At 70.0% G+C, this 57,438-nt stretch carries 49 protein-coding genes and 1 tRNA gene (1 of these 50 only partly in view); 27 read left to right on the top strand and 23 right to left on the bottom strand.

What is annotated here, in order from left to right; genetic code table 11:
• Together H1D24_RS29630 and H1D24_RS29625 are read right to left on the bottom strand one after the other, a co-directional pair.
• A protein-coding gene (locus H1D24_RS29630) for an ABC transporter permease (protein ID WP_181660793.1) crosses the window boundary here: on the bottom strand, positions 1-1,433 show its 5' portion. Its footprint begins 1,147 nt before the window's first position; the window shows 1,433 of its 2,580 coding nt (coding positions 1-1,433); the start codon lies at positions 1,431-1,433; its stop codon lies beyond the left edge, outside the window.
• Entirely contained in the window at positions 1,430-2,218 is a 789-nt protein-coding gene (locus H1D24_RS29625) for an ABC transporter ATP-binding protein (RefSeq protein WP_181660792.1), read from the bottom strand. Before H1D24_RS29625 ends, H1D24_RS29630 begins: the two co-directional genes overlap by 4 nt.
• 738 nt (positions 2,219-2,956) lie before the next feature.
• Here H1D24_RS29625 and H1D24_RS29620 point away from each other — a divergent pair.
• Positions 2,957-3,397: a DUF485 domain-containing protein gene (locus H1D24_RS29620; protein WP_258564406.1), complete on the top strand. Its 441-nt coding sequence runs from the start codon at positions 2,957-2,959 to the stop codon at positions 3,395-3,397.
• Positions 3,398-3,441: 44 nt separating this feature from the next.
• The gene (locus H1D24_RS29615) at positions 3,442-5,094 is read left to right on the top strand and encodes a sodium/solute symporter (protein ID WP_181660854.1); all 1,653 of its coding nucleotides are present in this window, start codon (positions 3,442-3,444) and stop codon (positions 5,092-5,094) included.
• Here the strand turns inward: H1D24_RS29615 and H1D24_RS29610 are convergent.
• From H1D24_RS29610 to H1D24_RS29600, 3 genes are all read right to left on the bottom strand, one after another.
• Entirely contained in the window at positions 5,091-5,990 is a 900-nt protein-coding gene (locus H1D24_RS29610; RefSeq protein ID WP_181660791.1) for a coiled-coil domain-containing protein, read from the bottom strand. The two genes, H1D24_RS29615 and H1D24_RS29610, sit on opposite strands and share 4 nt — an antisense overlap.
• A gap of 357 nt (positions 5,991-6,347) precedes the next feature.
• Positions 6,348-9,713: an SUKH-4 family immunity protein gene (locus H1D24_RS29605; protein WP_181660790.1), complete on the bottom strand. Its 3,366-nt coding sequence runs from the start codon at positions 9,711-9,713 to the stop codon at positions 6,348-6,350.
• An 8-nt stretch (positions 9,714-9,721) separates the two neighbouring features.
• Entirely contained in the window at positions 9,722-10,708 is a 987-nt protein-coding gene (locus tag H1D24_RS29600; RefSeq protein ID WP_181660789.1) for an SMI1/KNR4 family protein, read from the bottom strand.
• 247 nt (positions 10,709-10,955) lie between these two features.
• Here H1D24_RS29600 and H1D24_RS29595 point away from each other — a divergent pair, with 247 nt between their 5' ends.
• Positions 10,956-11,462: a YwqJ-related putative deaminase gene (locus tag H1D24_RS29595; protein WP_181660788.1), complete on the top strand. Its 507-nt coding sequence runs from the start codon at positions 10,956-10,958 to the stop codon at positions 11,460-11,462.
• 53 nt (positions 11,463-11,515) lie between these two features.
• On the top strand, positions 11,516-12,010 hold the full coding sequence (locus tag H1D24_RS29590; RefSeq protein WP_181660787.1) for an SUKH-3 domain-containing protein: 495 nt from the start codon (positions 11,516-11,518) through the stop codon (positions 12,008-12,010).
• Positions 12,011-12,114: 104 nt separating this feature from the next.
• Here the strand turns inward: H1D24_RS29590 and H1D24_RS29585 are convergent, their stop codons facing one another.
• Positions 12,115-13,428, bottom strand: coding sequence for a sensor histidine kinase (locus H1D24_RS29585; RefSeq protein ID WP_181660786.1), 1,314 nt, complete (start codon positions 13,426-13,428; stop codon positions 12,115-12,117).
• A 162-nt stretch (positions 13,429-13,590) separates the two neighbouring features.
• On the opposite strand from H1D24_RS29585, the gene H1D24_RS29580 reads away from it, so the two are divergent.
• The 6 genes from H1D24_RS29580 to H1D24_RS29555 all read left to right on the top strand — a co-directional run bounded on the left by H1D24_RS29580 (position 13,591) and on the right by H1D24_RS29555 (position 18,503).
• Positions 13,591-13,661 (top strand) — tRNA-Gln (locus H1D24_RS29580).
• A gap of 118 nt (positions 13,662-13,779) precedes the next feature.
• Positions 13,780-15,228: a bifunctional UDP-N-acetylglucosamine diphosphorylase/glucosamine-1-phosphate N-acetyltransferase GlmU gene (glmU, locus tag H1D24_RS29575; protein ID WP_181660785.1), complete on the top strand. Its 1,449-nt coding sequence runs from the start codon at positions 13,780-13,782 to the stop codon at positions 15,226-15,228.
• Positions 15,229-15,342: 114 nt separating this feature from the next.
• Positions 15,343-16,317: a ribose-phosphate diphosphokinase gene (locus tag H1D24_RS29570; protein ID WP_181660784.1), complete on the top strand. Its 975-nt coding sequence runs from the start codon at positions 15,343-15,345 to the stop codon at positions 16,315-16,317.
• Positions 16,318-16,557: 240 nt separating this feature from the next.
• Positions 16,558-17,151, top strand: a complete 594-nt coding sequence (locus H1D24_RS29565; RefSeq protein WP_181660783.1) for a 50S ribosomal protein L25/general stress protein Ctc — start codon at positions 16,558-16,560, stop codon at positions 17,149-17,151.
• Positions 17,152-17,250: 99 nt separating this feature from the next.
• Positions 17,251-17,853, top strand: a complete 603-nt coding sequence (gene pth, locus H1D24_RS29560) for an aminoacyl-tRNA hydrolase (RefSeq protein ID WP_181660782.1) — start codon at positions 17,251-17,253, stop codon at positions 17,851-17,853.
• 92 nt (positions 17,854-17,945) lie between these two features.
• The gene (locus H1D24_RS29555; protein ID WP_181660781.1) at positions 17,946-18,503 is read left to right on the top strand and encodes a hypothetical protein; all 558 of its coding nucleotides are present in this window, start codon (positions 17,946-17,948) and stop codon (positions 18,501-18,503) included.
• A gap of 89 nt (positions 18,504-18,592) precedes the next feature.
• Here H1D24_RS29555 and ppc read toward each other — a convergent pair whose 3' ends face one another.
• Positions 18,593-21,325: a phosphoenolpyruvate carboxylase gene (ppc, locus tag H1D24_RS29550; protein ID WP_181660780.1), complete on the bottom strand. Its 2,733-nt coding sequence runs from the start codon at positions 21,323-21,325 to the stop codon at positions 18,593-18,595.
• Between the two features lie 296 nt (positions 21,326-21,621).
• Here ppc and H1D24_RS29545 point away from each other — a divergent pair, with 296 nt between their 5' ends.
• Both H1D24_RS29545 and H1D24_RS29540 read left to right on the top strand, forming a co-directional pair.
• A complete protein-coding gene (locus H1D24_RS29545; RefSeq protein ID WP_181660779.1) occupies positions 21,622-22,614 on the top strand; it encodes an acyl-CoA desaturase in 993 nt (330 codons plus the stop codon).
• Positions 22,611-23,288, top strand: a complete 678-nt coding sequence (locus H1D24_RS29540; RefSeq protein ID WP_181660778.1) for a TetR/AcrR family transcriptional regulator — start codon at positions 22,611-22,613, stop codon at positions 23,286-23,288. Before H1D24_RS29545 ends, H1D24_RS29540 begins: the two co-directional genes overlap by 4 nt.
• 38 nt (positions 23,289-23,326) lie before the next feature.
• Here H1D24_RS29540 and H1D24_RS29535 read toward each other — a convergent pair whose 3' ends face one another.
• The gene (locus H1D24_RS29535; RefSeq protein ID WP_181660777.1) at positions 23,327-24,217 is read right to left on the bottom strand and encodes a trans-aconitate 2-methyltransferase; all 891 of its coding nucleotides are present in this window, start codon (positions 24,215-24,217) and stop codon (positions 23,327-23,329) included.
• A 144-nt stretch (positions 24,218-24,361) separates the two neighbouring features.
• Here H1D24_RS29535 and tamR point away from each other — a divergent pair, with 144 nt between their 5' ends.
• Complete coding sequence (tamR, locus tag H1D24_RS29530) at positions 24,362-24,859, top strand: MarR family transcriptional regulator TamR (protein WP_181660776.1); 498 nt, start codon at positions 24,362-24,364, stop codon at positions 24,857-24,859.
• Here tamR and H1D24_RS29525 read toward each other — a convergent pair.
• Positions 24,818-25,591 (bottom strand): response regulator transcription factor, encoded by a 774-nt coding sequence (locus tag H1D24_RS29525; RefSeq protein ID WP_181660775.1) that lies wholly within the window; start codon positions 25,589-25,591, stop codon positions 24,818-24,820. The genes tamR and H1D24_RS29525 overlap by 42 nt on opposite strands.
• Positions 25,592-25,849: 258 nt before the next feature.
• On the opposite strand from H1D24_RS29525, the gene H1D24_RS29520 reads away from it, so the two are divergent.
• Complete coding sequence (locus H1D24_RS29520) at positions 25,850-26,305, top strand: GNAT family N-acetyltransferase (protein ID WP_181660853.1); 456 nt, start codon at positions 25,850-25,852, stop codon at positions 26,303-26,305.
• Between the two features lie 45 nt (positions 26,306-26,350).
• Here H1D24_RS29520 and galK read toward each other — a convergent pair whose 3' ends face one another.
• The 3 genes from galK to galT are packed head-to-tail and all read right to left on the bottom strand — an operon-like array spanning position 26,351 to position 29,543.
• Entirely contained in the window at positions 26,351-27,511 is a 1,161-nt protein-coding gene (galK, locus tag H1D24_RS29515; RefSeq protein ID WP_181660774.1) for a galactokinase, read from the bottom strand.
• Entirely contained in the window at positions 27,508-28,482 is a 975-nt protein-coding gene (gene galE / locus H1D24_RS29510) for a UDP-glucose 4-epimerase GalE (RefSeq protein WP_181660773.1), read from the bottom strand. Before galE ends, galK begins: the two co-directional genes overlap by 4 nt.
• The gene (gene galT / locus H1D24_RS29505; RefSeq protein ID WP_181660772.1) at positions 28,479-29,543 is read right to left on the bottom strand and encodes a galactose-1-phosphate uridylyltransferase; all 1,065 of its coding nucleotides are present in this window, start codon (positions 29,541-29,543) and stop codon (positions 28,479-28,481) included. The genes galE and galT overlap by 4 nt, the downstream gene beginning before the upstream one ends.
• A 283-nt stretch (positions 29,544-29,826) precedes the next feature.
• Between galT and H1D24_RS29500 the strand changes: the two genes are divergently transcribed.
• Together H1D24_RS29500 and H1D24_RS29495 are read left to right on the top strand one after the other, a co-directional pair.
• Positions 29,827-31,497 (top strand): sodium:solute symporter family protein, encoded by a 1,671-nt coding sequence (locus H1D24_RS29500; RefSeq protein ID WP_181660771.1) that lies wholly within the window; start codon positions 29,827-29,829, stop codon positions 31,495-31,497.
• 21 nt (positions 31,498-31,518) lie between these two features.
• Positions 31,519-31,794, top strand: a complete 276-nt coding sequence (locus tag H1D24_RS29495; RefSeq protein ID WP_181660770.1) for a hypothetical protein — start codon at positions 31,519-31,521, stop codon at positions 31,792-31,794.
• Between the two features lie 31 nt (positions 31,795-31,825).
• Here the strand turns inward: H1D24_RS29495 and H1D24_RS29490 are convergent, their stop codons facing one another.
• Positions 31,826-32,572, bottom strand: a complete 747-nt coding sequence (locus H1D24_RS29490; RefSeq protein WP_258564405.1) for a helix-turn-helix transcriptional regulator — start codon at positions 32,570-32,572, stop codon at positions 31,826-31,828.
• Positions 32,573-32,912: 340 nt separating this feature from the next.
• Positions 32,913-34,736: an ABC-F family ATP-binding cassette domain-containing protein gene (locus tag H1D24_RS29485; RefSeq protein ID WP_181660769.1), complete on the bottom strand. Its 1,824-nt coding sequence runs from the start codon at positions 34,734-34,736 to the stop codon at positions 32,913-32,915.
• A 156-nt stretch (positions 34,737-34,892) separates the two neighbouring features.
• Here H1D24_RS29485 and H1D24_RS29480 point away from each other — a divergent pair, with 156 nt between their 5' ends.
• Positions 34,893-35,483, top strand: a complete 591-nt coding sequence (locus H1D24_RS29480; RefSeq protein ID WP_181660768.1) for a Uma2 family endonuclease — start codon at positions 34,893-34,895, stop codon at positions 35,481-35,483.
• Between the two features lie 14 nt (positions 35,484-35,497).
• Here the strand turns inward: H1D24_RS29480 and H1D24_RS29475 are convergent, their stop codons facing one another.
• Positions 35,498-36,832 (bottom strand): acyltransferase family protein, encoded by a 1,335-nt coding sequence (locus H1D24_RS29475; RefSeq protein ID WP_181660767.1) that lies wholly within the window; start codon positions 36,830-36,832, stop codon positions 35,498-35,500.
• A 222-nt stretch (positions 36,833-37,054) separates the two neighbouring features.
• On the opposite strand from H1D24_RS29475, the gene H1D24_RS29470 reads away from it, so the two are divergent.
• A complete protein-coding gene (locus H1D24_RS29470) occupies positions 37,055-38,668 on the top strand; it encodes a S8 family peptidase (protein ID WP_181660766.1) in 1,614 nt (537 codons plus the stop codon).
• Positions 38,669-38,692: 24 nt separating this feature from the next.
• On the opposite strand, the gene H1D24_RS29465 is transcribed toward H1D24_RS29470, so the two are convergent.
• The 6 genes from H1D24_RS29465 to rsmI all read right to left on the bottom strand — a co-directional run bounded on the left by H1D24_RS29465 (position 38,693) and on the right by rsmI (position 44,541).
• Complete coding sequence (locus H1D24_RS29465; RefSeq protein ID WP_181660852.1) at positions 38,693-39,589, bottom strand: 4-(cytidine 5'-diphospho)-2-C-methyl-D-erythritol kinase; 897 nt, start codon at positions 39,587-39,589, stop codon at positions 38,693-38,695.
• A 12-nt stretch (positions 39,590-39,601) separates the two neighbouring features.
• Positions 39,602-40,486, bottom strand: a complete 885-nt coding sequence (gene rsmA, locus H1D24_RS29460; protein ID WP_181660765.1) for a 16S rRNA (adenine(1518)-N(6)/adenine(1519)-N(6))-dimethyltransferase RsmA — start codon at positions 40,484-40,486, stop codon at positions 39,602-39,604.
• Between the two features lie 182 nt (positions 40,487-40,668).
• A complete protein-coding gene (locus H1D24_RS29455) occupies positions 40,669-41,892 on the bottom strand; it encodes a resuscitation-promoting factor (protein ID WP_309484489.1) in 1,224 nt (407 codons plus the stop codon).
• 134 nt (positions 41,893-42,026) lie between these two features.
• Positions 42,027-42,938, bottom strand: coding sequence for a TatD family hydrolase (locus H1D24_RS29450; protein ID WP_181660764.1), 912 nt, complete (start codon positions 42,936-42,938; stop codon positions 42,027-42,029).
• 108 nt (positions 42,939-43,046) lie between these two features.
• Positions 43,047-43,445: a hypothetical protein gene (locus H1D24_RS29445; RefSeq protein WP_181660763.1), complete on the bottom strand. Its 399-nt coding sequence runs from the start codon at positions 43,443-43,445 to the stop codon at positions 43,047-43,049.
• A 223-nt stretch (positions 43,446-43,668) separates the two neighbouring features.
• Positions 43,669-44,541 (bottom strand): 16S rRNA (cytidine(1402)-2'-O)-methyltransferase, encoded by an 873-nt coding sequence (gene rsmI / locus H1D24_RS29440; RefSeq protein WP_181660762.1) that lies wholly within the window; start codon positions 44,539-44,541, stop codon positions 43,669-43,671.
• 233 nt (positions 44,542-44,774) lie between these two features.
• On the opposite strand from rsmI, the gene H1D24_RS29435 reads away from it, so the two are divergent.
• From H1D24_RS29435 to H1D24_RS29410, 6 genes are all read left to right on the top strand, one after another.
• The gene (locus H1D24_RS29435) at positions 44,775-46,514 is read left to right on the top strand and encodes a dolichyl-phosphate-mannose--protein mannosyltransferase (protein ID WP_181660761.1); all 1,740 of its coding nucleotides are present in this window, start codon (positions 44,775-44,777) and stop codon (positions 46,512-46,514) included.
• A 19-nt stretch (positions 46,515-46,533) separates the two neighbouring features.
• A complete protein-coding gene (locus tag H1D24_RS29430; RefSeq protein WP_181660760.1) occupies positions 46,534-47,430 on the top strand; it encodes an arginase family protein in 897 nt (298 codons plus the stop codon).
• Positions 47,431-47,623: 193 nt separating this feature from the next.
• A complete protein-coding gene (locus H1D24_RS29425; protein WP_181660759.1) occupies positions 47,624-49,267 on the top strand; it encodes a penicillin-binding transpeptidase domain-containing protein in 1,644 nt (547 codons plus the stop codon).
• Positions 49,268-49,404: 137 nt separating this feature from the next.
• On the top strand, positions 49,405-51,069 hold the full coding sequence (locus tag H1D24_RS29420) for a penicillin-binding transpeptidase domain-containing protein (RefSeq protein ID WP_181660758.1): 1,665 nt from the start codon (positions 49,405-49,407) through the stop codon (positions 51,067-51,069).
• Between the two features lie 348 nt (positions 51,070-51,417).
• A complete protein-coding gene (locus H1D24_RS29415; RefSeq protein WP_181660757.1) occupies positions 51,418-51,930 on the top strand; it encodes a YbaK/EbsC family protein in 513 nt (170 codons plus the stop codon).
• Positions 51,927-52,772 (top strand): DMT family transporter, encoded by an 846-nt coding sequence (locus H1D24_RS29410; protein WP_181660756.1) that lies wholly within the window; start codon positions 51,927-51,929, stop codon positions 52,770-52,772. Before H1D24_RS29415 ends, H1D24_RS29410 begins: the two co-directional genes overlap by 4 nt.
• 49 nt (positions 52,773-52,821) lie before the next feature.
• On the opposite strand, the gene H1D24_RS29405 is transcribed toward H1D24_RS29410, so the two are convergent.
• Both H1D24_RS29405 and H1D24_RS29400 read right to left on the bottom strand, forming a co-directional pair.
• Positions 52,822-54,027 (bottom strand): serine hydrolase domain-containing protein, encoded by a 1,206-nt coding sequence (locus tag H1D24_RS29405; protein ID WP_181660850.1) that lies wholly within the window; start codon positions 54,025-54,027, stop codon positions 52,822-52,824.
• 217 nt (positions 54,028-54,244) lie between these two features.
• Entirely contained in the window at positions 54,245-54,691 is a 447-nt protein-coding gene (locus H1D24_RS29400; protein WP_181660755.1) for an organic hydroperoxide resistance protein, read from the bottom strand.
• A gap of 836 nt (positions 54,692-55,527) precedes the next feature.
• Here H1D24_RS29400 and H1D24_RS29395 point away from each other — a divergent pair.
• From H1D24_RS29395 to H1D24_RS29385, 3 genes are read left to right on the top strand one after another with little or no spacing between them, the layout of a single operon-like run.
• Complete coding sequence (locus H1D24_RS29395; RefSeq protein WP_181660754.1) at positions 55,528-56,208, top strand: hypothetical protein; 681 nt, start codon at positions 55,528-55,530, stop codon at positions 56,206-56,208.
• Between the two features lie 29 nt (positions 56,209-56,237).
• On the top strand, positions 56,238-56,762 hold the full coding sequence (locus H1D24_RS29390) for a hypothetical protein (protein ID WP_181660753.1): 525 nt from the start codon (positions 56,238-56,240) through the stop codon (positions 56,760-56,762).
• A complete protein-coding gene (locus H1D24_RS29385; RefSeq protein WP_181660752.1) occupies positions 56,759-57,145 on the top strand; it encodes a hypothetical protein in 387 nt (128 codons plus the stop codon). The genes H1D24_RS29390 and H1D24_RS29385 overlap by 4 nt, the downstream gene beginning before the upstream one ends.
• Positions 57,146-57,438 lie beyond the last annotated feature (293 nt).

Raw genomic sequence — 57,438 nt, 5'->3', positions numbered from 1 at the left:
AAAAGCCGCAGCAGCACGGCGCTGATGACCCGGACCACGCCGCCCGCGAGCAGCGGGCCCATGACGACGAAGCCGATCAGGGTGAGGACCACGCCCACGCCGAGCCACAGCGAGCCCTCGCTCGCCTTGTCGGCGGCGGCCGCCAGGTACAGGCCGTAGCCGCCGGCGCCGGTGAGGACCAGGCCGACGAGGGCCCGTACCCGTCCGGCCCTCGCGTCAGCCGGGGCTCCGGCGTCGCGCAGCGCGGCCATGGGCGAGACCTTGCCCGCGCGCCGGGCGGGCAGATACGCGGCGAGCACGGTGACCACGACGCCGAGCACCAGACCGACCACCGGCGTCGTCCAGGCGACGGTCAGGTCGTCGGTCGACAGGTGCATGCCCATCATGCCCATGAGCTTCATCAGCCCGATGGCCAGGCCTACGCCCGCGCCGACGCCGAGCACCGAGCCGAAGAAGCCGAGCAGCAGCGCCTCGACCAAGACCGAGCCGTTGACCTGCCTGCGGCTCGACCCGATGGCGCGCATCAGACCGATCTCGCGGGTCCTCTGGGCCACCAGCATCGAGAAGGTGTTGATGATGAGGAAGATGCCGACCAGGAAGGCGATCCCGGCGAAGCCGAGCATCGCGTACTTCATCACGCCCATGAACTCCTCGACATCCTGGGCGTTGGCGTCGGCGACCTCCTTGGCCGTCTGCACCTGGTAGGCGCCGCCGAGTCCCGCGGCGACGTCCTTCTTCAGCTGCGCGTCACTGACCCCGGACGCGGCGGTGACGTTGATGTTGGTGTAGACGCCGCTCTCGCCCACCAGGGTCCGCTGGGCGGTCTTCGTGTCGAGGTAGAAGATCGCGGCACCGGGGTTGGTGACGGTGAACTCCGCGATGCCGGAGATCTTCGCCTTGTGGGTGCCGACCGCGGTGATGACGCCGATCTCGTCGCCGAGCCCCAGGTGGTGCTTGTCGGCGGTGTCCGCGTCGACCATGATCTGCCCGGCTTCGCGCGGCGCCCGCCCGGAGGAGATCTCCATGGTGCGGGCCTCGTTGGCGTTCCAGTTGCCGACGATGGTCGGGGCGCCGCTCGTGGGCGAGAGGCTGTCCTTGTCGGCGTCGACGACGGTCACCGAGGTCGAGAAGACGGTGCCCTCGGCGGACTTGACCCCGTCGACGCCGCGCACCTCGTCGAGGACGGAGGCGGGCATGACCGGCGGCTTGCCGTTGCCGGCCTGGGTCTCGCCGGTGTCGGACGCGCCCTTGGCGCTGACCGTGACATCCGATGCGGTGGTCGCGAAGAGCTTGTCGAACGTCGTGTTCATAGTGTCCGTGAACACGAGCGTGCCGCACACGAACGCCACCGACAGCAGCACGGCGACGGCGGACAGCGCCATGCGTCCCTTGTGCGCGAAGAAGTTGCGCATGGAGGTCTTCATGACGGTCATGACGTACGCCCCCGGGCGTCGAAGTCCTTCATCCTGTCCAGGACGGCGTCGGCGGTCGGGCGGAGCATCTCGTCGACGATCCGGCCGTCCGCGAGATACAGCACGCGGTCCGCGTAGGAGGCGGCGACCGGGTCGTGCGTGACCATCACGATCGTCTGGCCGAGCTCGTCGACGGAGCGGCGCAGGAAACCCAGGATCTCGGCCCCGGCCCGGGAGTCGAGGTTTCCGGTCGGCTCGTCACCGAAGATGATCTCGGGCCGGGAGGCGAGCGCACGGGCGACGGCGACGCGCTGCTGCTGGCCGCCGGAGAGCTGGGAGGGCCGGTGCTTGAGCCGTCCGGCGAGACCGACGGTCTCCACGACCCGCTCCAGCCACTGCCTGTCCGGCTTGCGCCCTGCGATGTCCATCGGCAGCGTGATGTTCTCGATGGCGTTGAGTGTCGGCAGCAGGTTGAACGCCTGGAAGATGAAGCCGATCCGGTCCCGGCGCAGCGGGGTGAGCTTCTTGTCCTTGAGGCCGGTGATCTCGGTGTCGTCCAGGTAGATCTGACCGGAGGTCACGGTGTCCAGGCCCGCCAGGCAGTGCATCAGCGTCGACTTGCCGGACCCCGACGGGCCCATGATCGCGGTGAACTGGCCCCGGGTGATGTCCACGTCGACCTGGTCGAGCGCGACGACGCGGGTCTCGCCCGAGCCGTAGGCCTTGACGACCTGCCGCGCCCGCGCGGCTACGGCCGTAGTCCCGCCCGTGCCCCCGTGCTTGGGAATGGTCACAGCCGTTGTCACGGTAAGTCTCCTATGTCGGTCGGCAGATGGTGCAGGGATGTGCCAGGGATCTCGGTCACTGCTGGGTCGCGCTATCCAGGTCGCTGGTGCCGGCGGGCGGTCGAGCCGCACATGCGGCTGCGGTGCCGGCCGCCGGCGGTGGACCGCCGTGCGGTACGCGCTTCAGTCTGGTCTGGTCAGGCGGTCCGGCGCGCTGGTGCCCAGCGCAGTCTTGTGCTGGGGAAAACCCCACCCCCGAACGGGCGGTGCGTACGACCCGGTGGCCGACCGCCGTGCCCCCCGACCGCGTAAAGAAAGGCTAAGGAGCGGCCGGTCCCCTTCTCGTCCTCCGGCGGTACGAACCCTCCCCTGCCTCAAGTACGGAGATCCCCCTAGGGGTTCTCCACCCGTCGGTGGACCCGGCGTCGGGGTCGTGTCCGCCTTCGGTCCCAGAGGCTGCACCCTGCCGCTACGAGAGGGTCAAGCCGAGTCCGTTACAAGCGGGTCGAGTCGAGTCCGTTACGAGCGGTTCGAATCGGGGCGTTCGGCCGTCGGCCCCGGCCTCGCGCGGCCCCGTGTCCGGTACAAATCGGCATACCGACCACTCAGTTTGCCGAAACCCTCGCGCACACGGATACCAGCGAGTAGCGTCTCGCCCCACCCTCCACCCAGCTCCCTGCGGTCCCCAACGGGACCCTCAGCCGCGCAAGGAGAACCGGGATGTCAGATATGCCGCACCATTCATCCCCTGGATGGCCCATGCCGTCCGCCGCATGGCCCCCGCAGCAGCCTGCCTCACCGTCACCACCGTCGTACCCGACCTACCCCTGGCAACCACAGCAGCCGCAGCACCCCGGGACGCCCGCGGCGCGGCGGCTCCCCCGCCATCCCGCTCTCGGGAACCACAGCGATCTGCGGTTCCTGCGCAGTGCGTACCGCTGGCAGCGCCGCGTCGCGACACTCACCGCGCTCGGCTACTTCGTCCTCTTCCTCATCCTGTCCGCCTTCGCGCCCTCGCTGATGACGGGCACAGTCTCCGGGGGCCTCTCCACCGGTCTCCTGCTGGGACTGTGCCAACTGCCGGTGACCTGCCTCGCGCTCGCGCTGTACGAGTACACGGCGCGCCGCCGCGTCGACCCGCTGGCGGACCGGCTGCGCAGGCAGGCACAGCTGGACGCGGCGAGGGAGGCCGCCGGATGAACGCCGCGCCAGATGCCGACGGCGCCATGGGAGTCATCGGCGTCATGCCGAACGCTGCCGGGCCCCTGACCGGATTCAGCGACTCCGCGCAGGCCATGTCCCTGGTGGCCTTCACCGCGCTCGCCACCGTCACGCTCCTGCTGTGCGTGATGACCGGACCCGACCGGGACGACCTCGACGAGTTCTACACCGGGTACGGATCGCTGTCCCCGATGCGCAACGGCCTCGCCATCGGCGGCGACTACATCTCCGCCGCCACCGTCCTCGGCACCGGCGGCATCATCGCCCTCACCGGGTACGACGGGGTCGTCCTCGCTCTGAGCACGGCGCTGTCGCTGGTGCTGCTCATGTTCCTGCTGGCCGAACCGCTGCGCAACGCGGGCCGGTTCACCATGGGCGACGCGTTCGCCCGCCGGATGCCGGGGCGTGCGGTGCGCATCGCCGCGTGCGCCGCGACGATCGCGGCACTGATGCCGATGATGCTCGTACAGCTCGCGGGCGCGGGTGATCTGCTCGCGTTCATCCTCGGATTCGGCGGCGACGGGCTGAAGACGGGATGCGTCGTCGCACTCGGCGCACTCATGATCAGCTATGCCGCGATCGGCGGGATGAAGGGCACCGCCCTGATCCAGATCCTGAAGATGGTGATGCTGCTCGGCTCGGGCGCGGTCGTGTCCGTGCTCGTCCTGCACCGGTTCGACTGGGACCCGGGGGCGCTGCTTGCCGCGGCCGCACAGGGCAGCGGCGCCGGTCCGGCGTTCCTGCACTCCGGACTGCAGTTCGCCGGAGGGGCGCACCCCCGGCTGGACATGATCACTTCGGAGCTGACGGTGGTACTCGGCAGCGCGTGCCTGCCGCACGTCACCATGCGCATGTACACCGCCCGCAGCGCACGCGAGGTGCGCCGCTCGATGTCCTGGGCGGTGTCGACCGTGGCGCTGTTCGTGCTGATCATCTCGGTGGTCGGGTTCGGCGCGGCGGCCCTCATCGGGCGGGCCGGGATCACGGCGGCCGATCCGCAGGGCAACACGGCGTATCTGCTGGGCTCTCGGGCCGCGTTCGGCGCCGACGCCTCATGGGCGGAGACGATGCTGTTCACCACGGTGACAACGGCGATATTCCTCACTCTGCTCGCCTCGGTCGCGGGGATGATCCTGGCCTGCGCCAACTCCCTCGCGCACGACGTCTTCGGGCACCGCAGGAAGCAGATCTCCACACGCACGGAGATGACCCTGGCCCGCGGCTCGGCCCTGTCCGTCGGCCTGGTCGCGATCGTCCTCGCCACGCTGGTGCAGCACCGCAACCTGCAGCCGCTGGTCACGCTCTCGTTCTGCGTAGGCGCCTCCGCACTGGCGCCCGCCCTGGTCTACGGCCTGTTCTGGCGCCGCTTCACCCGCACAGGACTGATGTACACCCTGATCGGCGGCACGCTGAGCGTGTTCGTCCTGATGACCGGCACCAACCTGGTCTCCGGCTCCCCCACATCGGCCTTCCCCGACCACGACTTCAACTGGTTCCCCTTCACCACGACGGGCCTGGTCTCCATCCCCCTGGGCTTCGCCCTCGGCTGGCTGGGCACCGTACTGTCGGCCCGCCGGACGGCCGACGAACAGCGCAGGCAGTACGAGGCGGTGGAGGCGTGGATCCTGGCGGGCGCGAACAAACCAAGCCCGTCCGGGGGCACCTCCCAGCGCTAGGGCGCGCCCTCGGCCCGCGCCGCCCGCCCCGTCAACGCCGCAAGACTGTTCCGCACATGATCCATATGCGCCCGCACCTCATCCCACTGCTCCCCATGCAGTCGCAACACCCGCTCCGTCTCCCGCCCGATCGCATCCTCCCGAGCCCGAGCCCCCGTAAGCAGCTCCGCGGCCCGCGTCTGCGCCTCCTCCTGGATACGCCAGGCAGCCTCCTCCGCCTCCGCAAAGGCCCGCTCGGCCTTGGACAGACGTTCCTCGGCCGCGGCCGTCAGCTCGTCGTGGTGCGCGTCCGCCGCCGCCTCCCGCCCGGCGATGTCCCGCTCGGCGGCGTCCCACCGCTCGGCGTGCTCCTTCTCCAGATCAGCGAGCATTCCGGCGGTCCGCTCCCGCATCTCACGCAGTGCGGCCAGCGCCTCACCCCGCCGCTCCTTCACATCGCGCCGGGCCGCGATCCGGATCTCGTCGGCGGTCGCGCGGTCGGCGAGCAGCCGGTGCCGGGCGCGCTCGTCGGCCTCGGCGCGCACGGCATCCGCGTAGGCGTGCGCTGCCTCGTCGAGCTCGCGCATCGCCTCCTCGGCGGCCGCGGTGACCCGTTCGGCATCGTCACGTGCGGCGGCGAGCACCGCGGCTGCCTCCTCCTGGCCCAGCGCGAGGATCCGCTGCGCACGCTCGCCGAGCGTCTCGTACGTCTGGGGAGCGAGCCCCGTGACGGCCTCGCGCAGCCGCTCCGCCTCGGCCTCCATGTCCTTGGCCAGGACGGTCAGCCGCGCGGCGCGCTCCCACGCCTCGTCGCGCTCTCTGGACAGGCGGGTGACGTACGCGTCGACCTGCGCGGGCCGGTAGGCGCGGCCCCGCACGGCGACGAAGCCGTGCGGCGACACCGATGCGCTGCTCATCCTCGAATCCCCTCTAGGCTCTCCGGACCCGGCGATCCGGCAGTCCCGAACCCGGCATGACGTACACCAGTCCGTACAACCCGCCAAACAACTCGTCGTGGCGCACATCTTGATGGATTAAGAGGAAGCACTCATAACGCGACACTCCGCCCGGCTATGTGGTCAAGGGTGAGGCACAAAGCAGTAGAAACCAGCAATCGCGCGCGGGTGTCGCCGGACCGGCTGCCCGGCACCAGCGCCCATATGAACGAGGCGCCCGACCCGTCTCACGGGTCGAGCGCCTCGTTCATATGGTGTTCGTACGGCGAACCGTACGGCGTTGTATGCAGATGTACGCGGGTATGTGCCGGGACCGCGCTAGAGCAGCCCGTCCCACATCTGCTCGAGCAGCACCGACCACCAGCTCTCCGGCGACGCGAGCGCCGCCGGGTCGAGCGCGGCCAGCTGGGCCTGGAAGTCGACGGTCCAGCGGCCCGCCTGCTCCTGGTTGAGCCCGAACCGCAGCCGCCACATACGCCCAAGCAGAGCGAGGCACCGCACGAACTCCGGCAGCCCCGTGTTCACGAACTGCGGCGGTACGGGGGCGCCGCCCGGACCGGCCTCCACCGGCACCGCGACGATGTTCGCCGTGCCGTACTGGACGCAGAGGGCACGGCCGAAGTCGCTGCCCATCACCAGATACGAGCCCGCGTCCGACGCGGGCTGCACCCCGCGCTCCTGCGCCAGCTCGGCGAGCGTCGGCACCGGCCGGCCCGGCTGGGCCTGCGCCCAGAAGAACGGGCCCATGTCGACGGGCAGTCCGGCCACCACCAGGGTGTGCGCCACGATGTCGGGCACACCCTGCCGGGACACCGCCCGCTGGTCGAACCGGAAGACGCCCGGCCCGAACGCGGCCGCCAACTCATGAGCGACACCCTCCGGCGGGATCGGCGGCGCCGGCTGCACCTGCGGCAACGGAGCCCGCACCGGCGCGGGACGCGCCGGACCGTCCGCGACCTGGTGCAACTCGCCCTGATGCGCGAGCAGTTGCTGCATACCTTGCCGACGCGAGGCGTGGTCACTGCCGTAGGGTGCGATGCTCGTGATCCTGGCCTGCGGCCAGGTCTCGCGGATCATGCGCGCGCAGTACGCGCCGGGCAGCTCGCACGACTCCAGCTCGGTGTGCAGCTCCAGGACCTGGTCCGGCGGGACGTTCATGGAGCGCAACTCGTGGAAGATCTGCCACTCCGGGTGCGGCGTTCCCGGCGCCGAGCGGCGGATGAGCTGCTGCTCGGAGCCGTCCTGCGCGCGGTAGCGCAGCACGGCCTGGTAGCCGGGGCCGACGGTCGGCTGGCCGGAAGGCTGCTGCGGATAGCCGTACGCGGGCTGCTGCCCGGGCATGGGCTGACCCGGCACGGGCTGACCCGGCACGGGCTGACCCGGCACGGGCTGGCTGGGCATGGGCCCGTGGTTCGGCTGCCCCTGGACGGGCCCGGGCATACCGGGCGGCGGCATGCCTGGGGCGCCCGGAGCGCCGGGCGGACCCGGCGGCGGTGGCGTGCCGGGACCGCCCACCGGGGGTCCGGCGAGCACGGTCGCCGCGTGGTGGACACCGCCCGGAGGCGTGCCGGGGGCACCCGGAGCGCCCGGTGCTCCCGGCGCCTGCGGCGGCGGCGGCACGGGCGTACCGGGCGTACCGGGCCCGCCAAGGCTCGGACCGGACAGCACCGTGGCCGCATGGTGGACGCCACCGGGCGGCATACCCGGCGCACCGGGAGCACCCTGAGGCTGCGGCGCACCAGGGGCACCCGGCGCACCCGACGGCGGTGGCGTGCCGGGACCGCCCGTACCGCCCACGCCGGGGTCGGACAGCATCGTGGCCGCGTGATGGACACCACCGGGCGGCATACCCGGCGTACCCGGGGCGCCCGGGGGCGGCGGCGCACCAGCGGCACCCGGCGCACCCGGCGGCGGTGGCGTGCCGGGACCGCCCGGTGCCTGCGGCCCGTCTGGGCCCAGGGTGACGAGTTGTGTCGGCACATAGCCGCCCGCCGGGGTCCCGGGAGCAGCGGGATCGCCGACCGGAGGCGTACCGCCCCGACGCGCGCCCGGCGTACCCGGGGCGCCCGGAGGCGGCGGCGTCGACGGCCGGCCGCCCCGCGCACCCCGCGGCGGTGCCTCGGCCTTGCTGGTCGCGGCATCGGCGATGCCACCGGCACCGGTGGGAAGCGGAGCGCCCGGGGCTCCGGGGGGAAGCGGAGCGCCCGGGGCTCCGGCAGGCGCCGGGACACCAGGAGACCCTGCGGCACCGGTAGGCGCCATGGCACCGGGAGCCCCCGGGACGCCCGGAGACACCGGCGGCTGCGCCGCGGCGGGCTGCGGATAGCCGTACGACGCAAACGCACCTGGCGTACCTGGTGCAGGGGCACCCGGCGCAGGCGTGCCGGGCGGAGTGCCCGGACCCTGCGGATAGCCGTACGACGCCGGCGTACCCGACATACCCGGGGCAGGCGCGCCCGGCGAAGTGCCCGGACCCTGCGGATAGCCGTACGACGCCGGCGTACCCGACGTACCCGGGGCAGGCACGCCCGGCGAAGTGCCCGGACCCTGCGGATAGCCGTACGCGGGCGCGCCCGAACCGTCCAGTGCAGGCACCACCGCGGTACGCGGCAGCTGGCTGCCGCCCGACATCAACGCGGTCTTCGCATCCGGCGCCACACCGGGCGGCGGCGTCCCGTCATCGTCCGAACCGACGAGCGGCGGGGCGAAGACGGTGGCGGGAGGGGGCACGGAACCGTCGTCGCCCACGTCCGCGTTGGTGTCGGTCCCCGCCCACGGCGTCGCACCGGCCGGAACGCCGGGCGTCGGCGTCGTCACGGCCGGCCCCTCGCTGTCGGAAGCCCCCACGGAAGCCCCCGCGGACGCCCATGGCGCGCCGCCACCCGCCGAACCGGCCCCGGAACCCGCCGAACCGGCCGGACCCACTGACGATCCCGACGCGGCGGGATCGTCAGGTCCGGCGGCGCCGGCAGCGGCATCCGACGCATCGTGCCCCGCAGGCGCGGAGTGCGCCGCGGACCCAGAGTGCGCCGGGGACGCCGAAGGCACGTGCGACGCCGAAGGCACCTGCGGCCCCGAAATCCCGGCCCCCGGGGCCCCATTGGCCCACCCCGACGTGCCGACAGAATCACCGGACGAACGCGGCCCGCCCGCCACACCGGCCGGAACCCCGGCACCCGCGGACGAATCCGAACCGCCGGACCCCCAGGAACCGGGCCCCCCGGAACCCGAGCCCCCGGAACCAGACCGTTCCGATCCCCCGGCACCCCTCCGATCCTGAACCGCCAACCTGTCCGCCGCCTCCTGCAACCACTCCGGCGGAGTCAGCAGGAACGACGTCTGATTGAGGTCCACCCGATCCGGCACCGGAGGCGCGGGCGCCACGGACGCCTCCGACGTGCCGTACTCCTCCTCGTACCACCGGATGACCTCGCCCACCGGCAGGCCCGGCCACAGCGTCGCCTCGCCGCTGTCCCGCGCGATGACGAGCCGCTGCCGGCCGCCGTCCGACCGCGGACCTCCCCCAGTGCTCAACGCCTGGGAGGTACCCCCCTCGCGGTCCTCCGCCCACACCACGAACCCGAGGTCGAACTCCCGCACCCGCACCTCGCGATGCTGGTACGCGGGCATGTCGCCGTTGATCCACTCTTCCGCGCGCTCCTGCGCCTGCGCAAAGGTCACCATCGACAAGCTCACTCCCCCGCCGAGGACACCGTGACGGCACGCGCGAAGCCGCCGTCCACCATCAGGTTGGCCACGGTCTCCAGCTCCGGCGGATTGCCCGCGAGCCGCGCCAGAAACGCGTCGAAGTCGTCACCGCAGGGCAGCAGCAGCCGCTGCACCCGCTCCGCCACCTGCCAGCCGTCCTGGTCCCGGGCGTCGTCGTACGCGCAGAACCACACCGAACCGATCCGGTCGCCCTTCACCTTCACGGCCAGCAGACCGCCCTGGACGAACGCAACTCCCAGATAATCCTTGGTCAGATGGTCACGCAGGCACTTGTTGACGTACACAAGGTCGTTGACCGCCGCCTCGTCCCGCACCGTGAAGAACGGTTGGTCGACGAGGAGACCCAACTCGGCGTCCAGCGCGGCACCCACAGGCGCACAGCCGCCCGCCGCCTTCAGGAACGACCGGTACGCACCCGGCAGGCGGTAGCCCAAGTCCTCTTCCACGCCGAGTATCTGTTGCTCCGTCACCGCCACCGACGACTTCGGCAGCCCGAAGTGCACAGGACGCGTCTGCTGCAACGGGCGCGTGCCCCGCTTGTTCTGGTCGACCGCAGCCGTGGCGAGACCTGCGTGATGCCGCAGAAGCGCCTTCACCTCGACCGGCACCAGCTCAAGTCGCCGAGTGCCCGGCACGTGATGCCACGTCCAGCCATGCGGGGTCGCCACCGGCGCAATCGTGTCCCACAGCTCATGGCCGTCGTGTGCCATCGCCGCGTTCGCCGACACGTAGTCCGTCAACCGCAGTTCGTCGACACCGAACCCTTCCGGGGGGTCGGCGATGTCGGCCGCCGCACGCGCATAGGGCGAGAAATCCGGAAAACCGCTCTCGTCCACCCGCACACCCCTAGGATGGCGGGCAGCCCGAACCGGGTCCGGGAAGTGCACGACCTGCCCGGCGTAAGCCGCGTTCGGCGGCGCGGCTTGCTGCCCGAGCCGACCTGTCGTCATGACGGTTGCCCCCTGCGGCACTGAAAGTTGGATCGCGGATGTCGACAGCCTATGCGGTAGAACGACACCGGTCACCGGCCCTCCGGTTCCTTGACCAGCGGTCACCCGCTCGTAAGCGTGACGCGAACCACCAGCGTGTCGCACAGCCCCCAGCTTCCGTACCGCGCACCGCATTTGGCAGGCTGTCCCCGCACTCGGCGGCAACCCGTACTGGCGGCAGCCGCCGCGGGCAAGAGGGGAGCACCACATGCACACAGCACAGACAGACACCGCATCCGGAGACCCCCGGATCGGCTGGAGCAGCGCCGAAGCGCCGCACGCTCCCGCTCTCCACCACCGCCGCGACGGCATACTCCCCACCGTCGCCGCCGCACTCTCCGTCCGCGGCACCACGCTCACCGGAACCGCGGCCCGCGGCGACCAGCCGCCCGCGCTCCACCCGCTCGTACAGGACTTCCTCGACGCGCTGACGAGCGGTCAGAGAGAACGCTTCACCGGACGCTGCGCCGAAGCCATCCTCATCTCCCGGCACCTGGGCACCGCGGACAACGAACGCTCCAAACGCGCCAGACGCAGACCCATGACCAACGGCGAAGCCCGCAAAGCCCTCAAGAACGCCAAACTCACCACCCGGCGCATCCGCGAGGACGGCGACCCCCTCCACGGCAGCTTCGCCCGGCCCTGCCGCTCCTGCACCGCGCTCGCCGCCCACTTCGGCGTACGGATCGTCGACCCCACCGAGCCCGGCGACTGACAACGCCCCGGGCACACCCAGATCCACCAGGCAGGACCACCGAACGAGGGCCGATGCACGCCGACCGCACCTCCACCACACGCTTCCCCGTCCCCGTCGACGCCGCCCTGCGCGCAGCGGGCTGGCAGCCGGGGCGCTGGGACATCAAGCAGGCCGAGTACTGGGCCGACACGCTGCGCGGACACGTCTCACCCGCGGGACACCAGCACAGCGTCTTCCCCGCCGCCGTCGAGGCATGGGCGGAATTCGGCGGACTGCGCATCACGCCCTCCGGACCCGGACGGCAGATCGCCCCCGCCGCACTCCACCTCGAACCCCTGCACGGGCTGCACATGGCCCGCACCCTCGGCGACCTCGGACGGGCCCTCGGCAGCGAGGTCTGCCCGCTCGGCGAAGAGAGCGAAACCCAGGCGCTCCTCGCCATCGACGCCGAAGGACGCGTCTACAGCCTTGACCACAGCGGGGACTGGTACCTCGGCGACACCGTCGACCAAGCGCTCTCGTCCCTGCTCACGGGCGCCCAGCCAGCCCGACTCACGGCCGGCTGACACCCACCCCCACCACCCAGCGGACAGGCGCCCGAATCACCGCACCGCCGAAATCACCGCACCGCCGAAATCACCGCACCGCCGAAATCACCGCACGGCCGAAATCACCGCACCGCCGGAAGCACCGCCGACACCCGGAAACCCCCCGCGTCCGTCGGCCCCGACACGAACACACCGCCCAACGCCGCCACCCGCTCCTTCATGCCCACCAGACCGTTGCCCCCGCTCGGCAACCGGGCATCCGACGCGGAATCCAGCGCCGGCGGCGGCTCGTTCTCCACCTGCATCGCGATCTCCGCGGCCCGGTGGGCCAACCGCACACGCGCCTTCGCCCCCGCCGCATGCTTGTGCACGTTCGTCAGCGCCTCCTGCACCACCCGGTACGCGGTCTGCTCCACCTCCCGGGCATACGCACGGGACTCCCCCTCCACCAAGAGCTCCACCACCATCCCCGCCTCACGGGACTGCCCCACCAGCGCATCCAGCTCGGCAAGGCACGGACCCTCGGCCCCGTCATCCGCAACCACCCGCGACGCAGCAGCAGCCGCGGCCGCACCCACCCCAGCCAGCGGAACCGGTTCAGCAGCCCGCACAGGGACCTCCCCCACCCGCAGCACGCCCAGCATCTCCCGCAACTCCGTCAGCGCCTGGCGACCCATGTCACCCACCAGCGCCGCGTTCTTCACGGCCTTCTCCGGATCCTTGCGCGCCACCGCCTGCAACGCCGCCGCATGCACCACCATCAAGCTCACCCGATGCGCCACCACGTCGTGCATCTCACGCGCGATACGCCTGCGCTCCTCACTCCGCGCCCACTCCGCACGCTCCTCCGCCCGCTCGGCAAGCAACTGCAGCTCCCGCTCGAGACTGTCCGCACGCTCCCGCAAACTCTCCATGAGACGACGCCGCGCCCCCACATACAGACCCAGCAGCACCGGCGGCGCCGTCACCCCAAGCGCCATGGTGATCGCCACGAAGGGAACGAACCAGTCACCGATCGTCAGGTCCCCGCGCACCACGTCCTGGTGCGTCCGCACAAAACCGACGATCATCGTGCCCGCGAGCGACATACCGGCCAGCGCGCCGATGATCCGCCGCGGCAGCTCAGAAGCGGCAAGCGTATAGAGCCCCATCACTCCCAGCAGGAACCCCATCTGCGCCGGCGTGATCGCCACGGACACCAGCACCACCGCGACCGGCCACCGCCGCCGCAGCACCAGCACGGAACCGGCGATCAGCCCGAAGATCATCCCCACCGGCACGGGCAGCCCGGCACTGTCGGCGAACCGAAGCCCCTCGACCGCACACTCCACGGCCGACACCGCCGCCAGCCCCACATCCAGCACGGCACTACGCCGCCGCACCCACCACCACGGCCCGGTCCCGGCCGTACTGTGAGCTTCCCCCGTCGTGGTCATGCCTCCCAGCGTACGGGCGGCGACCGCCGGTTTTCCGGTGAGTTTTACGGGTGACGGCATACGCGGAGCCGAGCTGTACCGTCGCATTGAGGCCCGGCGGTACGGCATAGTGGTCTCCGCACACCACCCCGATCATCAGAATCGGTCATAGGTGACGAACCATCCCGGGTCGTCTAATGGCAGGACAAATGGTTTTGGTCCATTGAATGAGGGTTCGATTCCTTCCCCGGGAGCCGCAACAACTCGGGTCCTGACCTCCCAGGTCAGGACCCGCCCTCGTTTCCGCCCCACTACGCCCCGGTATCCTGCGGGTGTCCACCACCCGAAGCACCGAAGCCGAAGGGCATTCCCGTGAGCGCCAACCGCCCGGCCGCCGTCGTCGTCCTCGCAGCGGGTGAGGGCACCCGTATGAAGTCGGCCACTCCTAAGGTTCTGCACGACATCTGCGGCCGTTCCCTGGTGGGGCATGTGCTGGCTGCCTCTCGTGAGTTGGAGCCGCAGGACCTGGTGGTCGTCGTGGGCCACGCGCGTGAGCAGGTCGCGGCGCATCTGGCCGAGGTCGACCCGACCGTTCGTACGGCTGTGCAGGAGAAGCAGAAGGGCACCGGGCACGCCGTGCGCATGGCTCTGGAGGAGCTGGGCGGGGCGGTCGACGGGACCGTGGTCGTCGTCTGTGGCGACACCCCGCTGCTGACGGGCGAAACGCTCCAGCGGCTCGCCGGGACCCATGCCGCCGACGGCAACGCGGTCACCGTACTGACCGCCGAGGTCCCGGACGCGACCGGGTACGGCCGGATCGTGCGGGACGAGGCCTCCGGCGCCGTGACGGCGATCGTGGAGCACAAGGATGCGACCGACGCGCAGCGTGCGATCCGGGAGATCAACTCCGGGGTGTTCGCCTTTGACGGCCGGCTGCTCGCCGATGCGCTGGGGAAGGTGCGTACGGACAACAGTCAGGGCGAGGAGTATCTGACGGATGTGCTCGGGATCCTGCGTGAGGCGGGGCACCGGGTGGGTGCCTCGGTCGCGGGGGATCACCGTGAGATCGCGGGGATCAACAACCGCGTGCAGCTCGCCGAGGCGCGGCGGATCCTGAACGACCGGTTGCTGGAGCGGGCGATGCTCGCGGGTGTGACGGTGGTGGATCCGGCGTCGACGTGGGTGGATGTGACGGTGACGTTCGAGCAGGACGCGGTCGTGCATCCGGGTACGCAGCTGCTGGGTGCGACGCATCTGGCGGAGGGCTGCGAGGTGGGTCCGAACACGCGGCTGACGGACACGAGGGTCGGTGCGGGTGCGCGGGTGGACAACTCGGTGTCGGTGGGTGCGGAGGTCGGTCCGCAGGCGAGTGTGGGGCCGTACGCGTATCTGCGTCCGGGTACGAGGCTGGGTCTGAAGGCGAAGGCCGGTACGTACGTGGAGATGAAGAACGCCAGGATCGGCGAGGGTACGAAGGTCCCGCATCTGTCGTATGTCGGGGACGCGACGATCGGTGAGTACACGAATATCGGCGCGGCGAGTGTCTTTGTGAACTACGACGGTCAGGACAAGCACCACACGACGGTGGGGTCGCACTGCCGTACCGGTTCGGACAACATGTTTGTGGCTCCTGTCACGATCGGGGACGGTGCGTACACGGCTGCGGGTTCGGTGATCACGAAGGATGTGCCGGCCGGTTCGCTGGCTGTGGCCCGTGGTCAGCAGCGGAATATCGAGGGCTGGGTGGCTCGTAAGCGTCCGGGAAGCGCGGCTGCGAAGGCGGCTGAGGCGGTGTCCCGGAAGCCGGAAGGCGAAAGCTGACCGGAAACAGGTGCGTCGGAGTCGGCGTACCGTGATAGGTGCACACAATTCGGCTGGCTCGTTGCGGACGGGTGCGCGGGCGGCAGTAGAGAACTCGTCTGAGGAGACAGTGCTGTGACCGGAATCAAGGCCACCGGGCAGAAGAAGATGATGCTCTTTTCCGGCCGCGCCCATGCCGAGTTGGCCGAGGAGGTCGCCCACCAGTTGGGGGTCGGCATTGTGCCGACGAAGGCGTTCGACTTCGCGAACGGCGAGATCTACGTCCGCTACGAGGAGTCGGCTCGTGGTGCGGACTGTTTTCTGATCCAGAGCCACACGGCTCCGATCAACAAATGGATCATGGAGCAGTTGATCATGATCGATGCTCTGAAGCGGGCTTCGGCCCGGAGCATCACTGTGATCGTGCCGTTCTACGGGTATGCGCGTCAGGACAAGAAGCACCGTGGCCGTGAGCCGATCTCTGCGCGCCTGATCGCGGATCTGATGAAGACGGCGGGTGCGGACCGTATTCTCACGGTTGATCTGCACACGGACCAGATCCAGGGTTTCTTCGACGGTCCGGTGGACCACCTGTTCGCGCTGCCGATTCTCGCGGACTACGTGGGCGCGAAGGTGGACCGGGACAAGCTGACCGTGGTGTCCCCGGACGCCGGTCGTGTGCGGGTCGCGGACCGCTGGTGCGACCGGCTGGGCGCGCCGCTGGCGATCGTGCACAAGCGGCGTGACAAGGACGTCGCGAACCAGGTCACCGTGCATGAGGTGGTCGGTGATGTGAAGGGCCGTGTGTGTGTCCTGGTCGACGACATGATCGACACGGGTGGCACGATCTGCGCGGCGGCGGATGCGCTGTTCGCGCATGGTGCGGAGGACGTCATCGTGACGGCGACGCACGGTGTGCTGTCGGGTCCGGCGGCGGACCGGCTGAAGAACTCGAAGGTGAGTGAGTTCGTGTTCACGGACACGCTGCCGACCCCGGGTGAGCTGGAGCTGGACAAGATCACGGTGCTGTCGATCGCTCCGACGATCGCGAGTGCGGTGCGTGAGGTCTTCGAGGATGGTTCGGTGACGAGCCTGTTCGAGGAGCAGTGACCTTTCTCTGACCAGGTGATCGATTCGGTGATCGATCCGGTCGACGCGACCTGGTGATCCCGGATTCCCTGAAGATCGTTTTGGGTGCGGCCTTCCTCGCCGAGTAGACTGTCGAAGTTGCTCGGCGAGGGAGGCCGCACTCATTGCGTGCGGCGGTCCGTTATCGACGCGCTCTTCGTAGCAGGCCAGTCGTGTGGCCGGGTAACCGCCACAATTCCGTCTGACTTACGAGGAGTGCACATGTCCGAGGTCAAGATCTCCGCTGTGACCCGCACCGAGTTCGGCAAGGGTGCCGCGCGTCGCATCCGCCGTGACAACAAGGTTCCGGGTGTTCTGTACGGCCACGGTTCCGACCCGCTGCACCTGACCCTTCCGGGCCACGACCTGCTGCTCGCGCTGCGTACGCCGAACGTCCTGATCTCCCTGGACATCGACGGCAAGACCAGCGAGCTGGCGATCCCGAAGTCCGTGCAGCGTGACGCGATCAAGGGCTTCCTCGAGCACGTCGACCTGCAGCTGGTCAAGCGCGGCGAGAAGGTCTCCGTCGAGATCCCGGTCCACACCGAGGGCGAGCTGGCCCCGGGTGGCAACCTGCTCGAGCACGTACTCAACGCGCTGCCCGTCGAGGCCGAGGCCACGCACATCCCGGAGTCGGTCTCCGTCTCCGTCGAGGGCCTGGAGGCCGGTGCCTCCGTGCTCGCCAAGGACATCACCCTGCCGAACGGTGTGACGCTGGCCGTCGAGGAGGACGCGGTCGTCCTTCAGGTCCTGGCCGCGCAGGCCGAAGAGGCCCCCGAGGGTGCCGGGGAAGAGGCCGCCGAGGCCGCGGAGTAGTTTCCGCCCGCCGGGAGCGCTTCCGGCAGTTTGTTCTTCAGCCGCCGTTTTCCGTGCCGAGAGGCGCGGGGAACGGCGGCTGGCGCGTATGAAGGAGATATGCAGATGACGTCGGATGCCAACGCCCCCTGGCTGATCGCGGGGCTCGGCAACCCCGGGCCGGGGTATGCGATGAACCGGCACAACGTGGGCTTCATGGTCGCGGATCTGCTCGCGGAGCGGATGGGCGGCACCTTCAAGCGGAGCGGCAAGGCGCAGGCGCAGGTCGTGGAGGGGCGGTTCGGTTCGCCGGGCCCGGCGAGCCGGCGGGTGGTGCTGGCGAAGCCGATGTCGTACATGAATCTGTCGGGCGGTCCGCTGACGGCGCTGCGGGACTTCTACAAGGTGCCGACGGCGAACATCGTCGCGATCCATGACGAGTTGGACATCGACTACGGCACGCTCCGGCTGAAGCTGGGCGGCGGCGACAACGGGCACAACGGGCTGAAGTCCATGACGAAGGCGATGGGCTCGGACTACCACCGGGTGCGTTTCGGGATCGGGCGCCCGCCTGGGCGGATGCAGGTCGCTGACTTCGTCCTGAAGGACTTCTCGTCGGCCGAGCGCAAGGAGCTGGACTACCTCGTGGACCGGGCGGCGGACGCCGTGGAGTGTCTGGTCACGGAGGGTCTGGAGCGGGCGCAGAGCGCATACAACTCCTGACGTCTCCGCCCGTTCGCGACGTGTCGTGGCACTCCCGGCCTCTCGCCCGCCGAGGTTGACCCGGTGCACTCCCATGGCCAAGGATCGCGGCCATGCCAAGCACGTCAGCCTCGTCAGCCACTCCGGACACGGCTTCCTCGCGTCGCCCCGGCACCGTCAAGCGCAGCCGCACGCGTCGAGCGGGCGAGAGTGCGTACGGGTTGCTGCTGCTCGGGCGGCAGGTGGCGATGGCGGGGATCGCGCTGCTTCTGCTGGTCGGCGGTGTGTGGCAGTCGTGGGGGTCGGCGCAGCATGTGATGTTCACGAAGGGTCGTGAGCGCGGCACGATGACGGTGACGCGGTGCGGCGAGGAGCAGTGCACGGGGTCGTACGCGCCTCTGTCGCCCGGTTCGCAGCCGCGCGACCGTGTCGTGATCGAGCGCTCGATCACCGAGGAGAAGGGCGCGAAGGTGCCGGTGGTGATCAAGCCGGACACGGACGAGGTGGTGCGGTCGGGTGTGGCGGGGCTTCTCCATGCGTGGGTTCCCCTGGGAGGGGCGCTGTTGCTGGCCGCCGTCGTCATCGCGGGGGGCCTGCGGATGTCGCGGACGGCGTGGGTGGCCGCGGGGCTGGGGGTCGCGTTGCTCACGGCTTCGTTCGCAACGCTCTGACGACCAAGAGAAAGCGGGTGCTCGGGGCGGACCCCGAGCACCCGCTTCACTGTTGTGCCCACGACGTACGGCGCCCTTGGCGCCGAAGGTCAGCCGGTATTGCGCAGCCCCGCCGCCACCCCGTTGACGGTGAGCAGCAGCGCCCGCGCCAGCAGCGGATCCGGCGTCTCCCCGGCCGCCGCCGCGTCCCGCTGCCGCTTCAGCAGCGCGACCTGAAGGTACGAGATCGGGTCCAGGTAGGCGTCGCGGATGGCGAAGGTCTGCTGGAGCACCGGATGGGTGTCCAGCAGCTTCTCGCCACCGGTGACGCGCAGCACCTCACGCACGGTGAGCTCGTGCTCCGCCTCGATCACCGCGAACACGTGCTTGAGCTCGTCCGGTACGAGCGTGTCGACGTAGTGGCGGGCGATCCGCAGGTCGGTCTTGGCGAGCGTCATCTCGACGTTGGAGATGAAGTTGCGGAAGAAGTGCCACTGCTCGTGCATCTCGTCGAGCACGGTGTCGAGGCCCGCTTCGCGCAGTGCCTTGAGGCCGGAGCCGACGCCGAACCAGCCGGGCACGATCTGCCGCGACTGGGTCCAGCCGAAGACCCACGGGATGGCCCGCAGTCCGTCGAGCCCGGCGCCGCTGTCGGGCCGGCGCGAGGGCCGGGAGCCGAGGTGGAGATCGGCGAGCTGGTCGACGGGCGTGGCGGCGAAGAAGTACGCGGGCAGGTCCGGGTCCTCGACGAGCTTGCGGTACGCCGCGTGGGCCGCGTCGGAGACGACGTCCATGGCGGCGTCCCAGCGGGCGAGGGCCTCGTCGGACTGGCGGGGGGCCGTGTGCAGGGCGGAGGCCTGCAGCGTGGCCGCGACCGTCAGCTCGAGGTTCTCCCTGGCCAGGGACGGGATGAGGTACTTGTCGGAGATGACCTCGCCCTGCTCGGTGACCTTGATCTCGCCCTCGAGGGTGCCCCAGGGCTGGGCGAGGATCGCGTCGTGGGTGGGGCCGCCGCCGCGGCCGACGGTGCCGCCGCGGCCGTGGAAGAGGCGCAGCCGGACCCCGTAGCGGTGGGCGACGTCACGCAGCCGCCGCTGCGCCCGGTGGATCTCCCACTGGCTGGTCGTGATGCCGCCGAACTTCGACGAGTCGGAGTAGCCGAGCATGACCTCCTGCACGTCGCCGCGCAGGGCCACGAGGCGCCGGTACGAGGGGTCGGCGAGCATGTCGTCGAGGATCACGTCGGCCGCGCGGAGCTCGTCCGTGGTCTCGAGGAGCGGCACGATGCCGATCCTGGCCCAGCCGGCGTGCAGGTCGATCAGTCCGGCCTCGCGCGCCAGCACGGTCGCGGCGAAGACATCGTCGGCGCCCTGGCACATGGAGATGATGTACGACTCGATGACCTCGGGTCCGAAGACCTCCAGGGCCTTCTTGACGGTGAGGAAGACGCCGAGGGTCTTCTCGCCGGCGGCGTCGAGCGGCGCCGGGGTGGGGGCGAGGGGGCGCCGCGACCGCAGTTCCTTGGCGAGCAGCTTGGCGCGGTAGTCGCGCGGCATGTCGGCGTACCGCCAGGACTCCTCGCCGAGCCGGTCGAAGAGCTGGCCGAGGGCGTGGTGGTGGGCGTCGGCGTGCTCGCGTACGTCCATGGTGGCGAGCTGCAGGCCGAACGCGGCCAGCGTGCGGATGGTGCGGTTCATCCGGCCGTCGGCGAACAGCGCGCCCCGGTGCGCGCGCAGCGACGTCTGGATGAGCGTGAGGTCGTGCAGCAGTTCGGTGGTGCCGAGGTAGTCGCGGCCGGGCTCGTGCGGGGTGCCCTTGGCGAGGCGCTGCTTGGTGTTGGCCAGCTTCTGGCGGATGCAGGTGGCCTTGAGCCGGTAGGGCTCCTCGGCGTTGAGGCGCTTGTAGCGGGGGCTGATCTCCGGGAGGTTCTCCAGGTCGGTCTGGAGGGAGGTGAGGAGCTCCTCGGTGGCGCCGCTGTAGCGGATGGAGTTGGAGAGGAAGCCGCGCAGCTCGTCGATCATGTCGAGCGCGTCGTTGATGCCGTGCTCGTGCTGGAGGATCAGCACGTCCCAGGTGACCTGGGGGGTCACGTTGGGGTTGCCGTCGCGGTCGCCGCCGATCCAGGTGCCGAAGGTGAGGGGGCGGGTGGTCTCGGGCAGCTTGACGCCGACGCGCTCCAGTTCCGCCGTGAGGTCCTCGAGGACGTCCCCGACGGCGCCTGCGTGCAGCTCGTCGAGGTAGTAGATGGCGTTGCGGGCCTCGTCGGCGGGCTCGGGGCGGACGACGCGCAGCTCGTCGGTCTGCCACACGAGGTCGATGTTCTCGGCGAGCCGGGTGTCGTAGCGGCGCCGGTCGGCCTCTGTGACAGGGGTCTCAAGGAGCGCGGCGATACGCCGCAGCTTGTTCAGTACGGACCGTCTGGCCGCCTCGGTCGGGTGGGCCGTGAACACGGGCCGGACGTTGAGGTGCTCGACGGTCTGGCGCAGGTGCTCGGGGTCGGCGTCCTTGAGGCGGTCCGCGGTCTGGGCCAGCAGGCCGCCTTCCGCGGCGCGCCTGGTGCGCAGCTCGCGGCCGCGGTGCACCTGCTCGGTGACGTTCGCCAGATGGAAGTACGTGGAGAAGGCGCGCACCAGCTTGGCGGCGGTCTCCAGCTCCGTGCCGCCGAGCAGCTCGGCCGCTGCCTCGCCGTCCTCGCGGGTCAGCCGGCGTACCCGCTCGACGAGCTCGAGCAGGTCGGGGCCTTCCTGTCGTACGAGCGTCTCGCCCAGCAGGTCGCCCAGTCGGCGGATGTCGGCACGCAGTTCCGCGCTCGTCGTCGTTGTCTGGTCGTCTGCACTGCTCACAGGTGCGGCTCCTTGCAGTGTTGAAGCACTTCTGGGAGGGGACCCGGGTACCGCCACGGCGGGTGCCGCATCAGGGATAGGGCGCCCGGGAAGAAAACAGAGCGGACCGCGCTGTCCGACCAAGTCCAAGGATAGGTGTCCCTGCGGGCGCGCAGTCTCGAGGCCTCTCGTGCTCTTGCCGGACCGCGGGACGCCAGGGGGACGCCACACTTACGATGCCGTAGGTTACGGAAGCGTAGGGAAACTGCATCCAGGACACCTGCCACCATCACCCTCGACCCCACAGGGGACGCCCCATGACCACACGCTCCGATGTGATCGCAGACGCCCCAAAGGCGGCGTCAGACAAGACCGGGACCCCACTCCCCTCTGCCACGCTCGGCGGTGAGCAGAAGCGGTCGATCGAGCAGATCACGCTGCTGCTGTTCATCACGGTGCCCTTCCTGGCCCTGCTGGCGGCCCTGCCGCTGGCCTGGGGCTGGGGTGTGAGCTGGCTGGATCTCGGCCTCCTGGTCTTCTTCTACTACCTCGGGTGCCACGGCATCACGATCGGTTTCCACCGTTACTTCACTCACGGCTCGTTCAAAGCCAAGCGGCCCTTGCGCATCGCGCTGGCGATCGCGGGTTCGCTGGCCGTGGAGGGTCCGCTGGTGCGCTGGGTGGCCGATCACCGCAAGCACCACAAGTTCTCGGACGCCGAGGGCGACCCGCACTCGCCCTGGCGTTACGGCGAGACTGTGCCTGCTCTGATCAAGGGCCTGTGGTGGGCTCATCTCGGCTGGATGTTCGACGAGGAGCAGACTCCGCAGGACAAGTACGCACCGGATCTGATCAAGGACAAGGCGATCCGGACGATCTCCCGCCAGTTCATCTACTGGACCATGCTCTCGCTGGCGCTGCCCGCCGTGATCGGCGGTCTGGTGACGATGTCCTGGTGGGGCGCCTTCACGGCGTTCTTCTGGGGCTCACTCGTACGAGTTGCGCTGCTGCACCACGTGACGTGGTCGATCAACTCGATCTGCCACGCGGTGGGCAAGCGGCCCTTCAAGTCGCGTGACCGCTCAGGCAACGTCTGGTGGCTGGCCGTTCTCTCGTGCGGGGAGTCCTGGCACAACCTCCACCACGCCGACCCGACCTCCGCCCGTCACGGGGTGGAGCGCGGCCAGATCGACTCGTCGGCCCGGATCATCCGCTGGTTCGAGCAGCTGGGCTGGGCGTACGACGTGCGCTGGCCTTCGAAGTCCCGTATCGACTCCCGCCGCAAGGCAGAGGCCGTCGACCCGGCATGATTGACAGTGTGGCGACCGACTCCAGCAGCACCCCGAGCAACGAGAAGCCGCGGCGCACGCGCCGTACCCGTATGACCGGTGCCGAGCGCCGTCAGCAGCTGCTGGAGATCGGCCGCACGCTGTTCGCCGACAAGGGTTTCGAAGGCACGTCGGTGGAGGAGATCGCGGCCCGCGCCGGGGTCTCGAAACCGGTCGTGTACGAGCACTTCGGCGGCAAGGAGGGGCTGTACGCGGTCGTGGTGGACCGCGAGATGCGCCGCCTCCTCGACATGGTCACCGGCTCCCTCACCGCCGGCCACCCCCGCGAGCTGTGCGAGCAGGCCGCCTTCGCCCTCCTCGACTACATCGAGGAGTACACGGACGGCTTCCGCATCCTGGTCCGCGACTCCCCCATCCCCCAGTCGACGGGCTCCTTCGCCTCCCTGATCTCCGACATCGCGACGCAGGTCGAGGACATCCTCGGCCGCGAGTTCAAAAGCCGCGGCTTCGACCCGAAGCTCGCCCCCCTGTACGCCCAGGCCCTGGTCGGCATGGTCGCCCTGACGGGCCAGTGGTGGCTGGACGTCCGCAAGCCCAAGAAGGCGGAGGTGGCGGCGCACCTGGTCAACCTGGCATGGCACGGCCTGGACGGGCTGGAGCCGAAGCCGCGGTTGATAGGGCACCGGAAGAACTGACGGTCCTGGTGCCCGCCGGCAGTTCGAGGCGGGCGGTCTCAGGCGTCCGCCTTCCGCGCCACCGCGAAAAGCCGCCGGAACGGGAAGACCGTCCCGTGCGGCGTCGCCGGGTAGGCCTCGCGGAGCAAGGCCCTGTACTCGGCAAGGAAGGACTCCGTCGCCGCCTGGTCGTCCGCCAGGGTCGTGAGGATCGGGCGGAGGCCCGTGCCCTTGACCCAGTCCAGGACCGGGTCCTCGCCCTCCAGAAGGTGGAGGTACGTCGTCTCCCAGACGTCGGCCTCACAGCCGAGGGCGACCAGCCGCTCCAGGTACTCGGGTGCCGTGAGTACCGCGTCCGCGTGGCGCAGGACTCCGGCCAGCCGGTCCTTCCACTTCTCCGACTCTGCCAGTTCCCGCATCAGCACGTGGCTGGGCGCGTCGAAGTTGCTCGGTACCTGGAAGGCGAACGTGCCGCCGGGGACGAGTCCGGCGATCCATGGCGCGAAGGACTCCGCGTGGTCCGGCACCCACTGGAGCGTCGCGTTCGAGATGATCAGGTCGTACGGCTCGTGCGGGGACGGGGACCACGTCCGCACGTCTGCCGGCGCGAAGTCGAGGCGACCGCCGCCCGCCGTGGGGCCCGCGAGCGGTTCTGCCCGGGTGAGCATCTCCGGCGAGTTGTCGAAGCCGGTGATGTGGGCGGTGGGCCAGCGGTCCGCGAGGAGCTGCGTCACATTGCCCGGACCGCACCCCAGATCGGCGATGCGCGGCGGGCGGCCGCCCCCCTCGACCGGGCGGCCGGCCCCCTCAACCGGGCGGCCGACCCTCTCGACCGGGACCTCGGCCGGGAGTTCCGGTACGCGGGCCAGCAGGTCGACGAAGGGCCGGGCGCGATGTCCCTCGTGGCGGAGGTACTGGCGCGGATCCCAGAGAGGGGCGGTGGCGGGCATGGCGAGGCCTCCTTGCCGCCGACATCCACACGGTCGGCCAAGTCCAGCGGCCCCGGGATTCCGGGCGCCGTACGCCCATCCTCACGCCGTCGATATCTTGACGTCAAGAGACTTCATGTCGACAGACCCTCTACACTTGATCGCATGGAGGACGAGGTCGATCGGCTGGTCGCAGCGTGGCGCCGGGAGCGCCCTGACCTCGACGTGGAACCGCTGGAGGTGCTCAGCCGGGTGAGCCGGTTGTCCCGGCATCTGGACCGCGCCCGTCGGCTGGCGTTCTCCGAGCACAATCTCGAGCCGTGGGAGTTCGACGTGCTGACGGCGCTGAGGCGTGCGGGAGCCCCGTATCAGCTCTCGCCCGGGCAGCTGCTCACGCAGACCCTCGTCACCTCCGGGACGATGACGAATCGCATCGACCGGCTCGCGAAGAAGGGCCTCGTCGAGCGGCTGCCGGACCCCAGCGATCGGCGTGGTGTGCTGGTGCGGCTCACGGACGAGGGGCGCGACCGCGCGGACCAGGCGCTGGCCGGGCTGCTCGACCAGGAGCGGGCGATCCTCAGTGAGCTCTCGCGCGCCCAGCGCACCGAACTGGCCGCGCTGCTACGCCAGCTGACCGCCCCGTTCGACAACATCCCCGGCTGACGCCAGATCCACGGGGCCGACGCCGGCCCGGCGCGCCAGCGCCACGGCGGCAAGCGTGGAGTGGACACCCAGCTTCCCCAGCACGTTCTGCATGTGCGTACGCACCGTGTGCGGGGAGAGGAAGAGCCGCTCGGCGACGGCCTTCCGGCCCAGGCCCGCGACCATGCAGCGCAGCACCTCGCGCTCGCGCGGGGTGAGGGACTCCACCAGGCGTTCGCTCTCCGTGCGGTGCTTGCGGGCCGCCGTCAGCTCGCGCAGTACGCCCGTGAGCAGGGCGGGCGGCAGGTGCGTCTCGTCGCGCAGTACGCCGCGGATGACGGTGAGCAGCCGGGACAGCGAGCAGTCCTTGGCGACCCAGCCGGAGGCTCCGGCTCCCAGGGCGAGCGCCGCGCGGCGCGGGTCGTCCTTCTCGGCGAGCACGACCGTGCGCACGGCCGGCTGGGCAGAACGGACGCCGGCGACCAGCGAGATGCCGTCGACCAGGCCGTCCTGGTTGCCCTCCTGGACGGGCACCGCGGCGCGTCCGCCCGGCACGGTGCCGCCCAGATCGGCGTCGACGAGCAGAACGTCGAATCTGCGGCCCTCGGCGGCGGCCCGCTCCAAGGAGCGCAACGCGGCCGGGCCACTGCCGGCCGCGGAGACGTCGACGTCCGGCTCGGCGGCGAGAGCCGCGGCGAGCGACTCGGCGAAGATGCGGTGGTCGTCGACGACCAGGACTCGGATGCGAACCACGTGAAACCCCCTTCCCCAAGCTCCGTGAGGAGCAGGGGAGAACGATCGTCGGGGGACGGCCGGCGCAGGTACGGCGCCCGGAGAGAGTCACCGCAGTCGCACGGCCGCCGCCGTGCTCACACTGCTACCCCACTCCGGGCGTCGTACCCGACTGTCTCGCCCCCTGATCAACACCGGCCCCCACCGGCGCTGCCATCAGGGTACGGGCGAGCGGCAGGCACGGAAGGAAATTCGCAAAACTGGTTGGCCAGCGCGTTTATGGTGAGCCGCATGTTTCGTATAGAGACGGAAGTCGACAGACAGCGACGTGATCTGCTTCGTTCGCGACTGAGGGACACCAACACCGAGGCGTCCCCGGTGCTGCGCGAGCTGCGCGGAACGCAGCTGGACCGAGAAGTTCCGCTGCAGCTCTGGGCGTTGGACGAGTCCGGCGAGCTCGCGGCGGGCCTCGACGCGCACACGTGGGGGCGGTGGCTGCACGTGAACCTGCTGTGGGTCGACGCCCGCCACCGCGGTACGGGGCTGGGCTCGCAGCTCCTCACGGCCGCCGAACGAACGGCCCGCGAGGAGCGCGACTGCGTCAACTCCCGTGTCTGGACATGGGACTTCCAGGCGCCGGACTTCGACCGTAAGTACGGGTATGAGGTGGTGTGCGCGATCCCCGACTATCCGGCGGGGATCACCGAGTACACCCTGACGAAGCGAATCGGCTGATCAAGCACTGTCGAAGCGCCCGCTCAGCCGATCCACCCGGACCAGTCAGGCGATCCGCCGCGCCCCCGCCGAAGGCACCGCCGGGAACACCCGCGGTGCCGTGTAGCCGGCCGCCGCGAACGCCTCCATGACCGACTTGGTCACCGTCTCGGCGTCGGACTCCTCGACGAGGACGACCGCCGAGCCGCCGAAGCCGCCGCCCGTCATACGAGCGCCCAGCGCGCCGGCCGCGTTCGCGGTCGACACGACCAGGTCCAGCTCGGGGCAGGAGATCCGCAGGTCGTCGCGGAGCGAGGCGTGGCCCTCGGTGAGGACCGGGCCGATGGCGCGCACGTCACCGGCGTCGAGCAGTGCGATGACCTGCTCGACCCGGTGGTCGTCGGAGACCACGTGGCGTACGTAGCGGCGGACCCGCTCGTCGTCCAGCTTGGCCAGGGCCGCTGGCAGCTCCTCGTACGCGATGTCGCGCAGGTGGGAGACGCCGAGCGCCCTCGCGCCCGTCTCGCAGCCTTCCCGCCGCTCGGCGTACGCCCCGTCGCCGAGCGCGTGCTTCACGCGGCTGTCGACGACGAGCAGCTGGAGGCCGTGGGCGGACAGATCGAAGGGGACCTGACGGATCGACAGGTCGCGGCAGTCGAGGTGCAGGGCGTTGCCCTCGGTGCAGCAGGCCGATGCCGTCTGGTCCATGACGCCGCAGGGGACGCCGACGAAGTCGTTCTCGGCGCGCTGGGCGAGCTTCGCCAGCTCGGGGCGGGTGAGGCCGAGTTCGAACAGGTCGTTCAGGGCGAGGGCGGTGACGACCTCCAGGGCCGCAGACGACGACAGGCCCGCGCCGGTCGGCACGGTCGAGGCGAGGTGGATGTCCGCGCCGGTGACGGCGTGGCCCGCGCCGCGCAGCACCCACACGACGCCCGCCGGGTACGCGGCCCAGCCGGTGTCCGTGCCGGGCTGCAGCTCGTCGACGCGGAGCTCGACCACGGGTCCGTCGATGTCGGCGGAGTGCAGCCGCAGTACCCCGTCGTCCCGGCGGGAGACCGCGGCGACCGCGGTGTGCGGGAGCGCCAGCGGCATCACGAACCCCTCGTTGAAGTCCGTGTACTCGCCGATCAGATTGACCCGGCCCGGTGCGGCCCACACGCCGTGCGGCGCCGCCCCGTACAGCTCCTCGAAGCCCGCGGCGACCGCCGCAGCGCCACTCTCGCTCACGATCCGCTCTCCTCCTGACGTGCCTGCGCGAACGCCCAGGCGTCGGCGACGATTCCCGCGAGGTCCGCGCGGGACGGGTTCCAGCCGAGGCGCTCGCGCGCCGTCTGGGCGGAGGCGACCAGGACCGCCGGGTCGCCGCCGCGGCGCGGGGCCACGACCTCGGGGATCGGGTGGCCGGTGACCTGGCGGACGGTCTCGATGACCTCGCGGACCGAGAAGCCGTTGCCGTTGCCCAGGTTGCAGATCAGGTGCTCGCCGAGCGTCGCGGCGTCCACGGCGAGGAGGTGGGCCTCGGCCAGGTCGGCGACGTGGATGTAGTCGCGGATGCAGGTGCCGTCGGGCGTCGGGTAGTCGTCGCCGAAGACGGAGATGGCCTCGCGCTTGCCCTGCGCGACCTGGAGGACGAGCGGGATGAGGTGCGACTCGGGGTCGTGCCGCTCGCCGCAGGTGCCGTAGGCGCCGGCCACGTTGAAGTAGCGCAGCGACACCGCACCCAGCCCGTGGGCGGCCGCCTCGCCGGTGATCATGTGGTCGACGGCGAGCTTCGACGCGCCGTACGGGGAGGTCGGCGCCGTCGGGTCGGACTCGGTGATCGGCGTGTTGACCGGCTCGCCGTACGTCGCCGCGGTGGAGGAGAAGACCAGCTTGCGGACCCCGGCCTCGCGCATCGCGGCGAGCAGCGCCATCGTGCCGCCGACGTTGTTGTCCCAGTACTTCTCGGGCTTGACCACCGACTCGCCGACCTGCGAGAACGCGGCGAAGTGGAGCACGGCGTCGTAGGAGTCGTCGAGCCACTTGGCGGCGTCGCGGATGTCGCCCTCGATGAACGCGGCGCCCGCGGGCACGCCCTCGCGGAAGCCCGTGGAGAGGTTGTCGAGGACGGTGACCTGGTGGCCCGCCTCCAGCAGGTGCTGGGCGACGACGCTGCCGACATAGCCCGCTCCGCCGGTGACCAGGTACTTCCCACTCATGAACTCGCTACCTCTCGCAGTCGCTGGGCCGCGGTCTCCGGCGGCACGTCGTTGATGAACACGTTCATGCCGGACTCGGAACCCGCGAGGAACTTCAGCTTGCCGGAAGTGCGGCGGATGGTGAAAAGCTCGAGGTGGAGCGCGAAGTCGTCACGGCTGACGCCCTCGAACTGCTCCAGCCCGCCGAACGGCGCCTGATGCCAGGCGGCGATGTACGGCGTCGGCGGTTCACCTTCACCGAAGATCCGGTCGAAGCGCCTCAACAGTTCCAGATAGACCTTGGGGAACTCTGTGCGTGCGTCCTCGTCGAGCGCCAGCAGGTCGGGCACGCGGCGCTTGGGGTAGAGGTGCACCTCGTACGGCCAGTGGGCGGCGTACGGCACGAAGGCCACCCAGTGCTCGTCCTCCAGCACGATCCGGGAGCCGTCGGCCCGCTCCTGCTCGACGACGTGGTCGAAGAGGTTGCCGCCGCCGGTGGCCTCCTTGTGCGCGGCGGCCGAGCGCAGCATCAGGGCCGTACGCGGGGTGGTGAAGGGGTATCCGTAGATCTGGCCGTGCGGGTGGCCGAGAGTGACGCCGATCTCGGCGCCGCGGTTCTCGAAGCAGAAGACCTGCTCGACGGCACTCAGGTGGGAGAGCTCGGCGGTACGGTCCGTCCAGGCGTCCAGGACGAGCCCGGCCTGCTCCTCGGTGAGGTCGGCGAAGGACGCGTTGTGGTCGGACGTGAAGCAGACGACCTCGCAGCGGCCGGAGTCGCCGGCGAGCGAGGGGAAGCGGTTCTCGAAGACCACGACGTCGTAACTCGAGTCGGGGATCTCGCTCAGCCGGCCGCCCTCGGACGGGCACAGCGGGCACTCGTCGGCCGGCGGGTGGTAGGTGCGGCCCTGGCGGTGCGAGGCGATGGCGACGGAGTCGCCGAGGAGCGCGTCGTGGCGGATCTCCGACGTCGTGGACGTCGGATCGAGCGGCCGCCGGTCGGCGGCATCGCGTACGACGTCGTCACGCGAGTCGTAGTAGATGAGCTCACGACCGTCGGCGAGCCGGGTCGAGGTCTTCTTCACTGGCGGGCTCCTCATCACACCCATCAAACAGAACTACACATAACAAACCACAATGCAACAGCAGCGTCAATGCCCGAACAGGGCAGCCGAAAGGCCGAGGCGTGCGCGGATCGCCCCTGGCGAGACAGGCATCACGAAGTGCATGGATCTGCCACGGATAATCCGGGCAAAGTCGTGAGGTCGATCACAATCAAACAGAGAACATCAGGTGAACTGTTCAGATCTTGAAAGATTGGGCGTAGGTTTCGGCGAGTTAAGTTCGCGCAACGAAGCGAGTTCCCCCATGCACTACCTCGCCGACGGGCTCCGGCTCCCCACGAACGGGCTCGATTACACGATCCTGGCGATCTATTTCGTCGTCGTTCTGGGCATCGGCTTCGCCGCCCGGCGCTCTGTGAAGACGAGCCTCGACTTCTTCCTGTCGGGCCGCTCGATGCCCGCCTGGATCACCGGCCTCGCCTTCGTCGCCGCCAACCTCGGCGCCACGGAGCTTCTGGGCATGGCCGCGACCGGCGCCCAGTACGGCGTCGCCGTCGTGCACTGGTACTGGATCGGCGCCATCCCGGCCATGGTCTTCCTGGCCCTGGTGATGATGCCGTTCTACTACGGCTCCAAAGTCCGGTCCGTTCCGGAGTTCCTGCTCCAGCGCTTCGACAAGTCGGCGCACCTGCTGAGCTCGATCCTCTTCGCGGTCGCCTCGATCCTGATCGCCGGCGTCAACCTGTACGCCCTCGGGATCGTCGTCGAGGCACTCCTCGGCTGGCCGCAGTGGGTGTCGATCGTCGTCGCCGGCCTCCTGGTCCTCGCGTACATCACGATCGGCGGTCTGTCCTCGGCGATCTACAACGAGGTCCTGCAGTTCTTCGTGATCCTCGCCGCGCTCATCCCGATCACCATCCTCGGCCTGAAGAAGGTCGGCGGCTGGGACGGCTTGACCAGCTCACTGCAGCAGAGCCACGGCGACAACTTCCTGTCCGCCTGGGGTGGTACGGGCATCGGTGAGGCCAACGCCCTGGGCGCCAACTGGCTGACGATCGTCCTCGGCCTCGGCTTCGTGCTCTCCTTCGGCTACTGGACGACCAACTTCGCCGAGGTGCAGCGCGCCCTGTCCGCGAAGAACCTGTCCGCCGCCCAGCGCACGCCGCTGATCGCCGCCTTCCCGAAGATCTTCGTCGTCTTCCTGGTGATGATCCCGGGCCTCGTCGCCGCCGTCCTCGTCCCGAAGATCGGCACCGCCGGCTCCGACCTGACGTACAACGACGCGATCCCCTACCTGATGCAGGAGCTGCTGCCCAACGGCGTGCTCGGTATCGCCGTGACCGGTCTGCTGGCCGCCTTCATGGCGGGCATGGCGGCCAACGTCTCGTCGTTCAACACCGTGTTCACGACCGACATCTGGGCGAAGTACGTGGTCAAGGACCGCGACGACGCCTACTACGTGAAGTTCGGCCGGCTCATCACGGCGATCGGTGTGCTGGCCTCCATCGGCACGGCGTTCCTGGCCTCCAGCTTCTCCAACATCATGGGGTACCTGCAGACCCTGTTCTCGTTCTTCAACGTTCCGATGTTCGTGGTCTTCATCATCGGTATGTTCTGGAAGCGCGCGTCCATGAAGTCCGGCTTCTGGGGCCTGATCGCGGGCACCGTCGCCGCGATGGTCAACTACTTCGTGATCTACAAGCAGGGCATCGTCGACATCCCGACCGACCAGGGCGCCAACTTCGTCTCCGCGATCGCCGGTTTCGTCGCCGGTGCGGTCGTCATGGTGGCCGTCACGCTCTTCACCAAGCCGAAGCCGGAGGCCGAACTGGCCGGACTGGTCTACGGCACCCGCTCCCCCGGCATGGAGGAGCTGCCCGAGAAGGGCGACGACGCCTGGTACCGCAAGCCGGCCCTGCTTGGCTGGGGCGCGATCGTGCTGGCCGCCCTCTGCTACATCCCCTACTCGTTCTGACCTGATCGGAGGCACTGAATCATGTCTGACCTGCAGCGCGAAGTCTCCGAGCTGGAGAGCAAGTCGGCGACCGCCGCCCGCCTCTTCGACCTCCGCCGGATCATCGGCTACCTGTTCCTGGTCTACGGAGCGATCGTCACGATCGCCGGAATCAACCCGTCCGAAGCCGACCTGGCCAAGGCGGAGGGCGTCCACATCAACCTGTGGACCGGCATCGGCATGCTCGTCCTGGGCCTGTTCTTCCTGGCCTGGGTCAAGCTGCGCCCGACGGCGCCGCCTACGCCCGACGAGGAGTAGTCGCCGGTAGTCCCCCGGACGGGGCCGGAGTTCACTGCGATGACGGTGACTCCGGCCCCGTCGGCGTATCCGGGGCGCCTGACGAACCGGGCGCGGCCGGCAGGGCGCCCGGCACCGGACCCGCGCGGTCCAGCAGCCCCGTACGGGCCGCGAGCGCCGCCGCCTCCAGCCGCGATCCGACCCCCAGCTTCATCAGCACCCTCTGCACATGCGTGCGCGCCGTACTGGGCGCTATCCCCATCCCGGCCGCGATCAGCCGGGTGTCCTCGCCGTCCGCGACCCTCACCAGCACCTCGATCTCGCGCGGGGTGAGCATCTGCAGCAGCCGCTGCCCCTCGTCGTCGGGCTGGGCGGCCGGATTGAGCAGCTCACCGAAGGCGCCCTGCAGCAGCTGAGGCGCCACCGCCGCCTCCCCGGCCCGCGCCTTCATGATCGCGCGCTCGACGCCCTCGATCCGCTCGTCATGCCGTACGTAACCGGAGGCGCCGGCCGCGAAGGCCGCGGCGATCCCGCGCGGCGACGGCACGGGGCCGAGGACCAGGACCGCCACCTGCGGCCGCTCCCGCTTGATCTTCACCACCGGGTCGAAGATCCCGGGCTCCGCCGGTGTCGCCGTACCCAGCAGACACACCTCCGGCGCCCTGCTGATGACGAGCTCCGCCGCCCCCGCGGCCGGGGCGGTGGCGGCGAGCACCCGGTGCCCGCGCAGCTTCAGCGCCGAGGCGAGCGCCTCGGCGAGCAATCGGTGATCGTCGACCACCATGAGACGCACACCCATCGAGAACCCCCCAGTTCCCCCCACTGATCCCCCACGGATCCGGAGGCCCCCCGGTCTCCGTTCATCGGAAGCTACACGCTTGTTCGACATTGCGCGCCCCCTACTGGTGAAAGTGCCCCGGAATGCGGAAATGGCACATCGACCGGTGACAAGGCGAGAACGAGCAAGATACGGGAACGGCCCCGCTCCTGGGGAGCAGGGCCGTTCCGGGCACTTCCAGGTGTACGCGCCGCCTACCTGGCGGCTCCTGGGCGCCGAAAGCGATCGGCGCCGTCAAGGGGCCGGGGGTCTGGGGGTCTGGGGGTCTGGGGGGTCTGAGTGTCGCCCCCAGAAGGCACGGTCACGCGTCCTCAGCGAGCTCCAGCCACCGCAGCTCCAACTCCTCGCGCTCACCGACCAGTTCGCGCAGCTCGGCGTCCAGTCCGGCCACCTTCTCGAAGTCGGTGGCATTCTCGGCGATCGCGGCGTGCAGCTTGGACTCCTTCTCCGAGATCCGGTCCAACTGCCGCTCGATCTTCTGGAGTTCCTTCTTCGCGGCGCGGCCCTCTTTAGAAGACACAGTCGCTGCGGAGACCGTCTTCTCCTGGGCAGTTGCGGCAGCGGACGCCGCGGCCGGTGCGGCCGCCTCGGCCATGCGGTGCCGCCGCTCCAGATACTCGTCGATTCCTCGGGGCAGCATCCGCAGCGTGGCGTCACCGAGAAGCGCGAACACGCGGTCGGTCGTCCGCTCGATGAAGAACCGGTCGTGGGAGATCACGATCATCGAGCCGGGCCAGCCGTCGAGGAGGTCCTCGAGCTGGGTGAGCGTCTCGATGTCGAGGTCGTTGGTCGGCTCGTCGAGGAAGAGGACGTTCGGCTCGTCCATGAGCAGGCGCAGCAGCTGCAACCGCCGCCGCTCGCCGCCGGAGAGGTCCCCCACGGGCGTCCACTGCTTCTCCTTGCCGAAGCCGAACGTCTCGCAGAGCTGGCCCGCGGTCAGCTCGCGGCCCTTGCCGAGGTCGACCCGGTCGCGGACCTGCTGCACGGCCTCCAGGACCCGCAGGCCCGGGTTGAGTTCGCCGACCTCCTGGGAGAGGTAGGCGAGCTTCACGGTCTTGCCGACGACGACCCGGCCGGCGGTCGGCTGCTTCTCGCCGTCCGAGCGGGCCGCGTCCGCCATGGCCCGCAGCAGGGAGGTCTTGCCCGCGCCGTTGACACCCACCAGGCCGATACGGTCGCCCGGGCCGAGCTGCCAGGTCAGATGCTTGAGCAGCACCTTCGGGCCGGCCTGCACGGTCACGTTCTCGAGGTCGAAGACGGTCTTGCCGAGCCGTGAGGACGCGAACTTCATCAGCTCGCTGCTGTCGCGCGGCGGCGGCACGTCCGCGATCAGTTCGTTGGCGGCCTCGACACGGAACCGCGGCTTGGACGTACGGGCGGGGGCGCCGCGCCGCAGCCAGGCGAGCTCCTTGCGGACGAGGTTCTGCCGCTTGGCCTCCTCGGTCGCCGCGATGCGCTCGCGCTCGGCCCGAGCGAAGACGTAGTCGGAGTAGCCGCCCTCGTACTCGTAGACCGTGCCGCGCTGCACGTCCCACATGCGTGTGCAGACCTGGTCGAGGAACCACCGGTCGTGCGTGACGCAGACCAGCGCGGAGCGCCGCTCCCGCAGATGCCCCGCGAGCCAGGCGATGCCCTCGACGTCGAGGTGGTTGGTCGGCTCGTCGAGGACGATCAGGTCCTGCTCGGCGATGAGCAGCTTGGCGAGCGCGATACGGCGCCGCTCGCCACCGGAGAGCGGGCCGATGACGGTGTCCAGGCCGCGCTCGAAGCCGGGCAGGTCGAGACCGCCGAAGAGGCCCGTCAGAACGTCGCGGATCTTGGCGTTGCCCGCCCACTCGTGGTCGGCGAGATCGCCGATGACCTCGTGCCGCACGGTCGCCTCGGGATCGAGCGAGTCGTGCTGCGTGAGCACGCCGACGCGCAGCCCGCCACTGTGCGTGACCCGCCCGGTGTCGGCCTCCTCCAGCTTGGCGAGCATCCGGATCAGGGTCGTCTTGCCGTCGCCGTTGCGACCGACGACACCGATCCGGTCCCCCTCGGAGACGCCGAGGGACACGCCGTCGAGCAGTGCACGGGTGCCGTACACCTTGCTGACTGCTTCGACATTGACCAGATTGACGGCCATTTCACTCCTGACGCGGGGATCGATCAGCCATCAAGCGTAGGCCCTTCGGGGGATGAACCGGGGCGCAGAGGAGTCGTCACTCTTTGTGATGACGCGATCCGAATCCGGCCGCTACCGTGGAGGAGCAGCCGAAGAATCCCGCCCATGGGAGGAACCATGACCGCCGAGTCCGTCGAGCAGTCTCGCTGGCCGATGCCCCCGATGGACGGTTACACCGTGGACGACCTGTTCACGCTGCACGATCTCCCGCCGCACACCGAGCTGATCGACGGGAGTCTGGTCTTCGTGAGCCCGCAGCGCTACTTCCACTTCACCGCGATCGACCTCCTGGTGAATGGCTTGCGCCGCAGCCTGCCGCCCGACCTGAAAGTCGCTCGCGAGATGACCGTGGTACTGGACCGTCGCAATGGACCCGAGCCGGACATCTCCGTCGTCAAGGCCAGCGCCAAGACGGGACCGCTGCAGACGCACTTCAAGGGCGAGGATGTGGTACTGGCCATCGAAGTCATTTCCCCAGAATCCGAATCGCGCGACCGCTATACCAAGCCGCACAAATATGCCGCAGCGGGCATCCGCCACTTCTGGCTGGTCGAGATGGCGGGCCCGGACTGTCACCCCGTCGTCCAGGTCTACGAGCTGGGACAAACCTCCGGTACGTATGCCTTGACCGGCATCCACCACGATCACATCAAGGTCGACGTGCCCTATCCCATCGACATCGACCTCACCGCCATCGAAGAGCTCTGAGACCGCCCGGTCGGTCACGCCTCCACCCGGACCGTCCGCGCCCCGCCCTCCACCAGCACCCCGCCGCCCAGTGCCATCGCCACCGCCGCCGGGGCCGTGATGTCGACGGCGATCAGCGTCGCGGTGTGACCCTCCAGCAGGTCCGCGAAGCCCGTCATCGACAGGCCCAGGACGCCGAGCAGGCAGAGGGTGATGCCGAGGGCGGCCATCGGGCCTGAACCGCCCGGCCGGTCGGAAGGCGCCGGGCGTTCGAAGGTGCGGAAGGCGGCGACCAGCGGCACCGTCAAGGCGACGGCCGCGGCGAGGCGCAGCGGGGTCTGGAGCCACCACGCCGCCGACGCCGGTTCCGGCAGCGGGATGTCGAGGGCCAGCAGCGCCCCGTACACGCCGAGCATGGCGGTCAGATGCCAGAGGAAGGCCGTCATCGCGATGCCGTTGGCCGTGATGACCGCGCGCCAGGCCTTCGGGCGCTCCAGGAGTCCGGCGGCGGGGGTGCGCAGCAGTTCCACCGCGCCGACCAGCCACAGCCCGTGGCAGAGCAGGGCCAGCGTCGGCGGTGCCATGTTGGAGACCTTCTCGCCGGGCATGCCGACCATGGACAGGGGATACGGACCGAGGGCCACCAGGGCCGCGGCGCCCGCCAGTCCGGCGACGGCGAGGACCGCCGGGGCGCGGAGCCGGAGCCGGCCGTCCGCCCGGAGGAAGCCGAGCTGGTGCACCGCCAGCCAGACGAAGGCGAAGTTCAGGAACTGGACGAACGGGACGCCGAGCGCGAAGCGCAGTACGTCCACTGCGGCCGCGGCCGCCACCAGGGCGCCGAAGGCCCCCCACCCGTACCGCTCGTGCAGCCGCAGCATCAGCGGGGTGAAGGCCACCATCGCCAGATAGATGCCGATGAACCACAGCGGCTGGGTCACCAGCCGGAACGCGACGTCCATCAACCCACCGCCCGCGCCCGCCAGTTGGAGCACGAGTGCGGCCACGCCCCAGACGGCCACGAAGACCGCGGTCGGGCGCAGCAGCCGCCGCAGCCTGGCCCGCACGAAGGCCGAGTACAGGGCCTCGGACGGCGTCCTGCGCCTCAGCGAGCGGTACGACAGCGCGTGCGAGAAGCCGCCCACGAAGAAGAAGACCGGCATGATCTGCAACAGCCAGGTGAGCAGTTGCAGCTCCGGTACGACGGCCAGCAGATTGCCGACCTCCGCGCCACCGTCGGGGCGCACCGTCACCGCCGCCATCAGCCAGTGACCCAGCACGACCGTGCCGAGCGAGACGACCCGCAGCAGGTCGACGTAGCGGTCACGAGTCACGGGCGTGGCCTCGGCCAGTTCACGAACGCTTGATCCCATGCTTTTCACGGTCGCGTCCGGCTCGCGTCCGGCGTCAGCGCTCTCGTACTCAACTCCCTTCTTAGTACGGCCCCTTCGGGGCTCCGGGGCGATACGAGTGTTTAGGGATTCCCCTCATTGATGCGGCCCTGCCAAAGCCGCCACCCTGTTACCGACGGGAACATCCGGCCATCCACCCCCACGACTCATCCGGGCACCACCGAACGAGAGGGGAACTCCCCCATGTCAGTGATGCACTCTCCCGCGAATCCCCCCACGCGCCGCCGCAGACGCACCACAACGATCGCGGGCGTCGTCGCCGCGGGCGCCGTCATGGCGCTCGGTGCCGCGACCGTCGCCCCCTCGGCCGCGGCAGCCGTACCCGCCGAGGGCGTGATCCTCGGCGCCGACGCGGAAGGCGCCATCAAGGACAGTTACATCGTCATCCTGGACGAGGACGCGGGCTTCCGCGGCGACTCCAAGAAGGGCAAGGCGCTGGCCGCCGCGTACGGCGGCGAGGTCAAGCGCACCTACAAGGAGGCGCTCAACGGCTACGCCGCCGAGATGAGCGAGACCGAGGCCAAGCGGCTCGCCGCCAACCCCGCGGTCGCCAAGGTGGTCCAGAACAAGAAGGTCAGCATCTCCGCCACCCAGACCAACCCGACCTGGGGCCTGGACCGCATCGACCAGGCGAGCCTGCCGCTCAGCTCGACGTACACCTATCCGGACAGCGCCGGCGCGGGCGTCACCGCGTACATCATCGACACCGGCGTCCGGATCACCCATTCCAACTTCGGCGGCCGGGCCTCCTACGGCTACGACGCCGTCGACAACGACAGCACCGCGCAGGACGGCAACGGCCACGGCACGCATGTCGCGGGCACGGTGGCGAGCACCACCTACGGTGTCGCCAAGGCCGCGAAGATCGTCGGCGTGCGCGTGCTCGACAACAGCGGGTCCGGTACGACGGCCGGGGTCGTCGCGGGCATCGACTGGGTGACCCAGAACGCGGTCAAGCCCGCCGTCGCCAACATGAGCCTCGGTGGCGGCGCCGACACCGTGCTGGACACGGCCGTCGCCAACTCCATCGCCTCGGGCATCACCTACGCCGTCGCGGCGGGCAACGAGAACACCAACGCCTCTTCCTCCTCGCCCGCCCGGGTCGCCTCGGCCATCACCGTCGCCTCCAGCACCAGCGCGGACGCCCGGTCGTCGTTCTCCAACTACGGCAGTGTCGTCGACATCTTCGCGCCGGGCTCCAGCATCACGTCGACGTACAACACGTCCGACACCGCCACCTCCAGCCTGTCCGGTACGTCGATGGCGTCCCCGCACGTCGCGGGCGCTGCCGCCGTCTACCTGGGCGCGAACCCCTCCGCCACCCCGTCCCAGGTCGCCTCGGCGCTGACCTCGGCCGCGGCCACCGGCGTCATCACCAGCCCGGGCACCGGCAGCCCCAACCGGCTGCTCCAGATCACCCCGAGCGGTGGCGGCGGCGGCACGGACCCGGGCACGAGCTTCGAGACGACGACCGACGTCTCGATCCCGGACGCGGGCTCCGCGGTCTACTCGCCGATCACCGTCAGCGGAGTGAGCGGCAACGCCCCGAGCGATCTGTCGGTGGCCGTGAACGTCGTCCACACCTACCGCGGTGACCTGGTCATCGACCTGGTCGCACCGGACGGGTCGACCTACCGGCTGAAGAACAGCAGCAGCAGCGACTCCGCCGACAACGTGAACGCCACGTACACGGTCAACGCGTCGAGCGAGGTGGCGAACGGCACCTGGCGGCTCAAGGTGCAGGACGTCTACAGCGCGGACACCGGCTACATCAACAGCTGGAAGCTGACCTTCTGACGCACACCCCTCTGACGCACCGAGTCAGAGGACGGTGGCCCCGGGCGCCGGGGACACCGCGACCCGTGCCGTACGACAGGTGGCGGAGGCGATCAGCGCCTCCGCCACCGCCGTCGCCGCCTCGGCGTCCTTCGCCAGGAACGCGGTGGTCGGGCCCGAGCCCGACACGAGCGCCGCCAGGGCACCGGCCTCCGTGCCCGCGCGCAGGGTCTCGGCGAGCGAAGGCCGCAGCGAAAGGGCGGCCGGCTGAAGGTCGTTGGCGAGGGCGGCGGCGAGCGCGGAGGGGTCGCCCGTACGCAGGGCCTCGAAGAGGGCAGGCGAGGGCTCGGGCTCCGGGACGGCGACGCCCTCGGTGAGCCGGTCGAACTCCGCGTACACCGCCGGGGTCGACAGCCCGCCGTCGGCGACGGCGAACACCCAGTGGAAGGTGCCGCCCACCTCCAGCGGAGTCAGAAGCTCGCCCCGGCCCCGGCCGAGAGCGGCCCCGCCGACGAGGCTGAACGGCACGTCGCTGCCCAGCTCGGCGCAGATCGCGAGCAGGTCCTCGCGGGAGGTCTCGGTACCCCAGAGCGTGTCGCAGGCGAGCAGGGCGCCCGCGGCATCGGCGCTGCCGCCCGCCATGCCGCCCGCGACGGGGATGTCCTTGGCGATGTGGATGTGCACGGCGGACTCACCGAGGCCGTGGCGGGCGGCGAGTGCGATGGCCGCCCGCGCCGCAAGATTCGTACGGTCGAGCGGCACCTGGTCGGCGTCCGGTCCCGAGCAGGTCAGCCGAAGGCGGTCCGAGGCCGTCACCGTCACCTCGTCGTACAGCGCGACGGCGAGGAACACGTTCGCCAGGTCGTGGAAGCCGTCGGGACGCGCGCCGCCCACCGCCAACTGGACGTTGACCTTCGCCGGTACTCGTACGGTGACGCTCACGTTCTCCTGCACCTACGCCTTCCCCTCGACGGCCGCGGGCTGCTTGTTCTCCGCGATCCGGGCGAACTCCTCGACCGTCAGCGACTCTCCGCGGGCCTGCGGTGAGACACCCGCCGCGACCAGCGCCTCCTCGGCCGCAGCGGCCGATCCGGCCCAGCCCGCCAGCGCCGCCCGCAGCGTCTTCCGCCGCTGGGCGAAGGCCGCGTCGACGACGGCGAAGACCTCTTTCCTGGACGCCGTCGTGTCGAGCGGCTTCGCGCGCCGCACCAGCGACACCAGTCCGCTGTCCACGTTCGGCGCCGGCCAGAAGACGTTGCGTCCGATGGCGCCCGCCCGCTTCACCTCGGCGTACCAGTTGGCCTTGACCGACGGCACGCCGTACACCTTCGAGCCGGGCGCGGCGGCGAGCCGGTCGGCGACCTCCGCCTGGACCATGACGAGCGTGCGCTCGATGGTCGGGAAGGTGTCGAGCATGTGCAGTAGCACGGGGACGGCCACGTTGTACGGGAGGTTGGCGACGAGGGCCGTCGGGGCGGGGCCCGGGAGCTCCCGTACGTGCATCGCGTCGCTGTGGACCAGCGCGAAGCGGTCCGCCTTCGCAGGCATACGGGCGGCGATCGTCGCGGGGAGTGCGGCCGCGAGGACGTCGTCGATCTCGACGGCCGTGACGCGGTCCGCCGCCTCGAGGAGTGCCAGGGTCAGCGAGCCGAGGCCCGGGCCGACCTCGACGACGACGTCGTCCGGGCCGACGTCCGCGGTGCGGACGATCCTGCGGACCGTGTTGGCGTCGATGACGAAGTTCTGGCCGCGTTGTTTGGTCGGGCGTACGCCCAGGGCGGTGGCCAGCTCGCGGATGTCCGCGGGGCCCAGGAGGGCGTCGGGGTGGGGCGTGCTCACCGCCCCAGGGTACGTGGGCCCTCCGGGGGGTGCGGGACGCCTGGGGTGCCGCAGTACCTACGGCGCCCACCGTCGTGGTGTTGTGCCCACCCTCCCCCAGCTACCGCTGGGAGGTGCCCCCAGCCCTGCGGAACGCCTGCCCACAACGGGTGGCGGCACGCCTGCCCACAACGGGACCGCGCCTACCTGTACAGCCGACGGCCGCAATGCGGCCATGGTGCGGCGCCCCGGCGCACGTACAGCTTCTTGGCTCGGTACGTCTGTTCCGCAGGCGAGGCGTCCTGGGGACGCCCCGTGCCGCCGACCGAGCGCCATGTGCGGCGGTCGAACTGGTAGAGGCCCCCGTACGTCCCCGAGGGATCCATCGCGCGGGGACGGCCGCCCGACTCGCACTGCGCGAGCGCGCCCCAGTCGAGACCCTCGGCGCCCGCGACGGACACGGGCAGCGGCTTCGTGCCGGTCTTCACCAGCTGCGTCTCGGGCTCCCGCAGCACCTCGGACCTGACGGGCCGGGGCCGCTGCTTGACGCCGTTGACGGTGCGCAGGGCGTACGTGACCCGCCGCGTCCCCTGCCGACCGGCCCGCACCACGACCTCGGTACCGCGGAACAGTGAGGGGTCCGAGGTCTTCTGCACGTCGAACGGGATGGGTTCCTCGCGCACCTCCTTGCCGGCGATGACGCGCATGACCGTGATCGTCTGGCCCTCGTACGGAAAGCTGCCTGGCACCGCGGACGTGGTGTCCTGGACGCCCATCCGGATCCCGGCCTCGTCGACGACCTCGCGGACCGTCGCCGCGTTCGTACGGATGGTCCGCTCCCGTCCGTCCGCCATGATCGTGACCATGCGTTCGGTGCGGACGTCGAGCCGCAGCCCGTAGCGGCCGATCCGCTGGGAGCGGGAGACGGACAGATAGGCGCCCTCCGCCCGCACCCGGAGCTGCCGCAGGGCTTCGTCGACGGTCCTTGCCGTCGTCCAGAGGCTGCGTCGCCGGCCGTCGAGGGTGAGGTGCATCTGCCGGCCGAAGCGGACGACGACCTCGTCGCCGCCGGCCAGCTCGGTCGTGGGTGCGGGCGCCACGATGTCGTGCTCACCGACGTCCAGCCCTTCGTCGGCGAGCAGCTCGCCGACGCTGTCGGCGAAGGTGTGCAGGGTGCGCGGTCTGCCGTCGACGGTGATGTGGACCACCTTGTCGTCGGCGACGAACGCGGTGGTGCCGCCCGCGAGTAAGACCACGACCAGCGCCTGCGGCACGATGCGGCGCAGTGTGTCGTGCCGCTCGGCGGCCTTCCTGTGGCGCGCGGCCTGCCTCGCCGCCACGCGCCCGCCGGGCCGTGGGCCGCACCGGGTTGCGGTATCGGCGTATCCCCCCGCCGTTTCGTACGTCTCGTCCTGCGAATTGCTCACGCGACGCTCCAGGGGTCCTGATCGGGGTCAGAACCTAACCGAGCATCGTCACTCTCCAAAGCAAGGCGGATACGCGGTGTCGCGGGCACGATCCATGGGAACGGGCCGGGGGGACGAGACCGTCGGACCGTCCGTCAGTAGCCGAACGCGCGGGCAGTATTGGCGGATACGGCCGTTGCCAGGACGTCCTCGGAGACGCCCTTCACGTCCGCCATGGCGCGCAAAGTGATCGGAATTAGATACGGCGCATTGGGCCGTCCGCGGTACGGGGCGGGGGTCAGATAGGGGGCGTCGGTCTCCACGAGCACCAGCTCCAGCGGGGCGACGGCGAGGGCGTCGCGGAGGGGCTGGGCGTTCTTGAAGGTGACGTTGCCGGCGAACGACATGAAATAGCCGTTCTCGGCGCAGATCCGGGCCATTTCCGCATCGCCGGAGTAGCAGTGGAAGACGGTGCGCTCGGGCGCGCCCTCCTCCTTGAGGATCCGCAGCACGTCGTCGTGGGCGTCGCGGTCGTGGATGACGAGGGCCTTGCCGTGCCGCTTGGCCATCTCGATGTGGGCGCGGAAGGACTTCTCCTGCGCTTCCTTGCCCTCGGGGCCGGTGCGGAAGTAGTCGAGGCCGGTCTCGCCGACGCCCTTGACCTGGGGGAGCGCGGCGAGCCGGTCGATCTCGGCGAGCGCGTCGTCGAGGGCCGCGTCGCCTCCTGCCTGGCGGGCACCCTGCCTGGACCATCCGTCGCGGGGGGTCTGGGGGGCTTGCCCCCCAGAAAGAGGTGTGCCGAGGACGATGCGGGGCGCCTCGTTCGGGTGCAGGGCCACGGTCGCCCACACGTTCTCGTACGCGGCCGCCGTCTCGGCCGCCCACCGTGAGCCGCGGATGTCGCAGCCGACCTGGACGACCGTGGTCACGCCCACCGACGCGGCCTTGGCAAGGCCCTCCTCGACCGTGCCGGACTGCATGTCGAGATGGGTGTGCGAGTCCGCGACGGGCACCCGGAGCGGCTCCGGGAGCGGTGGAGCGGCGTCTGCGGCGGCTTTCGAAGGCATGTCCCCGATCCTACGAAGAGGACCGCGGGGACTGCGAAGAGGGCCGCGAGGGCCTCACGCCGCCCTGGTCACGGTCGCGCCCCCGCCGCCCCGCACCGGTCCCGTCCGTCACCCGGCCTTGCGGTGAAACGCGTGCAGCAGATCGGAGAGGTGCCAGTGGTGCTCCTTGTGGGCGGCCTTCTCCTGGGCCCCCTCCTCGCTGGGATCCGGCTGCTGCGGGACGTGGTGCTTGCGCATCATGTCCAGCACCGAGGACACCTGCCCCGCCCGCATGATCCGGACGACGTGTCCACCGCAGTTCAGGCAGGTGGGGCTGGTCAGCGGCGAGGGAACCCGCTGTCCGTCCACCGTGTACATCATGAACTCGGTGCCGTCGGCGTCGAAGTGGTGCTCGATGACGTAGGACTGCTCCCAGCCGTGTCCGCAGCGCATACAGGCGAACGAGTACGACTCGTGAATGACGGGCGTCGCCGTGGGGTGGTGGCCGGTCCCTGCGATCTCACTCATGCCAGCTCCTCTTGTCCGCTGGACAAGTCGTTCCGGCACTTCCGGTGCGGCGCGTTCCGCGCTGCCGGAGGTGGGGGACGGGTGCGTCCCTCAACCCAGTGGACGCCTTTCCCGGGGCGAGCGCACGAGACCTGTCAAGTGTTGGAGCTGTCTTGGCGGTTCCATGGGGAAAGGGCCTGGTGCAGGGCTCGTACTTTGCCGTTCGCCCTCGTCCTTTGCCCGCTCATGAGGTCCGTCGATCCGCGTTCTTTGCCGCGACCACGGCATCGAACACCTCGCGTTTGGGCAGCCCCGCCTCCGCCGCGACGGCGGCGATCGCCTCCTTGCGCCGCTCCCCCGCCTCCTCGCGCACCCGCACCCTGCGCACCAGCTCATCGGCGTCGAGTTCCTCCGCGCCCTTCTCAGGTGCGCCCTCGACGACGACGGTGATCTCACCGCGTACCCCCTCGGCGGCCCACGCGGCGAGCTCGCCCAGTGGGCCGCGCCTGACCTCCTCGTACGTCTTGGTGAGCTCGCGGCACACGGCGGCGCGGCGGTCCGCGCCGAACGCCTCCGCCATGGCGGCGAGGGTGTCGTCGAGCCGGTGCGGCGCCTCGAAGTAGACGAGGGTCCTGCGCTCGTCGGCGACCTCCCGGAGCCGTGACAGCCGCTCGCCCGCCTTGCGCGGCAGGAAGCCCTCGAAGCAGAACCGGTCGACGGGCAGCCCGGACAGCGCGAGCGCGGTGAGCACGGCGGAGGGGCCCGGCACCGCGGTGACCCGGATGTCCTTCTCGACGGCGGCCGCGACCAGCCGGTACCCGGGGTCGGACACGGACGGCATCCCCGCGTCGGTCACCAGCAGCACCCGCGCCCCGCCCACCAGGGCCTCGACGAGCTCGGGGGTGCGCGCGGACTCGTTGCCCTCGAAGTACGACACGATCCGCCCTGCCGGCTGCACGCCCAGCGCCTGGGTGAGCCGCCGCAGCCGCCGGGTGTCCTCGGCCGCGACGACGTCCGCGGAGGCCAGCTCCTCGGCGAGGCGGGGCGGCGCGTCGGCCACGTCCCCGATGGGGGTGCCGGCGAGTACGAGAGTGCCGTGGGGGCTGGTTTCTGTCACCGTTCCATCCTCGCAGGGGCGGGGCAGGGCCGAACCGTCAGGATCCTGCGGGGACGGCCCCCGCCCGGCAGGTCAGCATCCTCCGGGGCGGCCCCGGCCCAGCAGGTCAGCATCCTCCGGGACGGCCCCGGCCCGGCCGGTCAGGCCTCTGTGGAGACAGCCCCGGCCCGGCCGGTCAGGCCGGAAGAGGCCCGTCTCGCGACTCGCACAGAAGCGTTCCCTACGATGGCGCGGTGACCAGTACCGCGTCCTCCACGGACACCCGGCAGGGCCAGGCCACCGAACAGCGACCGCCGTCGTGGCAACTGCGGCTGCGCCGATTCGGCTACGCACCGCGGACCGCGACCGACGTCCGCGACCGGCTGGTGCCTCCCTACACCCGGCCCAGCCCCCGGCTGTGGGCGGCACTCGGAGTGCCCAAGAGCCTCGCCGACGTGCTGGTGCGCTGGTCGGGCTGGCTGGGCCCGCTGCTCGTCACGCTCGTCGCGGGCCTGATGCGGTTCTGGAACCTCGGCAGCCCGAAGGCCGTGATATTCGACGAGACGTACTACGCCAAGGACGCGTGGGCGCTCGTCCACCGCGGGTTCGAGGTCAACTGGCCCAAGGCGGCCAACGACCAGATCCTGCAGAACGGCGACGCGGTCACACTGCCGTCGGACGCGGCGTATGTGGTGCATCCGCCGGTCGGCAAGTACGTCATCGGGATCGGCGAGTGGCTGTTCGGGTTCACCCCGTTCGGCTGGCGGTTCATGACGGCCGTGCTCGGCACGCTGTCCGTGCTGCTGCTGTGCCGGATCGGACGGCGGCTGTTCCGCTCCACGTTCCTGGGGTGCCTCGCGGGTGCCCTGATGGCCGTGGACGGCCTGCACTTCGTGATGAGCCGCACCGCGCTGCTCGACCTGGTGCTGATGTTCTTCGTGCTGGCGGCCTTCGGCTGCCTCGTCGTCGACCGGGACAGGGCACGGGCGCGGCTCGCCGCCGCACTGCCCGTGGGCCCCGACGGGATCGCGCGCCCCGATGCCGGGATCGCCGAGTCCCTGCGGCACGGCTGGCGGCCGTGGCGCCTGGCGGCCGGGGTGTGCCTGGGACTGGCGTTCGCCACGAAGTGGAACGGCCTCTACGTCCTGGCCGCTTTCGCGCTGATGGCCGTGTGGTGGGACGTGGCCGGGCGCCGGGTCGCGGGCGCCGAGCGGCCGTACGTCGCTGTGCTCAGGCGGGATCTGGGCTGGGCGTTCCTGTCGACCGTGCCGGTGGCCGTGGCGACATACGTGCTGTCCTGGCTGGGCTGGATCCTCTCGCCGGAGGACGGCTCCGGCGGGTACTTCCGCAACTGGGCCGTGACGGACGGCAAGGGCGGCAGCTTCACCTGGCTGCCGGACTGGCTGCGCAGCATGTGGCATTACGAGCACGAGGTGTACCAGTTCCACGTCGGCCTCTCCTCGCCGCACACGTACCAGTCGAACCCGTGGAGCTGGATCGTCCTCGGCCGCCCCGTCTCGTACTTCTACGAGGACCCGCCGGCCGGCAAGGACGGCTGCCCCACCGACGCGGGCGAGAAGTGCGCCCGCGAGGTCCTCGCGCTCGGCACACCGGTGCTGTGGTGGGCGGCCTGCTTCGCGATCCTGTACGTGCTGTGGCGCTGGTTCTTCCGGCGTGACTGGCGCGCGGGCGCCATCGCATGCGGCGTCGTGGCCGGCTATCTGCCGTGGTTCATGTACCAGGAACGGACGATCTTCTTCTTCTACGCCGTCGTCTTCGTGCCGTTCCTGTGTCTGGCCGTGGCGATGATGATCGGGGCGATCCTCGGGCCGCCGGGATCGTCGGAACGACGGCGGGTCGTGGGCGCCGCGGCCTCCGGCGTGCTCGTCCTGCTCATCGCGTGGAACTTCATCTACTTCTGGCCGATCTATACCGGCCAGGCGATCCCGATCGACTCGTGGCGGGCGCGAATGTGGCTGGATACCTGGGTCTAGCCGCGGCCAGAATGGCCGGATGCGCCGCATCGTCGTCATCGACGCCCCGTCCAACCTCGGCCTTCGGCCGCCGGCCGAAGGCACCGTGCCCGGGTGCTACAAGCTGGCGGGCGCGCTGCGCGAGCAGCGGCTGCTGCAGCGGCTCGGGGCGTACGAGGGCGGAGTCGTCGTACCACCCCGTTATGACCGCGGCGACTGGCAGGAGGGCGACGGCGTGTTCAACGCCGAGGCCATCGCCACCTACACCCGCAAGCTCGCCGACCGCATCGAACACCATGTCCGGGCCGAGGACTTCCCCGTCGTCCTGGGTGGCGACTGCTCCATCCAGCTCGGCGCCTCGCTCGCGCTCCGCCGCATCGGGCGGTACGGAATCGTCGTCATCGACGGGTCCGCGGACTTCCGGCACCCCGGGAACTCCGACCGTATCGGCGCCGCGGGCGGCGAAGAGCTGGCCATCGCGACCGGCCGCGGCCAAGCGGACCTGACAGACCTCGAAGGGCTGCGCCCCTATGTCAGGGACGAGGACGTACGCGTCCTGGGAATCCGGGACTACGACGACGAGCGCGCCGAACTCACCGCTTTGAAGATCACGAACGTGACGGTCGGAGGGATCCGGAAGCAGGGCGCCGAGGACGTGGCGCGTGCGGTGGTGCGCAGCCTTGAAGTGCCCGGGATCGAGGGTTTCTGGCTGCACTTGGACGCCGACGTGCTGGACCCCTCCGTCATGCCCGCGGTCGACAGTCCCGACCCCGGTGGACTCCTGCCCGGTGAACTTGCCCCGCTGCTGGGGGCCTTGGCGCGATCGGAACGCTGCGTCGGCTTCAATCTCACCATCTACGACCCGGATCTCGACCCCGACGGCTCCTGCGCGGCCCTCCTCGCCGACCTGCTCCAGACCGCCCTGGCCCAACCCTGATCAGCCCCGCGAGCGGACCGGCTCAGAAGAAGGCGCTGAACAGGCCGACGATCCGCAGGACATTGATCTCCTTTCGGACGCCATCGGTCCATCCGGTCTCACGTGTCAGTCCCTCCGCCTACAGTGCTGACTCGGGATCGCCCTTGTGAACGTCTGTCCGACGGTCACCAGGGCAAGGGGAGGGGAGCGCAGCATGCGCAACGGGGCAAAGGCTGCCCTGGTCGGCGGGGTTTTCGCCGTCATGGTCGGGGGCGCGGGTTACGGCGCGTACAACCTGGTGAGTGCGATCACCGGGGGGAACACGTCCGCGGAGGAGCCGGGTGCGGTGAAGACGGGGCCGCTCACCCGTGACGAGATCCGCGACACCACGCAGGAGTTCTTCGCGGCGTGGGAGAAGGGGGACGCGGAGGGGGCCGCGGCCCTCACGAACAACGAGGACGGCACCGCGCAGAAAGCGCTCACGGGGTACCGCGAGGACGCACACATCACCAAGATTCAGATCACGCCGGGCACGGCGAGCGGCGCCAAGGTGCCGTTCTCGGTCAAGGCCACCGTCTCGTACGAGGGGAAGACCAAACCCTTGTCGTACGAGAGCGATCTGACCGTCGTCCGCGGCAGCACCACGGGCCGGCCCCTCGTCGACTGGCAGCCGTCCGTCGTCCACCCGGACCTGGAGGAGGGCGACACGCTCGTCACGGGCGAGGCGTCGGCGCCGCCGATCGAGGCGGTGGACCGGGGCGGCGCCGTGCTGAGCGAGAAGAAGTACCCCTCACTGGGCCCGATCATCGAGCAGCTGCGCAAGCGGTACGGAGACGAGGCGGGCGGCACACCCGGCATCGAGCTGGCCGTGCGGCACCAGAGCGCCGACGTGCCGGACGAGACGCTGCTGACGCTCGACAAGGGCACGCCCGGCAAGCTGCAGACGACGCTCAGCGCGAGCGTCCAGGCCGCGGCCGAGAAGGCCGTGAAGGAGTTCGCCGAGTCGTCGGTGGTCGCGGTGAAGCCGAGCACGGGCGAGGTGCTGGCGGTGGCGAACCACGGATTCGGCGAGTTCAACACGGCGTTCGAGGGGCGGTTGGCGCCCGCCTCCACGATGAAGATCATCACCGCGGCGATGCTGATCGACAACGGCGTCACCTCGATGAACGAACCGGCGCCGTGCGAGGCCAGCGCGGTGTGGCAGAGCCAGACCTTCCGCAACATCAAGGGCCTGGAACCGAACGAGAACGCCACGCTCGCCGACAGCTTCGCGCGGTCCTGCAACACCGCCTTCGTGAAGCTCATCGATGAGGAGCCGCTCACCAACGAGTCGCTGACCCGCGAGGCCCAGGACCGGTTCGGGCTCGGGCGGGACAACTGGAAGACCGGGATCGTGTCGTTCGACGGCTCGGTGCCCGCCTCCCCCGGCCCCGACCGCGCGGCGAACGCGATCGGCCAGGGCCAGGTCCAGATGAGCCCGCTGAACATGGCCTCGGTCACAGCGACGGCCATTACCGGCGCCTTCCGGCAGCCGGTGATCGTCCCCCAGGAGCTCGACGACCGTGAGCTCGCCACCGCCCGCGGGCTGGAGCGGAACACCGTCGAGCAGCTGCGGCAGATGATGTACCGCACGGCGACCAGCGGTACCGCCGCCCCCGCGATGCGGGAAGTGGCCGCGCTCGGCGGTGCCTTCGGCGCGAAGACCGGCTCCGCCGAGGTCGACAGCCAGGCCACGTCCAACAGCTGGTTCACCGGTTACCGGGGCGACATCGCCGCGGCCGCCGTCACCCAGGAGGGCGGGCACGGCGGCGATGCGGCAGGCCCGATCGTGGCGGACGTCCTGCGGGCGGGCGGCTGACGCCGAGGGCTGACAGCGACCCTTGCTTCCCCCCTCCTCTTGCCCGCCCTTCGGGCGGGAGTAGGGGGGTTTGCCGACAGGGCCTAGTGTGGGTGCCTCGGTGAGGAGTTTGGGGGACCAGGAGCAGCGGAGGACTCGTGGGTAACAGAAGGCGCGCCGCGCGCAAGAGAACGCACCCCGCCGTGATCGGCGGGGCGGTTGCGTTGATCGTGGGCGGCGCGGGGTTCACCGCGTACAGCCTCCTGTCCGACTCGCCCGCGGGCGAGAACACCGCGGCAGGCAGCGTCGTGAAGAAGGTCAAGACGGGCCCGGTGACCGCCGCAGAGGTCCAAGCCGCGACCGACGGGTTCCTCACCGCATGGCAGTCGGGCGACGCCGCGAAGGCCGCCGCGTACACGGACGACACGGCGGCGGCACAGGCCGCGCTGACCGGGTACCGCAAGGACGCGCACATCGACGACGTGACGCTGACCCGTGGGAAGGCGTCCGACGCCACGGTGACGTTCAAGGTCGCCGCCACGGTCGCGTACAAGGGGAAGAGCAAGCCCCTCGCCTACGAGTCCGAGCTCACCGTCGTCCGCCGGGCGAAGGACGGCAAGGCGCTGATCGGCTGGCAGTCGTCCGTCGTGCACCCGGACCTGAAGGACGGCGACACGCTGGTCACGGGAGCGGCCGGAGACCCGCCGATCAAGGCGACGGACCGTGACGGCGCCGAGCTCACCGCGGCGAAGTACCCCTCGCTCGGCACCGTCCTGGACGGCCTGCGCGAGAAGTACGGCAAGAAGGCCGGGGGGACGGCGGGGATCGAGCTGCGGGTGGTCCGCAAGGAGAGCGAGAAGAAGAGCGAGCAGACGCCCGACAAGACGCTGCTGACGCTGTCCGAGGGCACGCCCGGCACGGTGAAGACCACGCTCAGCGCGACCGCGCAGGCCGCCGCCGAGCGCGAGGTGGGCGAGCGGGAGCGGGCGTCGGTGGTCGTCATGAGGCCCTCCACCGGCGAGATCCTCGCCGTCGCCAACTCGAACTCCGGCTTCAACACGGCGTTCCAGGGTTCCCTGGCGCCCGGCTCCACGATGAAGATCGTGACGGCGTCGTTGCTGCTGGAGAAGGGCCTCGCGTCGATCGACAAGCCGCATCCGTGCCCCAAGTACGCGTCGTACGGCGGCTGGAAGTTCCAGAACGTGGAGAAGTTCGAGATCAAGAACGGTACGTTCCGCTCGAGCTTCGCGGCCTCCTGCAACACGGCCTTCATCACCCAGGCCGAGAAGCTGAAGGACGACGACCTGACCAAGCAGGCCCAGCAGGTCTTCGGGCTGGGGCTGGGGAACTGGTCGATCGGGGTGTCGAGCTTCGACGGCGCCGTGCCCGTGCAGAGCGACGCACCGAAGGCGGCGTCGCTCATCGGGCAGGGCGGCGTGCGGATGAACCCGCTCAACGTCGCGTCCGTCATCTCCACGGCCAAGACGGGCGTGTTCCGGCAGCCGTATCTGGTCTCGCCGGACGTCGACGACCGCGCGCTCGCGACCGCCCCACGCAAACTGGACGCGTCCGCGCAGACACAGCTGCACGAACTCCTGCGCTACACCGCGACGTCCGGGTCCGCCGCGGAGGCCATGGCCGGGCTCGGCCCGGACATCGGCGGCAAGACCGGCTCCGCGGAGGTCGACGGCCAGAAGAAGCCGAACGGATGGTTCACCGCGTGGCGCGGCGACCTCGCCGCGGCGGCGGTGATCCAGGAGGGCGGCCGGGGCGGCAAGTCGGCGGGGCCGCTGGTGGCGGCGCTGCTGCGGGCGGGGGGCTGACGCGGGGGCCGACGCAGAGGCCTGGGGCTGGCGCAGGGGGCTGGGGCTGGCTCAGGGGGCTGGGGCTGGCGCAGGGGGCTGGGGCTGGCGCAGGGGGCTGGGGCTGGCGCCGGGTGCTGATGTCTGCGGCGGGTTGACGTCCTGTGGCTGATGTCCGATGGCTGATTGTCCGGCCTGCCGTCTGGCGGCTGTCGTCCGATGACTGACGCCTGGCGGCTGCGGTCTGGCGACTGACGCCCGGCGGCTCGCGTCCGATGGCTGACGCCCGGCGGCTGCCGTCCGACGACTGACGTCCGGTCGCCGGAACTCGTTCGCGTGTCACATACATCCACCACTAGCGTGCCGTTCATGACCGCTTCCGACACGGCCGCCGAGGTCTCCCCCGCCCACCCCCGCTTCGCCGAGGCTCTCCGAGAGCTCGGTCTGGACAAGCTGTCCGCCCGGATCCGCCGCTTCCCCGAAGCAACGCGTACCGCCGCCGAGGCTGCCGCCGCAATCGGCTGCGAGCTCAGCCAGATCTGCAAATCGCTGATCTTCGCGGCCGACGGCGTCCCGGTCCTGGTGCTGATGGACGGCGCGTCCCGCGTCGACGTGGAGCTGGTACGGCGCGAGTTGGGCGCGAAGAAGGTCGGCCGCGCCAAGGCCGACCTGGTCCGGGAGACGACGGGGTACGCGATCGGCGGCGTACCCCCCTTCGGGCACCGCACGAAGACCCGCGTACTCGCGGACCGTTCCCTGCTCGAGCACGACCTGGTGTGGGCGGCCGCGGGCACCCCGCACACCGTCTTCCCGATGGACCCCGAGTCGCTGATCGCCCACGCGGGCGGCACCCTGGTAGACGTCCGCGAGCGGAACGCGTGACGCCGGCCGTCACGGCCGCCGTACTGCTGGCGGCCGTCACCCACGCGAGCTGGAACGCCATCGCCCACCGCATCACGGACAAACTGGTCGGCTTCACGCTGATCTCGGGCGGCGGCTCGCTCATCGGCTTCGCCGCCGTGCCCTTCGTCCCCGTGCCCGCGGCCGGCGCCTGGCCGTATCTGATCGCCTCGGTCGTACTGCACATCGTGTACTACGCCCTGCTCATGAGGTCGTTCAGGCTCGGCGACTTCGGCCAGGCGTACCCGATCGCGCGCGGCTCGGCGCCGCTCGTGGTGACTGTACTGGCCGCCGTCTTCGCCCAAGAGATACCCGGAGCCTGGCAGGCGGCGGGCATCGCCCTGTGCTGCGCCGGGCTGACCGGCGTCGCGCTCTGGGGGCTGCGCGGCCGCCGTCCGCAGTGGCCGGCGATCGGGGCGGCGCTCGCGACGGGCCTGTCCATCGCCGCGTACACCGTCGTGGACGGCCTGGGCGTACGGGCGTCCGGCTCGTCGCTCGGCTACATCGCGTGGCTGATGGCCCTGGAGGGTCTGCCCGTCCCGCTCTACGCCGCCTGGCGCTGGCGCGGCGAACTCCTCGCTGTGCTACGTCCGTTCGCGTCGCTGGGCTTGTTCGGCGCGGTGCTCTCCGTTCTGGCGTACGGGCTTGTGCTGTGGGCCCAGACGCGCGCGGAACTCGCGCCGATCGCGGCGCTGCGGGAGTCCAGCATCATCGTGGGCGCGGCGATCGGCGCCCTGTTCTTCAAGGAGAGGTTCGGGGCGCCGAGGATCGCGGCGGCCGGATTGATGGTGGCCGGGATCGGGCTGATGCTGCGCGCGGGGTGAGCGGCGGACGGTCGCTTGGCACCCCGCGCCGCCCGCTTACGGTCCGTCCTCAGCCCGCGGAGGACCCCACCACCGCCCGCACCGCCCCCACCAGCGCCTGCGCCCTTGGGTCCGCCGTGACGCCCTTCCGCATGCCGTTGGTGACGTAGCCGAAGGCGACGCCCGACTCCGGGTCCGCGAAGCCGAGGGAGCCGCCGCGGCCGGGGTGGCCGAAGGAGCCGGGGCCGAGCAGTGGCGAGGCGGTGCCGTGGAGCATGTAGCCGAGGCCGAAGCGGGTGTTGACGACGAGGGTGCGGTCGGGGCCCGCGGACTCCTCAGAGCGGGCGAGGGCGACGGTCGCCGGGGTGAACAGCCGGACGCCGCCTTCGCCCGCAGCCCCCTCGGCGGCTTCCGTTTCGCCGATCAGCGAGGCGTAGAAGCGGGCCAACGCCCCAGCGGTCGCGATGCCGTTGGAGCCGGGGAGCACGGCCGTGCGGTACGCCGGGTCGTTCTCGTCCGGGGCAGGACTGATCGCCCCGAAGGCCCGGCAGGTCAGCGAGTCCGGATTCGCGTATGCGTCGGCGACGCTCCGCTTCGGCCGCGACCGGAATCCACCGGGCTCCGCCGGCGCCTCGACGGGGCCGACCCGGCCCACCCGATGGGCCTGCGCGTCCGGCAGCCCGAGCCACAGGTCGAGTCCCAGCGGCCGGGCGATCTCGTCCGCGATCCACTCGCCGATTCCGCGGCCGGTGACGCGCCGCACGAGTTCGCCGGTGAGCCAGCTGTAGGTCTGCGCGTGGTAGCCGTGGTCCGTGCCGGGCTCCCACACCGGGGCCTGCGCGGCGACGGCCGCCGCGCCCAGGTCGGGGTCCGCGGCCTCGGCGGGCGTCAGCGGGCGGTCGAGCACGGGAACCCCGGCCCGGTGAGCCAAGACGTGCCGGACGAGCGCCCGTTCCTTGCCGTTGGCCTTGAACTCCGGCCAGTACGAGCCGACCGGCGCGTCCAGGTCGAGCTGCCCCCGCTCGTGCAAGAGCAACAGCACGGCGGCCGCTATCCCCTTGGTCGCGGAGCGGACGATCTGCGCGGTGCCGGGCTCCCACGGTCCGCCGGAGCCGTCCACGTCACGCGTGCCGCCCCACAGATCGACGACCCGGTGCCCGTCCCGGTACACGACGACACCGGCGCCGCGCTCACCGCGGTCGGCGAAGTTGCGCAGGAACGCGTCCCTGACCGGTTCGAAGCCTTCCGCCACCGTGCCGTTCACGGCGACGTCCACGGCACTGTTCAAGCCCACGTCCGCACCCGCGTTCACGCCCACACCCGCGCTCCTGCCCGCTCTCTTCTCGTACTCGAGTTCAACAACGGGTGCAACGCATACGTGCGGCCTGCGATTCCTAAGCGGCTCCCGGGAAGTTCGGGTGCGTTCCCGCGTCGTTCGGTGCGAGAGTGCGTGCCGGGCGGCGTGGGAGCGCACCCGAACTCCCCGGAGCCGCCTAGCTGAGCAGGACCGATACGTCGATGTTTCCTCGGGTCGCGTTGGAGTACGGGCACACCTCGTGCGCCGCGTCCACGAGCCGGGCCGCAAGCTCCTGGTCGACGAGCGGCAGCGAGACGTTGAGGGCGACGGCGAGGCCGTAACCGCGCTGCTTGTTGGGGCCGATGCCGACCTTCGCGGAGACCGTGGAGCCGGTAAGGTCGTAGCCGGCGCGGCGCCCCAGGAGCATGAGCGCGCTGTGGAAGCAGGCGCTGTACCCGGCGGCGAAGAGCTGTTCCGGGTTGGTGCCCTGCCCGGCGCCGCCGAGCGCCGGCGGCATCGCGACTCTGAGGTCCAGCTGCCCGTCGTGGCTGGTGACATATCCGTCGCGACCTCCGTGCACGGTGGCCTCGGCTACGTACATGATCTTCGTCGGGCGAGTGTCAGCAACGGCACCGTCGGTCATGGCTCCATCTCCCCCAGTGCAGGCGCGAGAAGTGTGCACAAGTTCATCGCGCACAATGTATCGACGCCGCAGAGACGGAAGTTACCCGGGGGTAGCAACTGGCGGTAGCCCGCGGCGCGCCCGTCGCGGCGTCGTCACCACCGGCCTGTTGCCGTACCGCGCCGCACCTGAATCCGACACACCGTCGACACCGGTCCGAAATATCCCCGGCATGCACCGTGGAGATCGAGCGTGCGGCGCATGGCGCGTTTATGACAAGGCATAAAACCGCCAGTCCCAGGGCCGACCGGCGTGCCCATCAGGTGAAACGGCATCTCGGGCCAAACGGCCTGCCACCGGCCCGCCAATGGAGGGCGGTCAGCAACAACCACTTCGTCTGCACATGCAATGGCATCCACTCAAACCATCATCACCACAGCCGCCATAGACGACGCGCCCCCACTCGCACGCCTCGTGGACGGCTTTCTGCGTATGACCTGCCTCACCCACCATGCTTCCACCAAGTCAAATCGTGAGGACGCAAGGAAAAGTTTCAGAATGCGAAGCGGAATGGAGCAGTCCAATACTCGAACACTCACAAGACGCTCAATGAGCAACTGGTGCACCATGTGGCGAAAGCATCGATTCGCACGGATTGACTATCGCCTTGCCCTCACAGAAACGGCCCTTTACGCTGCGCGCGATCACGATCACAAAAGATCACCCAAGACATGGAGAGCGACTTTCATATGCGAGACTTCTATCTTCCAAAATGGGGCATTTGGGCCGCCTCGGCAGCTACCGTTGTTGCCGTTACAACTGGGGCTGTCGTATGGAATGGAACGGAAACAAATGGCTTGGACACAGAGCCCGAGGTGATTTCCCATGCGCTGGAATCCGTCGAATTCGAGAGCTTCGCGCAAATGGCCGTCACGTCAACCGCAGTGGTACGCGCCACGGTCACCGAAGTCAATCCTGGACGCATCGTCGGTGGCGACGAGACTGCTGAGCCCGGAGAGGAGAGCGCCGCTACTCAGGCCAGGGATGTCACACTGAAGGTCACCCAGACCTTTTCCATAGACGACAGCGTCGAAATCCCTGAGCTGATCATTGTCGAAGAATGGGGATGGGACGCCGATGGCGACGGCTTCCAGGTCAACAACTACACCTGGAGCGAGGTCGGCGAGGAGTACTTCTTCTTTCTGGGTGACTCTGACTCCTCAGATCCAATACGTCAGAATGTGATCAGCACGGAGGGGCGGATACACATCAACGAGAACGGCTCGCTGTCGCCCTCCGCCGAAGAGGGATCAGCTGTAGCGGATAGCATAGATAATTTGGACGACTCCATTATGTCGGAATACATGACGCAGCTGAACGACATTTCGCCCGAGGACCTGCCGACCCCCGCCGACATGCCGGAAGAGGCATCGCCGGGTGACGCGGACACGCCCATTCAGATTCCCTCGGACGATCCCTCCCCTGACCTGGGAACGGGAGACGGTTCCGAGCCCACCCCCTATCCGTCAGCGACCTGAGCCGCACGAGAAACAAGCCGGAGGTAGAGATGTCACAAATCAAGAGAATACTGTGGACTGTCACAGCAGGGGCCATGATTGCCGCGCTGTGCACGCCTGCCTACGCGGGCCACGACAACGAAGGGACTGACCCCGACAACAGAAATCAAGCAGTCAAGGGATTCAACCTGACAGCAAAGGGCCAAGGAGCAATGGAGTGGGGAAAAACGCAGCTCGAACGCAGCGTGATCACCACTTCATGGGGCGGCGGAGACATCGAGGTGCACGACTACACGACATCAGGCGTTACGTGGGCTGGCCAGACGAGATGCAAGGAGTGGAACGCACTCTGGACCTCTTGTGACGTCATCACGATTCAGTTCAACACGTACTGGAAGTTCTCTGACTGGGAGTGGCTGGTCATAGGCTGCCACGAAATGGGGCACACCGGCGACCTGGGTCACCGAAGCGCGTCGAACGACACGGACGACAACTCATGTATGCGCGGCTCTACTGGCTCCGCCTACTACAAATTCGATGCGCACGATTTGAACGCAATTGCGGCGGGCACGTGATATACAAGCGTACACGTCTGCGAGTAGGTATCGCTTCGGTTGCCGTCGCAGCTGCCACCGGATTCGCGGGATTCCAACTGGCTGAAGCAGATGAATTCAAGAAAGAAGTCGACCGAGCGGAATTTTGCCGACAAGCCATGCCCTTGGATCTGCAGAACTCAGACGAACTGACCATCCATGAGAAGCGGCACATCCTCGGGGATCTGACCGACTTGGCGCCCGAAGCCGCCCGCAACGATTTCTATATCCTGCTCGACTGGTACGACCACTATGACTCCGAAGACAAGGAAGATGCACGCGAGGCAAGTTTCGACGTAGGCGAGTTCATCGAACTCAACTGCAGCAATATCAACATCGGTGGCATCAGAGCCTCACGCAACTGAGCTCCATAACGGGCCTGTCGGGTTTTCCGGGCGGGCCCGTTTCCGCTCTCCCAGCGGCCTAGAGTTTTGGTTATTCGGTCAGCTCCGTGTCGCGTCCCCCAGCGTGCCCGACAGCGTCGAGCGGGCACCCGGTGCATTGAATGACAGTTCCCGGTACAGGGCCGCGGGCCTGTCTGGGAGAGGTCAAGACTGCGCTGACCCGCCGTGACACGGATCCGCACACTCGGCCTCAGCCCACGGGGCGCTGCTGCTGCTCGATGTACTGATGCACGACGCTCAGCGGCGCGCCTCCA

This window comes from Streptomyces himalayensis subsp. himalayensis (genome assembly GCF_013778455.1).
Taxonomy (GTDB): Bacteria; Actinomycetota; Actinomycetes; order Streptomycetales; family Streptomycetaceae; genus Streptomyces; species Streptomyces himalayensis.
Note: the sequence above shows the minus strand (reverse complement) of the source record. Positions and strands in the feature narration are given on the sequence as shown.

What these genes read in the sequence shown, in the direction of transcription:
- H1D24_RS29620 (WP_258564406.1), top strand. Translation starts at nt 2,957, where the DNA reads ATGCCGTCCGCCGCATGGCCCCCGCAGCAGCCTGCCTCACCGTCACCA.
- H1D24_RS29615 (WP_181660854.1), top strand. Translation starts at nt 3,442, where the DNA reads ATGCCGAACGCTGCCGGGCCCCTGACCGGATTCAGCGACTCCGCGCAG.
- H1D24_RS29610 (WP_181660791.1), bottom strand. Translation starts at nt 5,990, where the DNA reads ATGAGCAGCGCATCGGTGTCGCCGCACGGCTTCGTCGCCGTGCGGGGC.
- H1D24_RS29605 (WP_181660790.1), bottom strand. Translation starts at nt 9,713, where the DNA reads ATGGTGACCTTTGCGCAGGCGCAGGAGCGCGCGGAAGAGTGGATCAAC.
- H1D24_RS29600 (WP_181660789.1), bottom strand. Translation starts at nt 10,708, where the DNA reads ATGACGACAGGTCGGCTCGGGCAGCAAGCCGCGCCGCCGAACGCGGCT.
- H1D24_RS29595 (WP_181660788.1), top strand. Translation starts at nt 10,956, where the DNA reads ATGCACACAGCACAGACAGACACCGCATCCGGAGACCCCCGGATCGGC.
- H1D24_RS29590 (WP_181660787.1), top strand. Translation starts at nt 11,516, where the DNA reads ATGCACGCCGACCGCACCTCCACCACACGCTTCCCCGTCCCCGTCGAC.
- H1D24_RS29585 (WP_181660786.1), bottom strand. Translation starts at nt 13,428, where the DNA reads ATGACCACGACGGGGGAAGCTCACAGTACGGCCGGGACCGGGCCGTGG.
- H1D24_RS29565 (WP_181660783.1), top strand. Translation starts at nt 16,558, where the DNA reads ATGTCCGAGGTCAAGATCTCCGCTGTGACCCGCACCGAGTTCGGCAAG.
- pth (WP_181660782.1), top strand. Translation starts at nt 17,251, where the DNA reads ATGCAGATGACGTCGGATGCCAACGCCCCCTGGCTGATCGCGGGGCTC.
- H1D24_RS29555 (WP_181660781.1), top strand. Translation starts at nt 17,946, where the DNA reads ATGCCAAGCACGTCAGCCTCGTCAGCCACTCCGGACACGGCTTCCTCG.
- H1D24_RS29545 (WP_181660779.1), top strand. Translation starts at nt 21,622, where the DNA reads ATGACCACACGCTCCGATGTGATCGCAGACGCCCCAAAGGCGGCGTCA.
- H1D24_RS29540 (WP_181660778.1), top strand. Translation starts at nt 22,611, where the DNA reads ATGATTGACAGTGTGGCGACCGACTCCAGCAGCACCCCGAGCAACGAG.
- H1D24_RS29535 (WP_181660777.1), bottom strand. Translation starts at nt 24,217, where the DNA reads ATGCCCGCCACCGCCCCTCTCTGGGATCCGCGCCAGTACCTCCGCCAC.
- tamR (WP_181660776.1), top strand. Translation starts at nt 24,362, where the DNA reads ATGGAGGACGAGGTCGATCGGCTGGTCGCAGCGTGGCGCCGGGAGCGC.
- H1D24_RS29520 (WP_181660853.1), top strand. Translation starts at nt 25,850, where the DNA reads ATGGTGAGCCGCATGTTTCGTATAGAGACGGAAGTCGACAGACAGCGA.
- galE (WP_181660773.1), bottom strand. Translation starts at nt 28,482, where the DNA reads ATGAGTGGGAAGTACCTGGTCACCGGCGGAGCGGGCTATGTCGGCAGC.
- H1D24_RS29500 (WP_181660771.1), top strand. Translation starts at nt 29,827, where the DNA reads ATGCACTACCTCGCCGACGGGCTCCGGCTCCCCACGAACGGGCTCGAT.
- H1D24_RS29495 (WP_181660770.1), top strand. Translation starts at nt 31,519, where the DNA reads ATGTCTGACCTGCAGCGCGAAGTCTCCGAGCTGGAGAGCAAGTCGGCG.
- H1D24_RS29490 (WP_258564405.1), bottom strand. Translation starts at nt 32,572, where the DNA reads ATGGGTGTGCGTCTCATGGTGGTCGACGATCACCGATTGCTCGCCGAG.
- H1D24_RS29485 (WP_181660769.1), bottom strand. Translation starts at nt 34,736, where the DNA reads ATGGCCGTCAATCTGGTCAATGTCGAAGCAGTCAGCAAGGTGTACGGC.
- H1D24_RS29480 (WP_181660768.1), top strand. Translation starts at nt 34,893, where the DNA reads ATGACCGCCGAGTCCGTCGAGCAGTCTCGCTGGCCGATGCCCCCGATG.
- H1D24_RS29475 (WP_181660767.1), bottom strand. Translation starts at nt 36,832, where the DNA reads ATGGGATCAAGCGTTCGTGAACTGGCCGAGGCCACGCCCGTGACTCGT.
- H1D24_RS29470 (WP_181660766.1), top strand. Translation starts at nt 37,055, where the DNA reads ATGTCAGTGATGCACTCTCCCGCGAATCCCCCCACGCGCCGCCGCAGA.
- H1D24_RS29450 (WP_181660764.1), bottom strand. Translation starts at nt 42,938, where the DNA reads ATGCCTTCGAAAGCCGCCGCAGACGCCGCTCCACCGCTCCCGGAGCCG.
- H1D24_RS29445 (WP_181660763.1), bottom strand. Translation starts at nt 43,445, where the DNA reads ATGAGTGAGATCGCAGGGACCGGCCACCACCCCACGGCGACGCCCGTC.
- H1D24_RS29430 (WP_181660760.1), top strand. Translation starts at nt 46,534, where the DNA reads ATGCGCCGCATCGTCGTCATCGACGCCCCGTCCAACCTCGGCCTTCGG.
- H1D24_RS29425 (WP_181660759.1), top strand. Translation starts at nt 47,624, where the DNA reads ATGCGCAACGGGGCAAAGGCTGCCCTGGTCGGCGGGGTTTTCGCCGTC.
- H1D24_RS29415 (WP_181660757.1), top strand. Translation starts at nt 51,418, where the DNA reads ATGACCGCTTCCGACACGGCCGCCGAGGTCTCCCCCGCCCACCCCCGC.
- H1D24_RS29400 (WP_181660755.1), bottom strand. Translation starts at nt 54,691, where the DNA reads ATGACCGACGGTGCCGTTGCTGACACTCGCCCGACGAAGATCATGTAC.
- H1D24_RS29390 (WP_181660753.1), top strand. Translation starts at nt 56,238, where the DNA reads ATGTCACAAATCAAGAGAATACTGTGGACTGTCACAGCAGGGGCCATG.